The sequence below is a fragment of the uncultured Psychrobacillus sp. genome, assembly GCF_938022135.1.
Lineage (GTDB): Bacteria > Bacillota > Bacilli > Bacillales_A > Planococcaceae > Psychrobacillus.
Genome location: NZ_CALIED010000066.1, coordinates 57,672 through 115,342, shown reverse-complemented (window position 1 = coordinate 115,342; position 57,671 = coordinate 57,672). Strand labels below are relative to the sequence as shown.

61 protein-coding genes and 1 riboswitch (1 of these 62 only partly in view) are annotated in these 57,671 nt (G+C 37.0%); of the genes, 39 read left to right on the top strand and 22 right to left on the bottom strand.

Annotated elements, in window-relative coordinates; all coding sequences use genetic code 11:
* Window positions 1-11: 11 nt before the first annotated feature.
* From ytzI to ilvA, 3 genes are all read right to left on the bottom strand, one after another.
* On the bottom strand, window positions 12-164 hold the full coding sequence (ytzI, locus tag Q0371_RS13015; protein ID WP_169359528.1) for a YtzI protein: 153 nt from the start codon (window positions 162-164) through the stop codon (window positions 12-14).
* A gap of 155 nt (window positions 165-319) precedes the next feature.
* Window positions 320-1,810: a catalase gene (locus Q0371_RS13010; RefSeq protein ID WP_298471794.1), complete on the bottom strand. Its 1,491-nt coding sequence runs from the start codon at window positions 1,808-1,810 to the stop codon at window positions 320-322.
* A gap of 163 nt (window positions 1,811-1,973) precedes the next feature.
* Window positions 1,974-3,236, bottom strand: a complete 1,263-nt coding sequence (gene ilvA / locus Q0371_RS13005; protein WP_298471792.1) for a threonine ammonia-lyase IlvA — start codon at window positions 3,234-3,236, stop codon at window positions 1,974-1,976.
* 199 nt (window positions 3,237-3,435) lie between these two features.
* Between ilvA and Q0371_RS13000 the strand changes: the two genes are divergently transcribed.
* The 4 genes from Q0371_RS13000 (at window position 3,436) to Q0371_RS12985 (ending at window position 7,957) form a co-directional block, all read left to right on the top strand.
* Window positions 3,436-4,200 carry a DeoR/GlpR family DNA-binding transcription regulator gene (locus Q0371_RS13000; RefSeq protein WP_298471789.1) on the top strand — a complete coding sequence of 255 codons (765 nt, stop codon included), beginning with the start codon at window positions 3,436-3,438 and terminating at the stop codon, window positions 4,198-4,200.
* Window positions 4,197-5,504, top strand: a complete 1,308-nt coding sequence (locus Q0371_RS12995) for a four-carbon acid sugar kinase family protein (RefSeq protein ID WP_298471786.1) — start codon at window positions 4,197-4,199, stop codon at window positions 5,502-5,504. Before Q0371_RS13000 ends, Q0371_RS12995 begins: the two co-directional genes overlap by 4 nt.
* Window positions 5,501-6,511, top strand: a complete 1,011-nt coding sequence (gene pdxA, locus Q0371_RS12990) for a 4-hydroxythreonine-4-phosphate dehydrogenase PdxA (protein WP_298471783.1) — start codon at window positions 5,501-5,503, stop codon at window positions 6,509-6,511. Before Q0371_RS12995 ends, pdxA begins: the two co-directional genes overlap by 4 nt.
* A gap of 69 nt (window positions 6,512-6,580) precedes the next feature.
* Window positions 6,581-7,957 carry a gluconate:H+ symporter gene (locus Q0371_RS12985; RefSeq protein ID WP_298471780.1) on the top strand — a complete coding sequence of 459 codons (1,377 nt, stop codon included), beginning with the start codon at window positions 6,581-6,583 and terminating at the stop codon, window positions 7,955-7,957.
* Between the two features lie 455 nt (window positions 7,958-8,412).
* Here Q0371_RS12985 and lepB read toward each other — a convergent pair whose 3' ends face one another.
* Both lepB and Q0371_RS12975 read right to left on the bottom strand, forming a co-directional pair.
* Window positions 8,413-8,979, bottom strand: a complete 567-nt coding sequence (gene lepB / locus Q0371_RS12980; protein ID WP_298471778.1) for a signal peptidase I — start codon at window positions 8,977-8,979, stop codon at window positions 8,413-8,415.
* 76 nt (window positions 8,980-9,055) lie between these two features.
* Entirely contained in the window at window positions 9,056-9,958 is a 903-nt protein-coding gene (locus Q0371_RS12975; RefSeq protein ID WP_298471775.1) for a LysR family transcriptional regulator, read from the bottom strand.
* Window positions 9,959-10,078: 120 nt separating this feature from the next.
* Between Q0371_RS12975 and gltB the strand changes: the two genes are divergently transcribed.
* The 4 genes from gltB to hisF all read left to right on the top strand — a co-directional run bounded on the left by gltB (window position 10,079) and on the right by hisF (window position 17,688).
* Window positions 10,079-14,608 (top strand): glutamate synthase large subunit, encoded by a 4,530-nt coding sequence (gene gltB, locus Q0371_RS12970; protein ID WP_298471772.1) that lies wholly within the window; start codon window positions 10,079-10,081, stop codon window positions 14,606-14,608.
* 70 nt (window positions 14,609-14,678) lie between these two features.
* Window positions 14,679-16,160, top strand: a complete 1,482-nt coding sequence (gene gltD, locus Q0371_RS12965) for a glutamate synthase small subunit (RefSeq protein ID WP_298471769.1) — start codon at window positions 14,679-14,681, stop codon at window positions 16,158-16,160.
* Between the two features lie 141 nt (window positions 16,161-16,301).
* Window positions 16,302-16,922 carry an imidazole glycerol phosphate synthase subunit HisH gene (gene hisH, locus Q0371_RS12960; RefSeq protein WP_298471766.1) on the top strand — a complete coding sequence of 207 codons (621 nt, stop codon included), beginning with the start codon at window positions 16,302-16,304 and terminating at the stop codon, window positions 16,920-16,922.
* Window positions 16,915-17,688 (top strand): imidazole glycerol phosphate synthase subunit HisF, encoded by a 774-nt coding sequence (gene hisF, locus Q0371_RS12955; RefSeq protein ID WP_298471763.1) that lies wholly within the window; start codon window positions 16,915-16,917, stop codon window positions 17,686-17,688. Before hisH ends, hisF begins: the two co-directional genes overlap by 8 nt.
* 293 nt (window positions 17,689-17,981) lie before the next feature.
* Here hisF and Q0371_RS12950 read toward each other — a convergent pair whose 3' ends face one another.
* The 4 genes from Q0371_RS12950 to Q0371_RS12935 all read right to left on the bottom strand — a co-directional run bounded on the left by Q0371_RS12950 (window position 17,982) and on the right by Q0371_RS12935 (window position 20,712).
* Window positions 17,982-18,644, bottom strand: coding sequence for an HAD-IB family hydrolase (locus Q0371_RS12950; RefSeq protein ID WP_298471760.1), 663 nt, complete (start codon window positions 18,642-18,644; stop codon window positions 17,982-17,984).
* Window positions 18,645-18,774: 130 nt separating this feature from the next.
* Complete coding sequence (locus Q0371_RS12945) at window positions 18,775-19,368, bottom strand: spore coat protein (RefSeq protein WP_205964174.1); 594 nt, start codon at window positions 19,366-19,368, stop codon at window positions 18,775-18,777.
* A gap of 208 nt (window positions 19,369-19,576) precedes the next feature.
* Entirely contained in the window at window positions 19,577-20,161 is a 585-nt protein-coding gene (locus Q0371_RS12940) for a branched-chain amino acid aminotransferase (RefSeq protein WP_298471757.1), read from the bottom strand.
* The gene (locus tag Q0371_RS12935) at window positions 20,158-20,712 is read right to left on the bottom strand and encodes a DUF1273 domain-containing protein (protein ID WP_169361495.1); all 555 of its coding nucleotides are present in this window, start codon (window positions 20,710-20,712) and stop codon (window positions 20,158-20,160) included. The genes Q0371_RS12940 and Q0371_RS12935 overlap by 4 nt, the downstream gene beginning before the upstream one ends.
* 92 nt (window positions 20,713-20,804) lie before the next feature.
* Here Q0371_RS12935 and Q0371_RS12930 point away from each other — a divergent pair, with 92 nt between their 5' ends.
* Together Q0371_RS12930 and Q0371_RS12925 are read left to right on the top strand one after the other, a co-directional pair.
* Entirely contained in the window at window positions 20,805-21,032 is a 228-nt protein-coding gene (locus tag Q0371_RS12930) for a YuzF family protein (RefSeq protein WP_169361494.1), read from the top strand.
* A 12-nt stretch (window positions 21,033-21,044) separates the two neighbouring features.
* The gene (locus tag Q0371_RS12925) at window positions 21,045-21,938 is read left to right on the top strand and encodes a manganese catalase family protein (protein ID WP_298471752.1); all 894 of its coding nucleotides are present in this window, start codon (window positions 21,045-21,047) and stop codon (window positions 21,936-21,938) included.
* Window positions 21,939-22,194: 256 nt separating this feature from the next.
* Here Q0371_RS12925 and Q0371_RS12920 read toward each other — a convergent pair whose 3' ends face one another.
* The 6 genes from Q0371_RS12920 to Q0371_RS12895 form a co-directional block, all read right to left on the bottom strand.
* Window positions 22,195-23,337 carry an alpha-hydroxy-acid oxidizing protein gene (locus tag Q0371_RS12920; RefSeq protein ID WP_298471749.1) on the bottom strand — a complete coding sequence of 381 codons (1,143 nt, stop codon included), beginning with the start codon at window positions 23,335-23,337 and terminating at the stop codon, window positions 22,195-22,197.
* A gap of 60 nt (window positions 23,338-23,397) precedes the next feature.
* Window positions 23,398-24,069: a methionine ABC transporter permease gene (locus tag Q0371_RS12915; protein ID WP_169361491.1), complete on the bottom strand. Its 672-nt coding sequence runs from the start codon at window positions 24,067-24,069 to the stop codon at window positions 23,398-23,400.
* Window positions 24,066-25,085, bottom strand: a complete 1,020-nt coding sequence (locus tag Q0371_RS12910) for an ATP-binding cassette domain-containing protein (protein WP_298471744.1) — start codon at window positions 25,083-25,085, stop codon at window positions 24,066-24,068. The genes Q0371_RS12915 and Q0371_RS12910 overlap by 4 nt, the downstream gene beginning before the upstream one ends.
* A gap of 182 nt (window positions 25,086-25,267) precedes the next feature.
* Complete coding sequence (locus Q0371_RS12905; protein WP_298471742.1) at window positions 25,268-26,077, bottom strand: MetQ/NlpA family ABC transporter substrate-binding protein; 810 nt, start codon at window positions 26,075-26,077, stop codon at window positions 25,268-25,270.
* Between the two features lie 93 nt (window positions 26,078-26,170).
* A riboswitch (SAM riboswitch) is annotated at window positions 26,171-26,284 on the bottom strand.
* Window positions 26,285-26,609: 325 nt separating this feature from the next.
* Window positions 26,610-27,263, bottom strand: a complete 654-nt coding sequence (locus Q0371_RS12900) for a hypothetical protein (RefSeq protein WP_298471739.1) — start codon at window positions 27,261-27,263, stop codon at window positions 26,610-26,612.
* A 268-nt stretch (window positions 27,264-27,531) separates the two neighbouring features.
* Window positions 27,532-28,695: a pyridoxal phosphate-dependent aminotransferase gene (locus tag Q0371_RS12895; RefSeq protein ID WP_298471736.1), complete on the bottom strand. Its 1,164-nt coding sequence runs from the start codon at window positions 28,693-28,695 to the stop codon at window positions 27,532-27,534.
* Between the two features lie 85 nt (window positions 28,696-28,780).
* Between Q0371_RS12895 and Q0371_RS12890 the strand changes: the two genes are divergently transcribed.
* From Q0371_RS12890 to Q0371_RS12870, 5 genes are all read left to right on the top strand, one after another.
* A complete protein-coding gene (locus tag Q0371_RS12890) occupies window positions 28,781-29,560 on the top strand; it encodes a carbon-nitrogen family hydrolase (protein ID WP_298471733.1) in 780 nt (259 codons plus the stop codon).
* A gap of 81 nt (window positions 29,561-29,641) precedes the next feature.
* Window positions 29,642-30,118, top strand: a complete 477-nt coding sequence (locus tag Q0371_RS12885) for a PaaI family thioesterase (RefSeq protein ID WP_169360155.1) — start codon at window positions 29,642-29,644, stop codon at window positions 30,116-30,118.
* 217 nt (window positions 30,119-30,335) lie between these two features.
* Window positions 30,336-30,545 carry a hypothetical protein gene (locus tag Q0371_RS12880; RefSeq protein ID WP_169360154.1) on the top strand — a complete coding sequence of 70 codons (210 nt, stop codon included), beginning with the start codon at window positions 30,336-30,338 and terminating at the stop codon, window positions 30,543-30,545.
* Between the two features lie 247 nt (window positions 30,546-30,792).
* Window positions 30,793-31,461 carry a hypothetical protein gene (locus Q0371_RS12875; RefSeq protein ID WP_169360153.1) on the top strand — a complete coding sequence of 223 codons (669 nt, stop codon included), beginning with the start codon at window positions 30,793-30,795 and terminating at the stop codon, window positions 31,459-31,461.
* A gap of 192 nt (window positions 31,462-31,653) precedes the next feature.
* Entirely contained in the window at window positions 31,654-32,214 is a 561-nt protein-coding gene (locus Q0371_RS12870) for a sugar O-acetyltransferase (RefSeq protein WP_169360152.1), read from the top strand.
* 107 nt (window positions 32,215-32,321) lie between these two features.
* Here Q0371_RS12870 and Q0371_RS12865 read toward each other — a convergent pair whose 3' ends face one another.
* Both Q0371_RS12865 and Q0371_RS12860 read right to left on the bottom strand, forming a co-directional pair.
* Window positions 32,322-33,599 carry an MFS transporter gene (locus tag Q0371_RS12865; protein ID WP_251556171.1) on the bottom strand — a complete coding sequence of 426 codons (1,278 nt, stop codon included), beginning with the start codon at window positions 33,597-33,599 and terminating at the stop codon, window positions 32,322-32,324.
* A 128-nt stretch (window positions 33,600-33,727) separates the two neighbouring features.
* Window positions 33,728-34,003, bottom strand: coding sequence for a hypothetical protein (locus tag Q0371_RS12860; protein WP_251556172.1), 276 nt, complete (start codon window positions 34,001-34,003; stop codon window positions 33,728-33,730).
* Window positions 34,004-34,248: 245 nt separating this feature from the next.
* On the opposite strand from Q0371_RS12860, the gene Q0371_RS12855 reads away from it, so the two are divergent.
* On the top strand, window positions 34,249-34,713 hold the full coding sequence (locus tag Q0371_RS12855) for a hypothetical protein (RefSeq protein ID WP_298471724.1): 465 nt from the start codon (window positions 34,249-34,251) through the stop codon (window positions 34,711-34,713).
* A 114-nt stretch (window positions 34,714-34,827) separates the two neighbouring features.
* Here Q0371_RS12855 and pepF read toward each other — a convergent pair whose 3' ends face one another.
* Window positions 34,828-36,639 carry an oligoendopeptidase F gene (gene pepF / locus Q0371_RS12850; protein WP_298471722.1) on the bottom strand — a complete coding sequence of 604 codons (1,812 nt, stop codon included), beginning with the start codon at window positions 36,637-36,639 and terminating at the stop codon, window positions 34,828-34,830.
* A gap of 475 nt (window positions 36,640-37,114) precedes the next feature.
* On the opposite strand from pepF, the gene Q0371_RS12845 reads away from it, so the two are divergent.
* The 6 genes from Q0371_RS12845 (at window position 37,115) to Q0371_RS12820 (ending at window position 43,493) form a co-directional block, all read left to right on the top strand.
* Window positions 37,115-38,296, top strand: a complete 1,182-nt coding sequence (locus tag Q0371_RS12845) for an ABC transporter substrate-binding protein (RefSeq protein WP_251556174.1) — start codon at window positions 37,115-37,117, stop codon at window positions 38,294-38,296.
* A 103-nt stretch (window positions 38,297-38,399) separates the two neighbouring features.
* Window positions 38,400-39,272, top strand: coding sequence for a branched-chain amino acid ABC transporter permease (locus tag Q0371_RS12840; protein WP_169360146.1), 873 nt, complete (start codon window positions 38,400-38,402; stop codon window positions 39,270-39,272).
* Window positions 39,273-39,282: 10 nt separating this feature from the next.
* Window positions 39,283-40,236 carry a branched-chain amino acid ABC transporter permease gene (locus Q0371_RS12835; RefSeq protein WP_251556175.1) on the top strand — a complete coding sequence of 318 codons (954 nt, stop codon included), beginning with the start codon at window positions 39,283-39,285 and terminating at the stop codon, window positions 40,234-40,236.
* Complete coding sequence (locus Q0371_RS12830) at window positions 40,226-41,014, top strand: ABC transporter ATP-binding protein (RefSeq protein ID WP_169360144.1); 789 nt, start codon at window positions 40,226-40,228, stop codon at window positions 41,012-41,014. The genes Q0371_RS12835 and Q0371_RS12830 overlap by 11 nt, the downstream gene beginning before the upstream one ends.
* Window positions 41,007-41,711 (top strand): ABC transporter ATP-binding protein, encoded by a 705-nt coding sequence (locus Q0371_RS12825; protein WP_251556202.1) that lies wholly within the window; start codon window positions 41,007-41,009, stop codon window positions 41,709-41,711. The genes Q0371_RS12830 and Q0371_RS12825 overlap by 8 nt, the downstream gene beginning before the upstream one ends.
* 237 nt (window positions 41,712-41,948) lie before the next feature.
* A complete protein-coding gene (locus tag Q0371_RS12820; protein WP_298471714.1) occupies window positions 41,949-43,493 on the top strand; it encodes a sensor domain-containing diguanylate cyclase in 1,545 nt (514 codons plus the stop codon).
* A 36-nt stretch (window positions 43,494-43,529) separates the two neighbouring features.
* Here Q0371_RS12820 and Q0371_RS12815 read toward each other — a convergent pair whose 3' ends face one another.
* Complete coding sequence (locus Q0371_RS12815; protein ID WP_169360142.1) at window positions 43,530-43,907, bottom strand: hypothetical protein; 378 nt, start codon at window positions 43,905-43,907, stop codon at window positions 43,530-43,532.
* Between the two features lie 82 nt (window positions 43,908-43,989).
* Between Q0371_RS12815 and Q0371_RS12810 the strand changes: the two genes are divergently transcribed.
* The 3 genes from Q0371_RS12810 (at window position 43,990) to aac(6') (ending at window position 45,335) form a co-directional block, all read left to right on the top strand.
* Window positions 43,990-44,442, top strand: coding sequence for an SACOL1771 family peroxiredoxin (locus Q0371_RS12810; protein ID WP_298471711.1), 453 nt, complete (start codon window positions 43,990-43,992; stop codon window positions 44,440-44,442).
* Window positions 44,443-44,630: 188 nt separating this feature from the next.
* Complete coding sequence (locus Q0371_RS12805) at window positions 44,631-44,873, top strand: hypothetical protein (RefSeq protein ID WP_169360140.1); 243 nt, start codon at window positions 44,631-44,633, stop codon at window positions 44,871-44,873.
* A 6-nt stretch (window positions 44,874-44,879) separates the two neighbouring features.
* Entirely contained in the window at window positions 44,880-45,335 is a 456-nt protein-coding gene (aac(6'), locus tag Q0371_RS12800) for an aminoglycoside 6'-N-acetyltransferase (RefSeq protein WP_366518591.1), read from the top strand.
* A gap of 92 nt (window positions 45,336-45,427) precedes the next feature.
* Here aac(6') and Q0371_RS12795 read toward each other — a convergent pair whose 3' ends face one another.
* The gene (locus Q0371_RS12795; protein WP_298471707.1) at window positions 45,428-46,078 is read right to left on the bottom strand and encodes a hemolysin III family protein; all 651 of its coding nucleotides are present in this window, start codon (window positions 46,076-46,078) and stop codon (window positions 45,428-45,430) included.
* A 140-nt stretch (window positions 46,079-46,218) separates the two neighbouring features.
* On the opposite strand from Q0371_RS12795, the gene Q0371_RS12790 reads away from it, so the two are divergent.
* The 6 genes from Q0371_RS12790 to Q0371_RS12765 all read left to right on the top strand — a co-directional run bounded on the left by Q0371_RS12790 (window position 46,219) and on the right by Q0371_RS12765 (window position 50,496).
* Window positions 46,219-46,785, top strand: coding sequence for a DUF1836 domain-containing protein (locus tag Q0371_RS12790; protein WP_298471705.1), 567 nt, complete (start codon window positions 46,219-46,221; stop codon window positions 46,783-46,785).
* On the top strand, window positions 46,785-48,302 hold the full coding sequence (locus Q0371_RS12785; protein ID WP_298471703.1) for an amidohydrolase: 1,518 nt from the start codon (window positions 46,785-46,787) through the stop codon (window positions 48,300-48,302). Before Q0371_RS12790 ends, Q0371_RS12785 begins: the two co-directional genes overlap by 1 nt.
* Before the next feature lie 53 nt (window positions 48,303-48,355).
* Entirely contained in the window at window positions 48,356-48,664 is a 309-nt protein-coding gene (locus Q0371_RS12780; RefSeq protein WP_169360136.1) for a DUF4870 domain-containing protein, read from the top strand.
* A 27-nt stretch (window positions 48,665-48,691) separates the two neighbouring features.
* The gene (gene coaW, locus Q0371_RS12775; protein ID WP_298471701.1) at window positions 48,692-49,513 is read left to right on the top strand and encodes a type II pantothenate kinase; all 822 of its coding nucleotides are present in this window, start codon (window positions 48,692-48,694) and stop codon (window positions 49,511-49,513) included.
* A gap of 164 nt (window positions 49,514-49,677) precedes the next feature.
* On the top strand, window positions 49,678-49,878 hold the full coding sequence (locus Q0371_RS12770) for a cold-shock protein (RefSeq protein WP_053589685.1): 201 nt from the start codon (window positions 49,678-49,680) through the stop codon (window positions 49,876-49,878).
* A 102-nt stretch (window positions 49,879-49,980) separates the two neighbouring features.
* Window positions 49,981-50,496: an SRPBCC family protein gene (locus Q0371_RS12765; RefSeq protein ID WP_298471686.1), complete on the top strand. Its 516-nt coding sequence runs from the start codon at window positions 49,981-49,983 to the stop codon at window positions 50,494-50,496.
* A 73-nt stretch (window positions 50,497-50,569) separates the two neighbouring features.
* On the opposite strand, the gene Q0371_RS12760 is transcribed toward Q0371_RS12765, so the two are convergent.
* Window positions 50,570-50,962 (bottom strand): reverse transcriptase-like protein, encoded by a 393-nt coding sequence (locus tag Q0371_RS12760; protein ID WP_298471684.1) that lies wholly within the window; start codon window positions 50,960-50,962, stop codon window positions 50,570-50,572.
* 90 nt (window positions 50,963-51,052) lie between these two features.
* Here Q0371_RS12760 and Q0371_RS12755 point away from each other — a divergent pair, with 90 nt between their 5' ends.
* The gene (locus tag Q0371_RS12755) at window positions 51,053-51,235 is read left to right on the top strand and encodes a zinc-finger domain-containing protein (protein WP_298471681.1); all 183 of its coding nucleotides are present in this window, start codon (window positions 51,053-51,055) and stop codon (window positions 51,233-51,235) included.
* A gap of 37 nt (window positions 51,236-51,272) precedes the next feature.
* Here the strand turns inward: Q0371_RS12755 and Q0371_RS12750 are convergent, their stop codons facing one another.
* Window positions 51,273-51,476, bottom strand: a complete 204-nt coding sequence (locus Q0371_RS12750) for a cold shock domain-containing protein (protein WP_169360131.1) — start codon at window positions 51,474-51,476, stop codon at window positions 51,273-51,275.
* A 417-nt stretch (window positions 51,477-51,893) separates the two neighbouring features.
* Here Q0371_RS12750 and Q0371_RS12745 point away from each other — a divergent pair, with 417 nt between their 5' ends.
* The 7 genes from Q0371_RS12745 to racE form a co-directional block, all read left to right on the top strand.
* Complete coding sequence (locus tag Q0371_RS12745; protein ID WP_298471678.1) at window positions 51,894-52,526, top strand: HD domain-containing protein; 633 nt, start codon at window positions 51,894-51,896, stop codon at window positions 52,524-52,526.
* On the top strand, window positions 52,523-54,403 hold the full coding sequence (locus tag Q0371_RS12740; RefSeq protein ID WP_298471675.1) for an ABC-F family ATP-binding cassette domain-containing protein: 1,881 nt from the start codon (window positions 52,523-52,525) through the stop codon (window positions 54,401-54,403). Before Q0371_RS12745 ends, Q0371_RS12740 begins: the two co-directional genes overlap by 4 nt.
* Before the next feature lie 25 nt (window positions 54,404-54,428).
* Window positions 54,429-55,541 (top strand): conserved virulence factor C family protein, encoded by a 1,113-nt coding sequence (locus Q0371_RS12735; protein ID WP_251556192.1) that lies wholly within the window; start codon window positions 54,429-54,431, stop codon window positions 55,539-55,541.
* 409 nt (window positions 55,542-55,950) lie between these two features.
* Entirely contained in the window at window positions 55,951-56,403 is a 453-nt protein-coding gene (locus Q0371_RS12730; RefSeq protein WP_298471671.1) for a thioesterase family protein, read from the top strand.
* A 61-nt stretch (window positions 56,404-56,464) separates the two neighbouring features.
* Window positions 56,465-56,689 (top strand): LuxR C-terminal-related transcriptional regulator, encoded by a 225-nt coding sequence (locus Q0371_RS12725; RefSeq protein ID WP_225215939.1) that lies wholly within the window; start codon window positions 56,465-56,467, stop codon window positions 56,687-56,689.
* A gap of 73 nt (window positions 56,690-56,762) precedes the next feature.
* On the top strand, window positions 56,763-57,221 hold the full coding sequence (locus tag Q0371_RS12720; RefSeq protein ID WP_169360995.1) for a MarR family transcriptional regulator: 459 nt from the start codon (window positions 56,763-56,765) through the stop codon (window positions 57,219-57,221).
* A 9-nt stretch (window positions 57,222-57,230) separates the two neighbouring features.
* A protein-coding gene (gene racE / locus Q0371_RS12715; protein ID WP_169360996.1) for a glutamate racemase crosses the window boundary here: on the top strand, window positions 57,231-57,671 show its 5' portion. 357 nt of this gene lie beyond the right edge of the window; only the first 441 of its 798 coding nucleotides appear in the window; it begins with the start codon at window positions 57,231-57,233; its stop codon lies beyond the right edge, outside the window.

Below are 57,671 nucleotides of genomic sequence, written 5' to 3'. Positions count from 1 at the left end.
ACGCATCTGCCTCATTCAGGCGGATGCGTTTTTTGTTTCTTATCCATTTTGTCAGGATGTTCATCAATCGTATGCTTATAAGCATAGCCCTTGTTAATAGTGAAAATCGTTAAAGCTAGAACTATGACGAATATAATAATACTTATTATTATGACAGTACCCATAAAAAGATATCCTCCTAATACACGCATTATAGTTACATCATAGCACAAATGGCTTTAGTCAATCTGAGTCTACAAAGTGGCAACTTATATAGGAAAAGCGAGATATGGAAGCTCATAAAAAGGCTATCCCCTTCAAGAGGATAGCCTTACTAAATTTATACAGTTGCAGTTACGTTCATAACTTCTTCAATTCTTTCCCATGGAAGTTCCATTGCCGCAGCAACGCCTTGACCATAAGCAGGGTCTGCTTTGTAGCAGTGAATGATGTGACGGATTTTAATGAAATCTTCTACGCCATTCATATTACGAGCAGTATTTTCAAATAGGACTTGCTGTTGCTCAGGGTTCATAAGATTGAACAATTTACCTGGTTGCTCGAAGTAGTTGTCATCATCTTCACGGAAATCCCATTGAGTTGCTGCACCATCAAGAGATAGAGCAGGTTCTTTATATTGAGGTTGATCTTTCCATTGACCATAGCTGTTTGGCTCGTAAGTCATCGTGCTTCCTTTATTGCCATCTACACGCATAGCACCATCGCGGTGGTAAGAGTGGAATGGGCATTTAGGTTGGTTAACTGGAATTTGGTGATGGTTAACACCTAAACGGTAACGTGCTGCATCTCCATAAGAGAATAGGCGACCTTGTAGCATTCTATCTGGAGAGAAGCTGATACCAGGTACTACGTTAGCTGGTGTAAATGCAGCTTGCTCTACTTCTGCAAAATAGTTATCTGGGTTGCGGTTTAATTCGAATTCTCCAACTGGAATTAGTGGGAAATCTTTTTTATACCAAACTTTTGTTAAATCAAATGGATTATAAGGCATATTGTTAGCTTGTTCTTCCGTCATCACTTGGATATACATTTTCCATTTAGGGAAGTTACCTGCGTCAATTGCTTCCATTAGATCACGTTGGTGACTTTCACGGTCTACTCCTACGATTTCAACTGCTTCTTGGTCAGTAAGGTTTTCAATTCCTTGTACTGATTTCATGTGGAATTTAACCCAAACACGTTGACCTTCCGCATTGATCATTGAGAATGTATGGCTTCCAAACCCGTCCATCGTACGGTAGGATTTTGGTAATCCACGCTCACTCATTACGATAGTAATTTGGTGAAGTGCTTCTGGAAGAGAAGTCCAGAAATCCCAGTTGCTATTAGCGCTACGCATATTTGTGCGTGGGTCACGCTTAATGGCATGGTTTAAATCTGGGAATTTTAATGGATCACGGAAGAAGAATACTGGTGTGTTGTTCCCAACTAAATCCCAGTTACCTTGTTCTGTATAGAAACGCATTGCAAATCCACGAATATCACGCTCAGCATCCGCTGCACCGCGTTCTCCAGCAACAGTTGAGAAACGTACGAACATTTCTGTTTCTTTTCCGATTTCAGAGAATAGACTAGCGCAAGTATATTGAGTAATGTCATGAGTTACAGTAAATTTACCGTAAGCACCTGAGCCTTTCGCATGCATACGACGCTCTGGAATGACTTCTCTATCAAAGTGTGCTAGTTTCTCTAATAACCAAACGTCTTGAAGTAGAAGAGGACCTCTTCTACCAGCAGATTGTGAGTTTTGGTTATCTACTACTGGTGCGCCAGCTGCAGTTGTCATCTTGTTATTTTGATTTTCAGACATTCTTTTTCCCCCTAGATTAGAATCTTTATAATACAAGAATTATTATATCAAAGGGAAAGTGATAATGCTAGAATTAGATTATAATTATTTTTATCTGCACATAGTTTGTGAACAATTTTTGGCGCCTTTAAACTAATATAAATGTTGATATAAAGCTATTCTTCTATATTAATAACTCAAAAAGCGTGCTATCTTTATTCACTTCCTTATAAGAAAATCCATTTTCATTCATTCTCATTAAGAGTCCTGAATAATCATTACTAGTTTTCAATTCAATACCTACTAATGCCGGTCCGCTTTCTTTATTGTTTTTTTTCGTATATTCAAAGGTTGTAATGTCATCATTCGGACCGAGTACTTTATCTAGGAATTGTCGTAAAGCTCCAGCTCTTTGTGGGAAGCTCACGATAAAGTAGTAGAGTAGACCTTCATGAATCAATGACTTTTCTTTAATCTCTTGCATTCTTCCAATATCATTGTTACCACCACTAATAATACAAACTACAGATTTTCCTTTAATTTGTTCCTTATAAGAGTCAAGCGCTGCTACTGATAATGCTCCAGCAGGCTCTGCGATAATAGCGTGTTTATTGTACAGGTCTAAAATGGTGGTGCATACCTTTCCTTCTGGAACAAGTGTAATATCATCCACGTATTTGGCTACCACTTGATGCGTTAGCTTTCCGACGCACTTAACCGCTGCCCCATCTACAAATTTATCTATCGTTTCAAGTACGATTGGCCCGCTGTTTGCTATTGCTGCCTTCATACTTGCTGCTCCAGCAGGCTCTACACCAATAATTTGTGTGCTAGGAGATAGATTCTTTATATAGGAAGAAACACCAGACACTAAACCTCCTCCACCAATGCTACTAAAAACATAATCTAGCTTTTCATCAATATCATTCATAATCTCAACTGCGACTGTACCTTGACCTGCAATGATATCTAAATCGTCAAAAGGGTGGATAAACAGTCGATCATTCTCATTTGCGTAGGCAACGGCACTGCTAGCTGAATCATCAAAAGTATCACCAGCTAGAATAATTTCGACAAACTCACGTCCAAACATTCTTACCTGTTCAATTTTTTGACTCGGAGTAGTCAATGGCATAAATATTTTTGCGGATATTCCTAAATGGGCACAGGCATAAGCCACTCCTTGGGCATGATTTCCTGCACTTGCACAGACTACTCCTTTTTTACAGGCAGCCTCTTCAATAGTTTTTATTTTATAGTAAGCTCCTCTCAGTTTAAATGAGCGAACATGTTGAAGATCTTCACGTTTAAAATATATATTAGCCTCGTATTTCTCCGACAGATAGTCGTTTTTTTGTAAAGGTGTATGTAACACAACCTCTTTTAAAAATTGATGCGCTTTTAACACATCTTCAATTTGAAGTAATTTTGTCTCCGCCAGTTGCATTAGATGACCCTCCTAATTTTAATTATTCGTATATTTTAACACACTACAGCAGTAAACCCCTAATATATTTTTGACAATTCAAAACAATGTAACATTTATATGTCGTTGTTAATTATAAACAAATTTTGTTGACAATTTTGTTAACTTAGAACATAATGTGTTCATAGTTAACATAAAGTTATGTTAAGGAGATTGAATTATGCTTCCAATTAACAGAAAAAAGAAAATAATAGATGAGCTTTCTATAAAAGGGAAGGTTGAAATATTAGAGCTTGTAGACCTTTTAGAGGTTTCTGCGATGACTATACGAAGAGATTTAGATGAACTAGAAAAGCAAAAGAAATTAATTAGAACTCACGGAGGGGCGGCACTACCACAAGCGATCATTGGAGAGCAATCCTATGAACAAAAGCTCTCAGAAGCTCATCTACAGAAGAAGGAAATCGCACATATTGCAATAGGCTTAGTAAAAGATGGTATGAGAATTCTATTGGATTCTGGTACCACGACATTAGAGATTGCTAGATTATTAAAATCCCGTTCTAATATTACGGTAGTAACAAATGATATTAAAATCGCAGCAGAATTAACCGACTCGAAATTAGAAGTAATTTTACTTGGTGGTAAGGTACAAAATGGAGTTGGGGCAATATTAGGGTCATTTGCAGAACAAATGCTTAAAAACATTCACGTTGACATACTGTTTCTAGGTGCACATGCTGTACATTCCAATCTCGGTATTACATCTGCGACATTTGAGAAAGCATCTATTAAAAAAGAAATGATAAACGTCAGTGAGGCTGTCTATCTAACTGTAGATGCACAGAAATTTGGGAAAAAAGCATTTGCTAAAATAGCGGATGTGGACTCGGTTACCGGCATCATAACAGATAGCACTATTTCCAAAGAAGTAGAAAATATCTATAAGGAAAAATCTACTTTTATAAAGGGAGTGACAAAGTGAAAATAGGTATTATTGCAGATGATTTAACAGGAGCAAATGCCACTGGAGTCCTGTTAGCAAAAAACGGATTCATGAGTGCTACAGTCGTTTTCGGAGGGGAAGTGCCTAAAAATAGTAATTTTACTTCTATAAGTATAGATACAGATAGCAGGTACTGTTCTCCGTCTAATGCGGAAGAGCGAGTTCTGAAAGCATATGAACAGCTGACCAGTTGGGGGGCAAGCGTTATTGGCAAACGAATTGATAGTACAGTTAGGGGTAACTTGGGAGTAGAGACAGATGCTCTGTTAAATGCCATTGGCGGTAACTCTATAGCCATTGTAGTAGCTTCTTATCCAGATTCCGGAAGGGTAGTGTCTGGTGGTTATCTTTTAGTAGATGGGGTGCCAGTGGAGGCAACAGATGTCGCTAAAGACCCTATGAATCCAATTAGTATCTCACATGTCCCAACTATAATGGAAAATCAAAGTAAGTTAAAAGTTTCACATGTAGGGCTCGGTACAGTTTTAAAGGGTAAAGAGTCCATTCAATTACAAATCATTAAACAAATTGAAGCGATGAATCGGATTATAGTGGTGGATGCAGTGACAAATGAAGAAATAGATAACATTGCAGAGGCGATGGCTTCCATAGATGGAATACATTTTATCCCTGTTGATCCAGGTCCACTTTCTGCCTCTTACGGGAGAATGAAAGCCCATCAACATGTTCAAACAAATAAATTTATCGTGACCGTTGGCAGTATTACACCCTTAACTGGGAGACAGCTAAATTATCTGATAGATAAAAAGAATGCGGAACCTGTATATGTGCATGCGAGTGCTTTAGCATCGATGACGAATTCCTGGGAGAAAGAAATTGATCGAGCTACTGAAGAAGCTTTGTCTAAATTAGAAGATCAAGAAGTTTTGATAATTACTACTTACACACCTGGAACCGAAAAGCTGAATCTTTCAGAAATTGCTTTAAAAGAAGAGGTTACTGAAGAAAAACTGGCAAAGCGTTTAACAGAGGGACTGGCTAGAGTGACAAACAATGTGGTTCAGCAGACAAATCACCAAATAGACGGTACTTTTTCAAGTGGAGGGGATGTAACTGCGGCTATTTGTGCGGTAAGTAATGCTACTGCAATAGGCTTACAGGATGAAGTAATTCCTCTAGCTGCTTATGGTCATTTTATAGGTGGAACATTTGATGGGATACCTGTCATTACTAAAGGTGGAATGGTAGGAGACAAATATTCAATTTATAAATGCGTAAGATTTTTAACGAATAAAAAAGAAGAAGGAAGTGTTCTAGTATGACAACAAGAGAAATTATTGCGATACCAATGGGTGATGCCGCGGGAATCGGCCCAGAAATTACAGTTAAGTCATTAGCTAAAGAAGAAATTTACTCTATGTGTAAACCACTTGTGGTAGGTGACGCTAAAATTATTCGCAAAGCGATCGAAGTAACAGGTGTAGATTTAGAGATTAATATAGTTACTTCACCATCGGAAGGTTCTTATGAATATGGAGTAATAGATATCTTAGATTTGAATAATATAGATTTAGAGCAATTCAAACCGGGTCAAGTTTCTGCTCAAAATGGCCAAGCGGCATTTGAATTCATTAAAAAGTCAGTGGAGCTAGCAATGACTGGAGAAGTAAAGGCATTGGCAACCACTCCAATTAACAAGGAATCATTAAAAGCTGCAAATGTTCCTTACATTGGACACACGGAAATGCTTGAAGATCTTGGTGGTGCTCCAGATCCTTTAACTATGTTCCAAGTCAATGGGATGCGTATTTTCTTCTTAACTCGTCACTTATCTGTTGCAGATGCTATTAAACAGATGACTAAAGAGCGTGTTCGAGATTATTTAAATAGATGTGACCAAGCTTTACAGCGCCTAGGCGTCGAGAGTCGTAAGTTAGCAGTTGCAGGGTTAAATCCTCATGCCGGCGAGGGTGGCTTGTTCGGGATGGAAGAAGTGAATGAGATTAAACCAGGTGTTGAGCTTGCTAAAGCAGATGGAATTGATGCGTATGGCCCAGTGCCAGCTGACTCCGTATTCTTCCAAGCACTTAATGGTAAATATGATGCAGTTCTTTCTTTATACCACGATCAAGGTCATATTGCAGCTAAGATGACTGATTTTCATCGTACTATTTCCATTACGAATGGGCTTCCATTCTTACGTACTTCCGTAGATCATGGCACAGCTTTTGATATAGCTTGGAATAATATCGCATCTGAAGTAAGTATGTACGAATGCATCAAGCTAGCTGCTGAGTATGCGCCTAAGTTTACACGCGAGTCTTTGTAGATTTTGTAGAAAGAAAAGGGGGAAACCCCTTTTCTATTTAAATATACATAATTGAAAGGGGTTTCAGAGATGGTTTTAGAAATGCAAATGTTATTGGGGTTAGTTATCGGTGTTACAGTATTAATTTTACTTGTGTTAAAAACAAAGATTCATGCTTTTTTAGCTTTACTTATTGCTGCTTCTATTACAGGGCTTATCGGCGGGATGGAGCCATTAAAAGTAGTTAACTCTATTACAAGTGGTTTTGGTAATACACTAGCTTCCATAGGGATTGTAGTTGGACTAGGGGTTATGATGGGTAGAATTTTAGAAGTAACTGGAGCAGCTGAAAAGCTTGCTTATACGTTAATTAGAGTAGTTGGAAAGAAGAAAGAAGAATGGGCAATGGCGATTGCTGGTTATTTTGTATCTATTCCAATTTTCGTTGATTCAGCATTTGTCATTTTAAATCCGTTAGTAAAGTCATTATCACGAAAGACTGGTAAATCCGTAGTGACACTGGGTGTTGCTTTAGCGATTGGTTTAGCTGCAACTCACCATGCAGTTCCACCGACACCAGGTCCATTAGGAGTAGCAGGTATTTTTGGAGTAGATATAGGGGAAATGATCCTTTGGGGATTAATATTTGCAATTCCAATTATTATTATAGGTGTTTTTTATGCAAAATGGGTTGGTAAAAGAATCTACCAAGTTCCAGAGGAAGATGGAGAAGGATTTGTGCGTAAGGATTCTTCCGAGATGGTGTATAAAGATTTTTTGGCTGCTTCTGCTGACCGAGAAAAAGAACTACCATCTTTCTTTATTTCATTTTTACCGATATTATTACCAATCATATTAATATTCTTAAATACTACGCTAACGGCTTTAGAAGTAACAGGAGGGGTTTGGGAATATGTGTTGTTCCTTGGACAACCGATTATCGCATTAGCCCTTGGATTAGTTGTAGCGATTTATGGGTTAGCTAATCAAATGAAAAAAGACGAAGCGTTAGAAAGAATGGAAGAAGGTATGACAACTGCTGGTATTATCCTGTTAGTTACAGGTGCTGGGGGTGCTCTAGGTACAGTGTTGCGTGACAGTGGTACTGGAGATTATTTAGCTGAAATCATTGCTGGTTTACCATTACCTGCAATACTTGTGCCGTTTTTTATTGCCTCAATAGTACGATTAATACAAGGAAGCGGGACCGTTGCAATGATAACAGCTGCTTCTATTTCTGCTCCGATCTTAGCTAATCTTGACGTTAACTTAGTCTTGGCGGCTCAAGCTGCAGCACTAGGAGCGATGTTATTTTCATATTTCAACGATTCTTTATTCTGGGTTGTTAACCGTATGTTAGGAATAACCAAACTAAAAGAACAAATTTTAGTTTGGTCTGTACCAACAACTATAGCATGGGGAACTTCATTGATTATGCTAATTATTGCAAATGCAATAGTAGGTTAATAGGGTAAAAGAGTACTCCCTCATTCCAAAAACCTTTATATTACAAGTATTACAGGTGCCTGGCACTTGTAATACTTGTAAATGATAGTGAAATAATAATGATATTATTCAACAATAGTTTAGGCTCGATTCTAATATAATTTAGCATGTACCCCATGAGTAATAAGCTTTAAGGTTATATAATTACTAAATACTATTTGCAAAGTTTTATCTTAAACATCAGACAAAAATAAAGCCCTGAAATTTTACAACAGTAAAATTTCAGGGCTTTTCATTTTCGGGAGTGATTATTTCCAACTATATTTAATAGGAAATAAAATGTCTTAATCCAACTAGCTGCCTAGATCAAAATTCACTAAAATAGAATCTTAAAAAGTGTCTATATGGGAACTAGTCTTATGCTAACAAAATTAAAAAAATTAATGAACTACTAGTTTATTCTAACGCAGCCTATACTACTTAATAAAACCGAAGTTATTTAAAGGATAATACGTCATGTTTACGGTACCGAGTACTATATCCATAGATATGAACCCAACACTAGGCTCTCGGCTGTCATTACTAAAGCGTCTATTGTCTCCAAGTACAAATAACGAACCCTCCGGTACTACTACTTCACCTAAGTATTCTTCCAAGGTAAAGTCCTGGGTTAGCGTGCCATGATCAATTAATTCCTTTTTCAATTCATCTAAATAAGGCTCATCGTATTTTTTTCCATTTATTAAAAGCTCATCATCTTTATAGGTAATATGGTCGCCTGGTAAACCTATAACTCGCTTGATGTAATTAGTTTCCTTATTAACCTTAAAAACAATAATATCAAATCGCTCGTAGTCATTAAATTTAGGACCGATTTTATTGACCATCACCTTATCTCCATTTTCAAAGGTAGGAAGCATAGAAGCACCTTCCACTTCTATAGGTATAAACAAAAAGAAGCGTATCCCAAAGGCAAGCAAAACAGCAACTCCAATTGCTCCGACCCATTCTCGCAATTCGTTTTTTCCATTCTTTGTTTTCAAATTTCCTACCTCACATTTCTACATTCTCTTCCATTTATTTTACCACAATATAGCAATAATGGCCTATTAAATGGCCTTATTGATATTGATTCAATAGCTTGAAGAACTGTATGGTAAAGTCGTGGAATACCTTTTCTGATGGAGACAAATCCCTCGTCACCGGACTAATCATACCTACTGTCCTTTGGAGTGGTGGAGATATGAGTGGAACCTTAGTTGTAAATCTAGGGATAGAGTCATAGAAAGTACTGTCTGGTAGTATCGTGATTCCTACACCAGCAGCAACTAGACCTTTTAACGCAACCATATCTTCTCCAACCGATGAACTTTTAGGTGTAAACCCTACGGAATGACAAGCATCATAAACAAGTTTATGCAATATATATCCTTTTGGAAATAGAACAAAGTCTTCTTCTCTCATGTCAATTAAGGGAATCTTTTCTCTTTTTGCAAAGCGATGATTCGTAGGTACTAGTACAGAAAAGTTTTCCGAAAACAAAATGGTGGTATTAATAGTATTATCCTTTGGAGGAAGTGGGCCTAAAAAAGCGATATTAATATCTCGTTTTTTGACTGCCTCGATTAAATGATTGTAAGAGCCTTGTCTCAACTGAAATGCTACGTTAGGATGCTCCTTTTTAAAGGCAGAAATAACAGTGGGGAGTAAATGACCAGCCAAACTAGTTGGGAAACCGATTTTAATAGTTCCTTTTTCTGGATCTAGATACTCATCAATTTGTTTTTTGGCAAAATCGATTGCTTGTAGTGCAGACAGGCAATGCTCTAAAAAAATCTTACCTATTGGCGTTAATTTTACATTTCGCCCAATACGTTCGAATAATTCCACACCCAGTTCACTTTCTAGATTAGCGATTTGTCTACTAACTGCAGACTGTGCGACGTGTAAATGAATAGCTGCATCCGAAATATGTTCTCTTTCGGCTACTTCTTTAAAGTACCTTAATTGCCTGATTTCCATAGTTTTCTCCTAACCTATCTCAAAAGTAGATTGTTTATATCCAAATTATATATTGTTTATATTATTTTGAAAACATACAATGTTCCTAACACACTTTTTTGGAAAATGGAGGTCGATTGCATGACATTTCACCAATTACCTGGAGCGCAGGGCATGTATAATCCTGAATTAGAGCATGACGCCTGTGGGATAGGTTTATATGCTAATATAAAAGGCTTACCGACACACGATATAGTAAAAAAAGGCTTAGAAATGTTATGCCGGTTAGACCATCGTGCAGGAAAAGGCAGTGATGGCCAAACTGGAGATGGAGCAGGACTCATGGTGCAAATACCTGATGTTTTTTTTCGGGTTGTTTGCAGTCAATGGGATCTTCCAGAAAAAGGACAATATGGAGTAGGAATGTTGTTTTTTACTCAGGATGATGAGGAAAGACAGGCGATAGAACTAAAAATAAATGAGACGATTATTTCTGAAGGTCAAGAGCTAATCGGATGGAGGACAGTCCCTACTGATAAGAGTCAGTTAAGTGAATCCGCTAGAGAGTCTGCACCTGTAGTGCGACAAGTATTTATTAAGGCTAAAGATTTTAAAGACTCTCTAGCGTTCGAACGGAAACTCTATGTCATTAGAAAACTAGTGGAGCATTGGGCCCAGCAGGAAGCTAAAAAATTCTACTGCCCAAGTCTTTCTAGTCAGACAATCGTTTTTAAAGGAATGTTAACTCCTAAAGAAGTAGACGAGTTTTATGTAGATTTACAAGATGAACTTTTCACTTCTGCATTTTCTTTAGTACACTCTCGTTATAGCACAAACACATTCCCAAGCTGGGAGCGTGCTCATCCGAATCGCTATATCGTTCATAACGGGGAAATAAATACGCTACGAGGTAATGTCAACTGGATGAAGGCCCGTGAGCAACAATTCGTGTCGGATGCCTTTGGTGATGATTTAGAAAAACTACTTCCTATCATTGACACTAATGGAAGTGATTCATCTATGCTCGATAATGCATTTGAATTTTTTGTTTTAGCTGGCAGGTCTCCAGCGCATACGGCGATGATGCTTATCCCAGAGCCGTGGACAGAGAATCCACACATTTCACAAGAGAAAAAAGCATTTTATGCTTACCACAGCTCTTTAATGGAACCGTGGGATGGTCCAACAGCTATTTCATTTACAAATGGAAAGCAAATTGGGGCTATTTTAGACCGCAATGGTTTACGGCCGGCACGTTATTATGTCACAAAAGATGACTATATTATTTTTTCTTCCGAGGTTGGAGTAGTTGATATTGAGGAAGAAAATATTCTTTATAAGGAACGTTTAAGCCCAGGAAGAATGCTGTTAATTGATTTGGAGCAACAAAGAATTATTTCAGACGAGGAAATAAAATCTGAAATGGCAAGAGCACAACCATATCAGCAGTGGTTAAATGATCATCAATACAAGGTAATAGCTGAGGAAGATATACAGGAAAATGTAGAGGACCTATTGTTCCGTCAAAAGGCATTTGGTTATACGTATGAGGATATACACAAATACATTCTGCCAATTGCTATAGAAGGAAAAGACCCTATTGGTTCAATGGGGAACGATACTCCGTTAGCTGTTCTATCCGATAGACCGCAATCTCTTTTCAATTATTTTAAACAGTTATTTGCGCAAGTAACTAATCCACCAATCGATTCTATCCGGGAACATATTGTTACCTCTACGATGACGTTGCTTGGTGCAGAAGGTGACTTACTTAACCCTGGAGAGCTCAATGCTCGTCGAATCTATTTGGAAACACCTGTTTTAACGAATGGACAGCTTCAATCCATAAAGGATTTGAAGGATGAAAGTTTCCGAAGCGGCACTATATATATTAATATGTTTGAAGATTTGGAAAAAGATTTAGAGAGGATCTCTAAAGAAGCAGATGAGCTAATAGATAAGAACGTATCGCTTATCATTTTGTCAGATAGATCATTAAATGTGTCACAACCGACTATACCTGTTCTGTTGGCAGCCAGTAACCTGCATCAGCACTTGCTCCGAACAGGAAACCGTACGAAGGTGAGTATAATCGTTGAATCCGGGGAAGCAAGAGAGGTCCATCAGTTTGCTGCTCTCATCGGATATGGGGTGGACGCGATTAATCCTTATCTTGCATATGCAACTATAGCGGAGGCAATCCATGATGGCCATTTAGAAAGCACCTATGACGATGCAGTTGCTAAGTATAGCAAAGGTGTAGCAGAAGGCGTCGTTAAGGTAATGTCTAAAATGGGAATATCCACGGTACAAAGCTATCGAGGCGCACAAATATTTGAGGCGATAGGTATTGGCCATGACGTCATTGAAAACTATTTCACAGGCACAATTTCTCAGCTTGGTGGAATCGGCCTGGAAACGATTCGCGAAGAAGCGATTCGAAGACATCTATTAGCAGTAGAATCTACTGTCGATGCTTTAGATTCAGGCAGTGATTTCCAATGGAGAAGTACAGGAGAGCACCATGCCTTTAATCCGAAAACAATTCATACCCTTCAGTGGGCAACGCGACGAGGAGACTATGGACTTTATCGTCAGTATGCAGAAATGGCAAATGAAGAGAGAATCGGCTTTTTAAGAAATCTTCTTACTTTTAAAAAGGGGTCGAAAAAGATTCCACTAGATGAAGTAGAATCAGTCGACTCCATTGTAAAGAGATTTAAGACTGGTGCGATGTCATTTGGTTCATTAAGCCAAGAAGCTCATGAAACGTTAGCGATTGCGATGAATCGTCTTGGAGGGAAAAGTAACAGTGGAGAGGGCGGAGAAAATCCGAATCGATATGTGTTAGATACCAATGGAGATAATCGTCGTAGCTCTATTAAACAAATTGCTTCCGGCCGTTTTGGCGTAAACAGCCACTACTTGGTTGAAGCCGATGAGCTTCAAATTAAAATGGCTCAAGGAGCAAAGCCGGGTGAAGGCGGTCAGCTTCCAGGCAATAAAGTATACCCATGGGTAGCAGATGTAAGAGGCTCGACGACAGGGGTAGGTTTAATATCTCCACCTCCCCATCATGATATCTATTCCATCGAGGATATGGCCCAACTGATTCATGACTTAAAAAATGCAAATCGCTCAGCTAGGATTAGTGTCAAGCTAGTTGCAAAATCTGGCGTAGGAACAATTGCTGCGGGTGTTGCTAAAGGTGCAGCGGATGTAATTGTAGTAAGTGGGTACGATGGTGGAACGGGAGCGTCTCCGAAAACAAGTATTAAGCATACAGGATTACCTTGGGAGTTAGGCCTTGCGGAAGCTCATCAAACATTAATGCTAAATGGGTTGCGAAACAAAGTAGTACTTGAAACAGATGGCAAACTCATGACTGGTAAGGATGTCGTTATGGCTGCCTTGTTAGGAGCAGAAGAATTTGGTTTTGCAACAGCTCCCCTAATTGTACTTGGATGTGTGATGATGCGTGCTTGCCATATGGATACTTGTCCGGTTGGAATAGCAACACAAAATCCAGAGCTAAGAGATAAGTTTAGTGGGTCTGCGGACTATGTTGTAAACTTCATGAAGTTTGTAGCAGAGGAAGTAAGAGAGTATATGGCTTTACTTGGTATTCGAACTGTAGATGAATTGGTTGGTAGAACGGATCTATTAGAAGTTAGTGAGCGAGCGAAGGCTCATTGGAAAGCGCAGCAATTAGATCTATCTGTATTGCTTTATCAAGTGAGTGGGGACCGCACTTGCAAACAAGCTCAAGACCATCAGCTTGAAAAGTCATTTGATATCAGAGAGTTACTGCCACAAGTAGAAAAAGCTATCATTCATAAAACGAAGGTAGATTTAAACTACACCATTGCTAATACTGATCGGGTTGTAGGTACTATTATAGGGAGTGAAATCTCTAAGAAATACGGAGCAAGCGGCTTACCTGATGACTCGATTACTCTACGCTTTAAAGGTGCGGCAGGTCAAAGCTTTGGAGCATATATCCCACAAGGAATGACAATGTTTGTGAACGGGGATGTAAATGACTATTTTGGTAAAGGAATTTCAGGCGGGAAGCTTGTAGTTACTTCTCCGTTATCGGGAACAGCAGAACAAAATGTTATAGCTGGTAACGTTGCATTGTACGGAGCAACTAATGGTTCCGTATTCATTAACGGTCGTGCTGGAGAACGTTTTGCAGTGAGAAATAGTGGAGCTGATGTTGTCGTTGAAGGAATCGGAGATCATGGCTGTGAATACATGACAGGTGGTAGAGCAGTTATTCTAGGTGATGTAGGCAAAAATTTTGGGGCAGGTATGTCTGGTGGTATTGCCTACGTGCTAGTGGATGATATAGAAGGATTCAAGTTTAAATGTAATATGGAAATGATTGGTTTTGAAAACCTTCAGTCTAAAGAAGAGATTCATAGTGTAAGGCAGCTAATCATGGATCATTATTATTATACAAGAAGCACAAAGGCTATGAATATCTTGGACAAATGGGAAGATACAGTTCACAAATTCGTAAAGGTTGTACCTAACGACTATAAAAAGATGCTAGAAAGAATTGCAACATTTAAAAATGAAGGACTGACGACAGACGAGGCAGCGATGAAGGCATTCTTATCAACATCTACAAAAAAAGTAGAAAAGAAACCTACGCTTCTGAAGTGATAATAGTCTAAAAACATTTGCTCCTGTGGAGAAAAATAAGAGCCATTTTAAGGAAAGGAGGAGTTTCAATATGGGTAAACCAACTGGGTTTATAGAATATAAACGAGAAAAAGCCAAGGAAGTAGCTCCTCTTAAGCGTATAAAAAATTGGGAGGAATATGCATCCAAACTTTCGGACGAATCTCTTCGTAAACAAGGTGCAAGATGTATGGATTGCGGAACTCCATTTTGCCATATGGGTATTGAGATAAGAGGTGCGACAGCTGGGTGCCCGATTAATAACCTAATACCAGAATGGAACGATTTAGTTTATCGAGGGAAGTGGCAGGAAGCTTTAGAGCGATTATTAATGACCAATAACTTTCCGGAGTTTACTGGACGTGTTTGTCCAGCCCCTTGTGAAGGATCGTGTACGCTAGCCATTACTGATCCGGCAGTTTCAATTAAGAATATAGAAAGAACGATTATTGATAAAGGCTTTGAAAATGGATGGATCACACCTAGAATACCAGCGGTTCGAACTGGGAAGAAAATAGCTATTATTGGATCAGGTCCTGCAGGTTTGGCGAGTGCGGACAATTTAAATCAAGCAGGGCACTCGGTTACAATTTATGAAAGAGCTGACCGTGCAGGAGGACTCCTCATGTATGGCATTCCAAATATGAAGCTAGAAAAAGAAATAGTAGAGAGAAGAGTTCACCTGCTTCAGCAGGAGGGTATCGACTTCATTTTAAACACTGAGGTTGGTAAGGACATTACTGCGGATCAGCTAAAGCTTCAATACGACGCAATTATCTTATGTATTGGTGCACAGAAACAGCGTGCCCTCCACATGGATGGAAGTGATGCAGATGGAGTTTATATGGCAATGGACTATTTGACTTCAACTACTAAAAGTTTATTAGACTCCAACTTTGCAGACGGCCAGTATATTAATACAAAGGGGAAGGACGTCATTGTAATTGGCGGTGGTGACACTGGAGCAGACTGTGTGGCAACAGCTATACGTCAAAATTGTAGAAGTGTCGTACAATTCGGTAAGCATCCACAGCTACCTGCAGTGCGAGCAGCGGATAACCAATGGCCTACAGACCCAAATATTTATAAATTGGAATATGCATATGAGGAAGCCAATGCAAAATACGGCAAGGATCCACGGGAGTATTTAATTCAAACGAAAAAGATGATTAAAGATAAAGATGGCAAACTGAAAGAGCTTCATACCGTTCAAATGGAAAAAATATTAGGGGAAGATGGTTTCTACTTTTTCAAAGAAGTTCCAGGTTCTGAGAAAGTATGGCCTGCACAATTTGTTTTTGTAGCTATAGGGTTTGAAGGTCCAGAAACTCCTTTGGCGGACCAGTTTGGTGTAAAGGTGTTAAACAAACGTATCGTTGCCTCGGCTAAAGATTATACAACGAATGTGGAAGGTGTATTTGCAGCAGGAGACGCTAGGAAGGGTCAAAGCTTGATTGTCTGGGCTATTAAAGAAGGGCAAGAGGTTGCTAAAAGAGTAAATGATTTCGTTATGAATAAATCGTTTGTTAAATAATCGTGGTGCGGGAGACTTATAAGGGGTCTCTCGTTTTTTCTTTCTTTTATTACGCTATCATATTAGCAGACTAAAGTTTTTCTTTTATTTTCTGTCAACTGATGGCATAATAAAAGTAAGAGATTGAAGAGGGGGAACAGCATGATTGGCATAATAGATTATGGAGCAGGGAATTTACATAGTGTGGTTAAGGCAATTACTCGCCTTGGTTATCAGATTAAGCTTATCACCAAACCTAGCGAGCACGATGATGAAATAGAAAAGCTAATCCTACCTGGTGTGGGAAATGCCAAGGTGGCCATGGATGTTTTAAATGAGACAGGCTTAAGTGACTATTTACGGGCAGAAGTTGATAAGGGGACACCTCTTTTAGGAATTTGCTTAGGAATGCAGCTTCTTTTAGAGACTAGTGAGGAAGGTAATGTTCCGTGCTTAGGGTTTCTACCAGGAACAGTCCCTTTGTTTGGTGAAGAGGCGGAAAAAGTTCCACATATGGGTTGGAATCAAGTGCAGGATGTGCAAAATCATTTCTTGTTTCAAGATATTCCAGATAACACGGACTTCTATTTTGTTCATTCCTATTACGCACAGCCTAGCATAGAGGATCACATAATCGGTGTGACAAATTATGGACCTGACTTTGCATGTGCGATCGGAAATTCCCAGGTGATGGGTGTACAATTCCATCCAGAAAAAAGTGGTAAACACGGCATTCAATTGCTAGACAATTACTGCAAGCAAGGAGTTGACGAGCATGCTTAGAAAACGAATTGTTCCTGCAATAGATGTTTTAGGAGATAAAGCAGTAAAATATGTACAATTCAGAAACCCTACGATAATTGGAGATCCAGCAGAGCTAGGGAAGAAATATTCAGAGGATGGGGCGGATGAGTTAATCTATCTGGATACTACTGCTTCGTTAAAAAACCAAGACTTAAAGATAGATTGGATTCGTCGAGTCGCAGAGCAAGTATACATACCTTTTTCGGTAATTGGCGGTGTTCGAACGATAGATGACTTTAAAAGGTTGCTTCGCGCTGGAGCAGATAAGGTAGGGGTTAACTCCGCTGCTGTACAGCGACCAGAGCTTTTAAGAGAAGCGGCAGATATATTCGGTAAGCAATGTGTGGTGCTAGGATTGGATGCCATGCCAATTTATAATGAGAACAATGAAATTATCAGATGGGAAGTATACACACATTCAGGACATGAGAAAACAGGAATGGATGTAGTAGAGTGGGCACAGCAAGCAACTGACCTTGGAGCAGGAGAGATTATTTGTACAAGTATTCATAAGGACGGTATGAAAAATGGCTATGATGTGGAGCTTATTAAGCTACTATCTGAGAAAGTAAATGTGCCAATTATTGCTTCTGGTGGAGCTGGTACTTTAGATCATATCGAAGAAGTGTTTACAGATGGAAAAGCAGATGCAGCTTTAGTTGCCTCGATGATCCACTATGGAGACTATACTATTTCGGAGATTAAAGACTATTTATATAAGAAGGATATTAATGTGAGGATGTAGTTTTTGGATGACTTGTTAAGGATTAATTCTTAGCAGGTCTTTTTTTGATAGAAATATATGTTAGTTTTTATTATATATTTGACAAACGGTCGATTTGTCGGCGTAATCGGTTGGATCTGTCCAATTATCGGTCGGTTTCTGAGCAAAATCGGTCGGTTCTGCCAAATAATCGGTCGGTTACTGAGCAAAATCGTTCGGTCACATAAAAAAAGCTATCCAATCATCATTGATTAGATAGCTTTAAGGCTGTGTTGGCATCAATTTGTGAGAGTCTGTCTAACATAAAAGTTTCTCTATCTAAGTATTTCCCATCCTCGTTCTTGGGCAACAGCTCGAAGTTTTTCCTCAGGCTTTACAGCGACAGGATTGCCGACTAATTCAAGGACGGGTAGATCTGAATAGCTATCTCCGTATGCATAGCTGTTTTCCCAATCTATTTCTTGTCCTTCTAGTCTTTCTAGTAGCTTTTTCGTCTTCATCACGCCATTTACATGCTCTAGGGGAGACTTTGTATACACATAGTTATCTTTATATATGATTTCCGTTCCGATGATATCGGTAAATGTAATTCCTTCCGTGACACGTTCTAAAAATTGGGTGTAAGCACCTGAGACTAGATAAATATGTACATTTTCTTGCTGGTGAGCATTCAATTTTTCTAAAACCTTTTTATTGAAGCTTTGCTGCATTTGCTCTTTTAATTCGTCAAAGTATTGATACATCTCATCTTGTGTTCTTCCTTCAAAAGCCTCTAGATATAATTGCATGGACCGTTTTCTCATACTAGTAGTTGGATAAAGCTTAAGTTTATTGGCAATATAAGGCGGGACGATGGATCTATAAAAACGTTTATATTGCGGATGATAGGTCGGGTGCACCTTTAAGTGATTCATTAGCAGCTTGAAAGTCTCTTCCTCATATAACGTTCCATCAAAATCAAAAATAGCAACTTGCATATCTATCTTCACCTTTTCATTAATATGGCTTTATTTTATTATACTGGAAAAGGGTGAGGAAAGACAAAATACTATTAAGAAATAAACGCTTTCTGTCCTTAAGGGGAACAGAAAGCGCCTATTTAGGTTACTATTGCATTTTGTACATTGGACCTTGAGCAGTACCGTACGCGTTTAAGATTTGCTCCATAGTTTGTTCTTCGAAGCGAGGTACTTGATAATACCCATGCTTGTTTTGATAAATGGAAAGCTCGTAAGCCATCTCAATACAGTTAGGGATTGAATCCTGAAGGACTCTTCGCACAACTGGGTTAGTAGCTTCTAGCGCTGCAGGAACCTTACCAGCAGCTCCAGCTTTAGCAGAGCTTAACAAATAACCGGAGATCATTTCGTCATTTATCTCTGAAGCACTTTGGATAGGTTTTTTAGGTTGTGATGACGGTTTTAGACCATAAGTAAAATCATTTTGCGTGGCCATCTTATAAGATGCAGTGCGATGTGAAGGGTCTTTCCCAGTTTTAAAGCATTCCACCAGCATATTATACTCGTCTAAAGCAAAAGCATACTGACGGTCTAGAATGCTTAATAATTCCTGATCCTTCACGTGTGGACGTAAAATGGTGCTCAAGTTTAATGCACCGATTGCTGCAGACAATACCTCATGTACATCCATTAATTCGTGCGCACCATGATTAAAATGAGGTACAACCGTTTGCCCATTCATCGTTTCACTGTGATTTTGACTGTATGTGTTATCCAATCTATTCTCCTCCTCCATTAAGATGTATTGAAACATCTAAATTAGTGTGAACAGAACAAACAAAAATATGTATGCACGCTAAGTTAAAAGAAAGTGTTACAGGTGCCAGGCACCTGTAACACTTTTGAAATAAAATAACCGTGATTTTTAAGGATCACGATTATGCATGCATTTAGTTTTCGGTCGAAGCTACTAATGAGAACAGGAAACGATATAAAAACTGGTATGTTTCTTCTATTGTATAATTTGTGTCAAAATCGTCAATATAATTTAAAGGTAGATTGACTTCCCACAAGCCATCTCCAGCAGAGAACATGACACTGTAATTCATTGCTTTTCCATCAAAATGTTCATTCAAATATGCTTTTACTGCATCTCCATATTTTTTTTGAAGGGATAGTCCGAACATAGCTGTATATACTTCAAATACTTCATCGTACTCAAAGGCGATAGCGTCTACACTTAATGTTTCGAAATGAGGAGTCTCTAAGTACATAAACTCGTTCATTTTTTCTTTAAAATGAGTAATAGGAGTTTTTAAAAAGGCGTTAGATTCTTTTGAGATTAATTCCTCTGTTTCTTTAACGAATCTTTCAATGATGGCATTTTCAAATAGTTTGTCGCTTTCTATTACGGATATACTGGCAGTTTCCGATAAAAGTTCATTAGTTAGAGCATAGTCATGCTCTTCTTTTGTCAGTGAGATATGTTCTCCTGCAATTTCCGTGATTTTTTGAGTTAGTTTCTTTTTTATCATATATAATCGTTCCTTTCTTCATCTGCAATTACTTGTAAGTCGTATGCGTCAATACTAATTATAGGGTAGTTATTATTTTCTGCATAACTTTGAGCAAGTTTTTTTATAAATTTTGGTGAACCTTCATTTTCGTCATCATAAATGATTAACATGGCATCCGTATTTCTAATGAGAAATTTATTTTTTTCGATAAATTGCCACGGCGCTTCATAAGGCTTTTTTGTCACGCTCGTATGAAAATCAGCAAGTGCAATAAGCCTATGATAGTTTTCCTGCTTTTGCTCATTCCAATTTTTCTCTTGTTCCAGGAATGGTGTAATAATAGAATATTTTAACTGGGGAAATTCCTTTTTTAGCTCCACTACTAGCTCTGCTGCCCATGTCTCCACACCTAGCTGTCCACTAAGAATAACCCATTCCAGTCCTTCATCTAGGAGAGCACGCATTTGATTCTCAATCGCTTTTTTTATAATAGGAATTCCAGGATGGCTATCATTAAATATCCCTAATTCATGGGCTTTATACCCAGTTACCAAAAGTCTTTTAATCATTTTCTCTTCCTTTTCTTAAGTTATTGAGTAATGTGACCATATACTACATTTTCTCATAAACTAATATGAATGCAAAGAAGGGATGATGGAAGTTGAATGAAAGAAGTAGCGTGGAGTTTGTAAGTCCATTTGATGGTTATGTATTCCAAGCAGCAGAAAGTTTAATAGGCACTAATATTGCAGTGCAAACGACTAAAAATATCCTTCAAGGAAAATTGACAGCAGTCGCTCCAGATCATCTTGTCGTAAATGTAGGTGGAGTTCCTTTTTATGTACGTATACAAGCTATCGTTTGGATTTCTCCGAACATATCTAAATGAAAGGATGGTTGATTGTTTAATAGAGTAGATAAATTGTTGATTGAATTGCCCAATTTAGAATATGGAGATGCAAATGCGGCTTCCGCTGTGCAGGAGCTCTTAGGTGGAAAATTTGGTGAAATGTCGACACTTAACAACTATATGTATCAATCCTTTAACTTTCGTGGCAAAACTAAGCTAAAACCATTCTATGATTTGGTAGCCAGTATAACAGCGGAGGAATTTGGTCATGTGGAGCTCGTCTCCAATACGATAAATCTATTATATAAAGGAACTAGCTTCAGTGGAGAACCAGATGTGGCACCACTACAAGATGCCAAAAATATGCGAAACACTTATGCTTTTATAGCCAATGCTCAAACCTCCTTAGCCGGAGATTCCATGGGGAATCCTTGGAGAGGAGATTATGTATTTTCGAGTGGTAACCTAGTATTAGATCTTTTGCATAATTTCTTTTTGGAATGTGGTGCAAGAACCCATAAAATGAGAGTATATGAAATGACTGATCACCCAACTGCTAGGGAAATGATCGGATATTTATTAGTTCGCGGAGGGACGCATATTATCGCTTATGCAAAAGCCCTTGAAATAGCTACAGGTGTAGATGTAACTAAAATGTTGCCAATCCCTAACCTTAATAATCGTGCGTTTGATCAGGCACGAAAATACGAGGATTTAGGATATGGGAATGTACTTTTTACATGGAACAACGTAGGCGATTATAAAGACATTGATAAAATCTGGAAGGGTAAGAATCCTACAAGTGGGGACCAATTAATTGTGAAGGAAGGTAGTCCTAAAGGCTATAAAATTCCTGAATTAGAATCTCTCCCGGAAGAATTCGCTCCTGGTATCGGTCCAGAGGAATTCCAAGCCATTGCCAAACGATTAATGTCTAAAATGTAAACTGACATACAGTTAGGGAATAAGGATGCTTCAGAAAAACAAATGGCTAAAGGGTGTCATACATTGTATCGGCATTCTACCTTGAGCATACCGGTATGTCGAACAAAACTGGAACAAACATTATATAAAAATAAATAAATACTAATTTTTTCCTAAATGTGTTTGTACCATGTACCGATCATTTGATAGACACAAAAACCCCCATTTTCATAGAACGGGGGTTTTCATTATTTGTTTGATTGTTCATCTAATCTCGTTATTCTTTCGTAACCATCATGTGCTGGAGCTCTTTCATATTACGAACACCAGCCAAGGAGATAGAAACCTTTGTCTCTTGCAGGAGATTCTCTAGGACTCTTTCTACACCTAGTTGTCCTCCAGCAGCTAGCCCCCAAACGAAGGGGCGACCGATACATACAGCAGAGGCACCAAGAGCTAGAGCCTTTACAGCATCAGAGCCTCGTCTAATACCACTGTCAAATAAAACAGGAATTCTTCCATCAATAGCTTCTACAATACCAGGAAGTGCATCAATACTGGCAATAACGCCATCCAGTTGCCGTCCACCGTGGTTAGAGACAATGATGCCGTCTATTCCTTGTTCAACTGCTAGCTTGGCATCCTCTGGATGGAGGAGCCCTTTAATCAAAATTGGGAGGGAAACGTGGTTCCTTAGCTCAGCAATATCATTCCAGTTCAAGGTAGGATGATATATATTCTCCAAAATACTATCAACGATAACCTCCTGAGAATGCTCTGGTAAAGCAGCCATAAAAACAGGGTCTGAAGCATAATTACCTTGGCCAAAGCCGCGCTTTAAAGGAGAGAACTGGTTGCGAATATCTTCTTCTCGCCAACCGAGCATAACTGTGTCTACTGTCAGGACAATTGCTTCATAGCCGGCAGCTTCTGCACGTTTAGCCATACTAAACGCTATCTCTTTGTTAGATGACCAGTAGAGCTGGAACCATTTTGAGCTTCCGGGAGTTGCGGCAGCAATCTCTTCAATAGAAAAACTTGACACAGTACTTTGTATGTAAGGAAACTCATAATTAGCTGCAGCCTTTGCCACAGCAATTTCTCCATCTTCATGTGCAATTTTATTTACTCCAACTGGAGCGATGAAGAGGGGGTGAGGATAGGTTTTACCAAGTATTGTTACTTCGGTATTTAGGGTAGATACATCATTTAAAAATCGTGGAACGATTGAGTACTTCGAAAAACTATTTATATTTTTTCGATAGGTTTCTTCTCCACCAGCAGATGATCGAATATAACCAAAGGGACCAGCCTCTAATGTTTCTTTTGCAGCCTTCTCTAATTCGTTAAAGTCAATTGGATACTGTTCATTATTATCTATATTGCCTAATAGTAGGTCATTGTTTTTAGCGTTACTCAACGTATTCACCTCTCATGGAGTACTAGTTTAAAACTTTCTTTATACGAATGGATTTAATAATTAGTCCTTTTTTAATCTTGCAGCTAATCGGTTGCCGAGAGACTGAATGCCTTGAACTAAAATAATTAAGATCACAACTATGACATACATAACGTCCGTTTCATAACGTAAATGTCCATAACGATAAGCTAAATCTCCTAAACCACCAGCACCGACCATGCCAGCCATAGCAGTTGCTCCTATTAATCCAACCGTTGCAATTGTTAATCCTAATATGATAGATGGTCGTGCCTCTCGCAGCAGCACATGCCATATAATGAACCGTGTTTTGATCCCCATGGCTGTATAAGCTTCAATTACTCCATTTTGAACTTCCAAAAGGGCGGACTCCATCAGACGGGCGATGTAGGGCGCAGTATAAATAACTAGCGGAACGATAACACCTTTCACACCGATGGTCGTACCTACAAGGAATTTCGTAAATGGTAGGATAAAAAATAATAGAATGATAAATGGTATAGAACGAATAACATTTATGAGAAGGTTACTTAACTGGTATACGATTGCATTTTGTAATGCTTGCCCAGGTCTCGTTAAAACAATTAGTATACCTAAGGGAATACCGATTAGGATGGAGATTAATAAAGAAATCCCTACCATTTGGAAAGTTTCTATGGTGGCTTTTCCGATTAATGGGAGCCATTGATTGGTAAATTGTTCAATTCCACTCATGAGTGCACCTCCAAGTTTTCTGTTTCAACACCGCGTTCGTTTAGAAATTGGATTGCAGACTGAACTTGGTCCGGGTCTCCGACTAAATGGATGACAATATTACCCACAATCCCATTTTTCAACTCGATGATATTGGCGGTTAATATATTAGGCTGGACTTCAAATCTTTGGCTAACCTCTGCTAATAAGGGCTTACCAGTGCTCTCTCCAACGAAAGTTAAACGTGTAACAGCACCTGTTACATGGAGCTGAGAAATTAGAGACGGGGATAGATTTCGTTGACTGATTGTGCTTAAAAACTTCTTTGTAGTTGGATGCTTTGGCTTTGTAAAAAGGTTAATCGCAGTGTTTGCTTCTACAACTTCTCCTTTTTCCATTACATACACATGATCACATATTTTTTGAATGACATTCATCTCATGAGTGATTAGTAGAATAGTGATACCCAGCTCTTTATTTATTTTTAATAGCAAATCCAAAATGGAATCAGTAGTTTCAGGATCCAATGCACTTGTTGCTTCATCGCTTAATAGTACTTCGGGTTCCTGTGCAAGGGCTCTAGCTATTGCGACGCGTTGTTTTTGCCCTCCTGAAAGCTGGTTTGGATAGCTTTTATACTTATCAGATAAACCAACTATTTCTAAGTACTTTTCTACTCTACTTTTTACTTCTGTTTTATCATAGCCGAGTAGCTTTAATGGAATGGCAATATTATCATAAACAGTTGCTGTTTTTAGAAGGTTAAATCCTTGAAAGATCATTCCTATTTTATTTCGTACCATACGTAGCTTCGCTGGGGGGAGGGGGGTAATGTTATTGCCGTTTATGTATACTTTTCCGGATGTTGGTTTCTCTAAGAGATTAACACAGCGAATGAGCGTGCTTTTCCCTGCACCGCTATAGCCTATAACCCCATGAATTTCACCTTTTTTTACGTGTATGCTTACATTATTTACAGCCTTTACCGTACTACTTTTACTGTTGAATTCTTTGGTAATATTTTCTAAAACTATCATGAATGATCTTCCTTTCTAAAGAAACGCCGGCAGAGCTATACGCTTGCGTTTTTCTTGATGTCTAGCTTCGGCGCCTTGCCCCTCGGGGTCAAATGGGAAAATACTCTGGTGGCTGTGGACCTGCCTCCTCGCATTTTCCCATTTGCCTGTCGATTAGAGATAGGCGCCTACGCTTTTCTAATTTACCAACCTGCTAGTGCGGAGCCTTGGAATTCTTCTTCAATAAATTCTCTAACTTCGTCGGAATGGTATGCTTTAATGAATTTTTGGATGGCAGGATCATTTTCGTTTTCCTTACGAACAACAATATGGTTAACGTATGGGGAATCAGCTGACTCTAACAAAATTGATTCTTCTCCAGGGTTAATACCAGCTTCTAAAGCATAATTGGAATTGATTGCTGCAGCATCGACCTCACTAAGCTGTTTTACTATTTGCGCTGCCTCTAATTCAACGAATTCAAGGTTTTTAGGGTTTTCTTCAATGTCATGAATAGAAGCATTTCCTTTTTTACCTTCTTTCACTTTGATAAAACCATTTACTTCTAATATGTCTAAAGCTCGTGCACCTTGTGTTGGATCATTCGGTAGTCCAAAGGTAGCTCCATCTGGCAGTTCATCGAAGGATGTATACTTTTCAGAATAAACGCCCATTGGAAGTAAAATAGTCTCAGCGACTGGTACTAGCTCTGTATCATTATTTTCGTTAAATGAGTCAAGAAAAGGTAGAGTTTGATAACTGTTTGCGTCCAAGCTTCCTTCATCAAGGGCAGTGTTTGGAAGTATGAAATCTGAAAAAGCCTTAATCTCAATTTCTAGTCCATCACGTGCTGCAATTTCAGCAACAACCTCAGTAACTTGTTCATGTGGACCTGACGTAACGCCAACAACTAATTTATTTTCATCTAATGGTCCTGATGTAGCATCATCACCACAAGCCGAGAGCAACCCTGTTAATAAAACTCCTGATAACACTAAGCTAAATTTTTTCATTGTAATTCCTCCTGAATATGTATTAATAAAAACGAATAAATATAAAAGCCTCTCTTTCAAAAGAAAGAGAGGCACACAAATATGTATTGTCCTCTCTTATCTTCCAAAACAAAATGTTTTGCAGGATTTAGCACCTTTCTATACTTTTTTAGTATAGATGGTTGCCGAGCTTCAACGGGCCAGTCCCTCAGCTACTCTTGATAAGAGATAATAATCTATTAAGTTTTTCGTTTTTACTATAGAAAGAATTTACTACACTGCTCTATTGAAGTCAATAGATATTTTTATATTTTTATAATTGTTTAGAAAAATTCAAATAGAATATTATATAAATAATTATACAAAAGTGATTTATGTGGAAATACTAAGATGGGAGCATTTAAAAGGTTTACATTTAGCTTTACGCTTTATTTTCATGGTTATGTTAAAGGTAAGGGGTGATTTAAAATTCATATAAAAAGTGAGCTGGAAATGTATCTCCAAGCTCACTTTTTATGTGCATTTTTTTACTAAAGCCCCTTCGGTGACTATTTTAATTCAGTAATGCAAGTTTTGCTCTAGATGGAGTTTCATACTTTACAGTAACTCCATTTAACATGGTATTGTTTTGTACAATATAATACCCACCACCTAGACCATACATGGGAACATATCCATCAAGTGGTTGTTTAGCTGAATACACTCGGAATTCTTCGTTAGGCATTAATTGTCGGATAGGTTCAAGACCAGGTTCGCCACCATCAACACTATTAATTACTTTAAATAAAGTAGTTTCCTTAAGGATTGTAACCTTTCCGATTTGACCTGCTTTAAGTTCCGTTTTTCCCCACATAACTTTTGTAGAAGAATCTACTAATAATGCAAGTTTTGCTTTAGAAGGCGTTTCATACTTTAAAGCACTGTACATATTGACAAACAATCCGTCCCCTAGACCGTATTCTCCTCCGTATATATCTGTACGGAATGTATAGACACGATACTCTCCACCTGCTGGTAACACTTTTCCTCTAGAGCCATCCGCCTTATATGTTGCCACATCTGCGTAAAGTGTTACTTTACCAATCTGACCTTTTTTTAATTCCGTTTTCCCCCACATAACTTGTGTTGATGAAGCTTCTGATGTGATAGTGAAGGAAAATATCGCTACTAAAGTAAATACAATCGCTATAAAAATATTTTTTTTCATTTTTTACCTCCTACAATAATTAACCAATTGTAACATAAATTACATTCATATTTTGAAATAAATTAATATATAGGCTTTGAGTTCATTAAACTAGCCTCGAGCGTTAGTTTAAATACATTCTTTCACAAACTTTTTAATACCATTTTACATAAGTCTACCTTTGCCTTTAACATAGCCATTTTCATTTTAAATAACTTTTGCAAGAAGTTTTAAGTAAACTTTCAAAATAAAATACTGGTTATTTTAAAAACAGAAACTGATTTACTTGTTAAAAAAGCTGTAGCTTTTCTATTCTTTCTACAGCTTCGACGAGTCGATCCTCATCAACTAATAACCCCACCCGTACATAACCTTCTCCATGCTTACCGAAGCCGTTTCCAGCAGCGACTGCAACATCAGCTTTTTCTAAAAGAAGGTCTGCAAATTCCTCGCTAGTATAGCCATTTGGAACTGGAAGCCAAGCGAAGAAAGAGCCTTCTGGAGCTTTTACGTTCCAACCAATTTTTCTACATGCCTCTATGAAAATGTTTCTTCTTTTTTCATAAAGTGCTACTAATTCGTCTACACATTCTTGAGAGCCATTTAATGCTTCGGCTGCTGCAGACTGAACCGCAGGAAAGAGACTGACAAAGAGATGGTCTTGTATAATATTGATAGCTTCAATGATTTTAGAATTACCGACTGCAAAACCTACACGCCATCCAGCCATATTGTAGGTTTTAGAGAGTGTATACATTTCAATACCGATTTCCTTTGCGCCTTTTGCTTCTAAAAAGCTAACTGGTTTCTTTCCATCAAACCCAATACCTCCATACGCAAAGTCATGTACAACGGCTATACCATTTTCCTTCGCTAAATCTACCGTTTCTTGAAAAAATTCTGAAGTGGCAGAAGCTCCAGTTGGGTTATTAGGATAATTCAAATACATCAGTTTCGCAGCTTCTTTTTGTTCTGTAGAAAGCTGCTCGTAATCTGGAAGAAAACCATTTTCCTCTAATAGTGGCATTGTTTCAAATTGTACATTGGCTAGCCCAATACCTGATAAGTAATCTGGATAACCAGGGTCTGGAAGAAGCATTAACTCGTTATCATTCATCAAAGCTAAAGGTAGTTCAACCAAACCAATTTTAGTTCCAAATAAAATAGCGACTTCTGTATTAGGATCCAAATTTACGTTGTATTCGCGTGCATAAAAATCTACTGCTGCTTGCTTCAACTCATTTATTCCTCTGAATGGAGAATATTTGTGAGATTGAGGGTTTTTAGCAGCACTTGATAATGCTTTTACAATATGATCCGGTGTAGGCTGGTCGGGATTACCTTGTCCAAGATTTATTACATCTCTTCCTTCTGCCACAGCCTTTGCAACTTTTTGTACTAATGTTGCAAAAAACTGGGGAGGAAGATTTTTTAAACGATCAGAAAATTCCATGGGCAATACCTCTTTTTCTAAATAGTTGCATATATTAGTCAAATCTTATAACCTTTTTAGTATTATGTCTAGAGGTGGTGTCGGTATGAAAATTGCTTGTGTTCAGTTAGATATAGCATTTGGTAATCCTAAAGAAAATTTTGAAAACGTTGAAAAGAAGATTAGAGAGGCTGCAAAGCAGGGGGCTAAGTTAGTCATTTTACCGGAAATGTGGAACACGGGATATGATTTGACTAGATTAGAAGAGATAGCTGATAAAGAGGGGAACGATACAAAGAAATTATTAACCAAGCTAGCGACGGAATTACATATTCACATTATTGGTGGCTCTGTCTCTACAAAGAAGGATTCCCATTTCTATAATACGATGTATATTGTAAATGATTCTGGAGATATCATAACTGAGTATGATAAGGCCCACTTATTTAAGCTAATGGATGAACATTTGTATTTAAAAGCAGGAAACGAAAAAAACTTATTCGAAATCGATAATATAACGATGGCAGGGGTTATATGCTATGATCTTCGCTTTCCTGAATGGTTTCGTGCCCACTCTTTACTAGGAGCTAAAGTAATATTTGTGCCTGCTCAATGGCCTGCTGCACGGATTGATCATTGGAAAATTCTTCTGCAGGCAAGAGCAATCGAAAATCAATGCTATATAGTGGCAGTAAATCGAGTAGGAAAAGACCCGAACAATGAATTTAATGGTAACTCGATGGTGATTGCCCCTTGGGGAGAAATAGTATGGTTAGGTAATGAGGAGGAAACTAACGGTCTAGTAGATATTGATTTAAATCTTGTAGAAGAAGTAAGAGGTAGAATTCCAGTCTTTCAAGATAGGAGAGAATCATTATATAAATAATAATATTTATTTTTGAAAACTCTATATTTAAGTTGACTGATAGTTTGCTTTTTTGTATGGTTTGTTAAAGGGGGAGAAATAATGACAGAACACAAAATTGCTATACAGGATGAGTATCCGGATGATTTTGCTTGGTGTTATGGATGTGGTCGTTTAAATGAAGAGGGGTATCATTTAAAGACATATTGGAATGGAGAGCAAACAGAAACAATTTATCAACCTAGAGAAGAACATACTGCGATTCCAGGCTTTGTATATGGAGGATTAATAGGGGCTTTGGTAGATTGTCACGGAACCGGCTCAGCTTCACTTGCTCTTCACCGAAAAAATGGTTTTGAGCCTGGAAGTGGCGAAGCGCCTCCAAGATTTGTGACAGGCTCTCTTCACGTAGATTTTTTAAAGCCGACTCCTCAAAAGGTTGAGCTTAAGGCTATCGGTACGGTGGAAGAAATACATCCGAAAAAGTGGAAGGTGACTTCTGAGGTGTTTGCTGGAGACGTCCTTTGTGCTAAAGGGGAAGTAATCGCTGTTGTCATGCCTGCTACTTTTGCGAAATAGTAAATATAACAGTTAACACAGGATATTTTTCCTGTGTTTTTATTATTGATTAAAGGAAAATAGTGACTTTCTGCAAAGGTCGGTTACCCATGTTGTAACTGGATATTTATGTTAAAATATTAAAGAGTTTATCAATGTAGAGACTTTAAATGACACGATATAGGTCATTGTTTTTGAGGTAGAGTTGAATGATTTGTAATCTTTAAGGAGGGACAAAATGATAAAATCTGCAAAGGGTCAATTAATACTTTCCACAATAACTGCCACTCTCTTTATTATTGCTTCCTTTTCTTTTATACAATTTAATGATGGTAATAGTTTTTTCTTTGGACCGGTTGTGTTCTACATTTTAATGTTATTAAATGTATTTCATGCGGGATTATTAACGCAAAAATATATTCAATTCAAAAATGACGACACTGATTAAACTACAGATAAATTAAAAATATAATCGTTAATAGGCAGAAACACAATGATGAGCTATAGGTGGAGTTCTCAGCTTTTTATTGCATTTCAGTTCCTTGAAATAGCCTTATGATCCTGTTTTCTAGCTTTTCTTATACATATGATAAACTTTTAGTAATGGAACATAGGATGTTTGTTAAAAACAACTATTAAATTTAAGATTATAACCCCTCTTTTATGGGAAAGAAGTAATGAAGGAGGGGAAACTAATGGATACTATTTTGTACTTATTTTTTACAGCGGCATATATAGGGCTTTTTATTTGGGGATTAATAGGAATAAAGAAAAAAGATGTTTTCAAGTGGACAAGCTTTGTGTATCTTATTATTTTGGCACTCATCTATGATAATGGAATAATTGGTATAGGGAGATGGATCGGTGAAGGTGATTTGCTGGAAACCTTGAATCTCTTACGATTTTGGACGCATGCATTTTTAACTCCATTACTTGTCTTATTTGCGGTTGGTACATTGAAGGAAAGTGGAATAGCATGGGCTAAGAAAAAATGGCTTACGATATCAGCTATTATTTATACATTGATTTTAATAGGTATTGAAATATGGTTGGAAGCGTCTCAGCTTACATTAAAGGCTGAGGAGGAATATGGGGTTCTTAGATATGTCTCTACAGAAGAAGCTTCAGGGCCACCAATTATGATTCTTCTAGTAACACTTGTATTAATCGTGACTAGTGCTATTCTTTGGAAGAAAACAAAATGGCCAGTCTTTTTTATAGGTGCAATCGTTATGACAATTGGTAGTGCGGTTCCTATCAATGTAGAGAGCGGTGCGGTCACGAATGCATTTGAATTGTTCTTATTATTTACGCTTATTTGGACAAAGAGAAGGCTCATAAGAGATAAGCTCCAATCTAAATAAATTCAAATAAATATTTAAAGAAATTAAGACGACTCAATAAATTACTGGGTTGTCTTTTTGAATTTAACTAAACTAATGGCAAGAGAAGTCTAACGATCAATATAGAAAAAATAAGTTGGAACTACCTTAAATATGTTAGGCTTTGGTCAAGAGATATAATGCCAGTTAAGTATAAAGATGAGGAGGATAAAAATGAAATCTGAAAAAGAAAAAATGCTGTCCGGTGAATTGTATAATCCAGCAGATACCGAATTAGTTAGAGACAGGGAAGAGGCAAGGAGAAAGGTAAGAATTTATAATGAGACTATTGAAAGTGAAGGGGAAAAACGCCGTGAACTACTAATGGACTTATTAGGTTCTACAGGGAAATTAGTTTATATGGAGCCAACGATTAGATTTGATTATGGATATAATACCCATGTTGGTGATAACTTTTTTGCGAATTTTGATTGTATCATATTGGATGTTTGTGAAGTTCGCTTCGGGGACAATTGCATGCTTGGACCAAGTGTGCAAATTTATACAGCCACACATCCTCTGCATCCAGGAGAACGTAATTCCGGCAGGGAGTATGGAAAACCTGTAACGATTGGAAATAATGTTTGGATAGGGGGACATGCAGTTATCAATCCAGGAGTCAATATTGGAGATAATGCTATTATTGCAGCTGGTGCTGTCGTTGTAAAAGATGTGCCTGCGAATGTGGTGGTAGGCGGTAATCCGGCAAAAGTAATTAAAGAAATTGAAATATAATGACCTCCTTAGGGGGAAGCAGGAGCATAAAAGTATAGCAAATTTAGAATCTCATACAGAAAGTGAAAAGTGAAATTGCACGTGGCAATTTCACTTTTTGCAAACTATTAGACTGCATCTACTGGAACTGGCTTCGGTGCTTCTTCTGGTTCTGGCACTTGTGTCAATACTATTATTCCGATAATAAATAAGATGATTAAGCTAAATACACCGTAAGAGGAATTCCCTGTAACTTGTGTAGTAAATCCAATTAATAAAGGTCCCATTATGGAAGCAAATTTACCGAAAATATTATAGAACCCAAAAAACTCGTTAGAATTTTCTTTTGGTATTAGCTTGCCGAAATACGATCTACTTAATGCTTGGATCCCACCTTGAGAGGTTGCTACTAGCATAGCTAAAATCCAAAAATCAGTGATAGTCTCTAAGAAAAATGCATACGTACATACAATGGTATAGACGATAATCCCTACATATAACATTTTCTTTTCAGAAAATCTAACCGCCAGCCTACCATATAGAATTGCAAATGGAGCTGCGACTACCTGGGTAACAAATAGAACAATGATTAAATCAGTAGATTTTAAGCCTAGGTCCGTACCATAGGCAGTAGACATTGAAATAATGGTTCCTACACCGTCAATGTAAAAGAAATATGCTATTAAAAATAGAAACAATGCCCGGTACTGACGAATCTCCTTAACCGTCTTTCCAAGTCGTTTAAAACTTTGTGTAATCGGATTTTTTTCTCGCTCGATATAATGAATCTGTTTTACATTTTTAAACATCGGAATAGCGAATATGATCCACCAAGCTGCGGTGATTAGGAAAGCAATGCGGCTTGCTGTGATATCTGAAATAGGAATGATATTATTGCTGGCCAAAAGAATGATGACTATACTGATTAAAAATGGGATAGCACTACCGATATATCCTAGACCGTAACCTCTAGATGATACTCGAGACATTCGCTCGTTCGTAGTGACATCAACAATGAAGCCATCATAGAAAACATTGGCTCCAGTTGCACCAAGAGCAGCAAAAGTATAGCATATTAAAAATAGATACCATTTGTCATAGGGGATAAAGGCAAGCAATGCAGTTGCTGTTACTCCTAAAAAGAAAAAGAAATAGAAAAATTTCTTTTTAAAGCCTTTATAATCGGCGATGGTACCAAGGATTGGTCCGATCATTGCTAATATAAACGTAAAAATCGCAATCGTATAACTAAGGTAAACCGTTGAATCAGCTGTATCAATGCCAGCAGCAGTAGCTGACCCTTTATAAAAAATAGGAAAAATTGCAGTAGTAATTATGATGGAATATGCGGAGCTACCCCAGTCGTAGAGAGCCCAACTATTTTCTTCCTTTGTAAACTTTTTCATCATTTTCCCCCTTCCCGTCTGATAATATTGTACATGATTTGTAACAAAGTTTGTAAAAATTTCTGAAATTTTACAACTCTTTTTTGTTCCATAATGGTGGGAAGAGAGAGGATTCCCCGTGAATAGCTTTATTTCATTTTAATTGAAATTTCGGAAACAACATAGGCTAGAGGGTCATTGCCAAACAACTGTAGTACTTGAATTACGCTTTGAGTGTCTACATCTACAGCATTTATTTCTGTTTCTTCTACTGCTTTTGCTAAAGCTTCATTCGTTGCTTGTTCCGGATAGGCAGTTTGATAAAGTGCAAAAGGGTCTACTTCATGGTTAATACACCATTGTGCAAATAATTGAATCATCATATTCTCATCTTGTTCGTATTGCTCAATCACTTTGTTTTTCATATTTACTCCTTGTTAAGTCATATTTTATGGCTTATTTGATTATATCTTTAAAAAAGTGGTTAGACAGGATTGGTTATTTAATTAGTATAATTATAGCAAAGTTCGTTAAATATAGAAGTAGTTTAAAAGCGGAAGGAGGGTGTATCAACGGTTTGTTGGAATACTACTATAAAACAAGTTGCTAATAGTTAACTATAAATTTATGTATTTTGATAAAAAAATAATAGATTAAGGGGAATGTATTAATGGCAATATTAAAAGACTATACAGAACAACCAACTTGTGAAGTTGAATTAAATATAGAATCAGTAAATGATATGAGCGTAAAATTCAACATTTGTTTCCGTTCTGGTCACAGTTTCCCTGCCGTACATTCAAAATCAATACGCTGTTTAAAAGAAGATTTCCTGGAAATGTTAAGTGATTTAAAACGACTAAATAACACATATTTAAGTATGCTAGAACATAAAGATCCAGGGTTGTGTATTTATCATATTCCTCAGTTTGGTACTTATTACTATCCTAACTATGGATTATTGGTGCCTGAGAAGGAAAGGGATTTACGCTATAGATTAATTTTTGTTTTAGATGCAGGTGAGCTGAATCATCGAATGGCAACAGAATGTGGACCCGCCTTATGTTTAATAGTTAGGATGGAACAAATTAATGAATTTGCTAACAGTTTAATTGCTCAAGTAAATACTGTTTAAGAAATAACTGATACTCACTAATGAAATAATAAGCCCCAGAAATTTTACGAGTGGTAAAATTTCTGGGGCGTTTTAAATTTTTTTGCAGTATCGTTTAGCTTGTTCGTTCTTAACTTACTTGCTGTCAATTTCCTCTGTTAAGCTTTCAAGTTCATCAATAAGTGAACCAATATATGCAATTGTATCTCGGAGTGGTTCATCAGTTGTAATGTCCACACCAGCCATTTTAGCTAATTCTACTGGCGATTTAGTTCCACCAGCCTTTAATACTTCTAACCATTCGTCTACTGCCGGCTGTCCTTCGTTTAGTATACGTTTAGCAACCTGCGTGGAGATGGTTAAACCTGCACTATATGTGTATGGATATAATCCCATATAGTAATGTGGCTGTCTCATCCAAGTAAGCTCTGCTCCATCTGTTATTTCCACAGAATCTCCCCAGAATTCTTCTAAAACCTCTCGCTTGTATGCATTTAAAATTTCAGCATTTACATTTTGCCCTTGATCTACACGCTCATAAACTTTACGTTGATAAGCTGCTTCTAGTAAATGAGTAACAAAGTTATGATAATAGGTTCTAGCAACAATGGAAGATATTACCCAACGTTTAAATTTAGGGTCATCCGAACTTTTCAAAAGATGATTGGCAACTAACATTTCATTCATTGTGGAAGGCGCCTCGATAAAATATAAAGATGGACGAGAATTAAATAGATTTTGTTCTTGGTGTGCAAAATAGAAATGACCCGCATGACCAAGCTCGTGAGCTAGTACAAATACTTCATTCATTCGACTCGACCAGGATATTAAAATGTATGGGTGACTACCATATGGACTAGAACAGAAAGCGCCCGTGGATTTTCCTTCATTTTGTGCAAAGTCTACCCAGCGTTCTTTATAAGAGCGATCAACCATTTCTAAATACTTATCACCCATTACTGATAATGATTCATTAATATACTTCTTGGACTCTTCTATTGTAATAGTCGGCTCATAGTTTGGATCTAGGGCAATCTTTAAATCAGCGAAGGTCATCTTATCTAAGCCATGTACCTTTTGAAGTAATTTTGCATATTTCCTCATATGTGGTGCTAATTCTTTTGTGATTAGATCTATTTGACGGTTATATAAAGATCGATCGACTTCTTGGTCGAACAATAAATATTCAAATACCGAATCGTATCCTCGCAGGTCAGCCGTTGTTTTTTCTTGTTGAAGCGCAATGTCATACGTTTTTGCAGTGGTATGCTGATATTCCTTCAATTTAGATGAAAAAGCTTCAAATGCTGCTCTTCGAAGAACTGTATCTGTTTCAGCTTCCCAATCATTTTCAAAGGAAACGTAGCTTAATGGATATGGTTTTCCGTTTACCTCAAAGTCAGGAAAAGAAATATCCAATAATTTAGTTGTTTCATATAAATTATAAGGCGCATCAAATGTTGGAGAGTAGGCAGCTAATACCTTTTCCACTTCTGGGTGAAGCGTATGTTTCTTTCTTTCTAGTAACTTCACTAAATAGTTTTCGTAAGAAGAATCCAGTTTTGCTGCTTCCTCAAGTAACTCTGTAGGCAATTCTAATAGTTCGCTGTCAACAAAAGATGTTTGGCTAGCAACCTTGCCAGCTAATGAACTAAATTGACCGGCTCTCATTTGAGCTTCCGTATTTGACTGGTCTTCCGTAATCGCTAATCTTGCATAGCTACCTAACAAACTAAATTTCATATAAAGAGACTGATATTCCTCCAAAGCATCAATGATGACATTAGCGCTATCTAATTTCCCTTTATACTTTTCAACGAATACAGGGACATTTTTCTCTATTTCTGCGTAAGCATCTTTATATTCCTTTTCCGAAGCAAATAAATCCTTTAAGTTCCAAGTTTCTTCTATTTTAACCTCTGATCTTTTTGGTAAACTTTGTACCATTCCCATCTCTCCTTAATATTACGGATATCGAACTATAAATAATTATAACGGAACTTAATAGAAAAGTAATTATTTTTCTTATATTCAGATTTATTAAATGGAGCGGCTTTTATGTAGAGCTAAGACAATGAGCATATATACTACTTTTTTTATTAATTGTTCGTGCTTAACTTTTAAAAAGGGATTATGAAATTGACACATTTAAATGATATCAAAGTTAAACTGATCAGTTTTTTGAAGTTAGTATTTCATCATTTTCAATAATAGAATTATGAAAATGATGCCACTTTTTTATTTAATATATTGATATACTAAAGATTATAAAGATTCGAATTAGTCAAATTTTTATAGACTGATTCCTATCTTTGTTTTACAATGTAATTGTATTACGAAAGGATAATTTTGGATGAAGTTAACTATAAGAAAGAGATATTAGTACGCTTTTCAATTTCAAAATTTTCAAACAACAAAGGGGATGCATTTTATGAAAAAATCAAAGTTTGCTTCATTATTCCTAGCCTCGACCCTTCTCATTGGAGTTTTGGCAGGTTGCAATAGTGAAGGCGGTTCAGGGGATGGCGGAGATACGATTAAAATTGGTATTAATCTTGAGCTATCTGGTGGAGTTGCTTCCTACGGACAATCAGAAGACAAAGCAATTGATCTGGCTGTAGAGGAAATTAATGACGATGGTGGTATTGACGGGAAGAAAATCGAACTTGTAAAAGTAGATAATAAATCGGATGCTGGTGAAGCCACCAGTGGAGCAATTAAGCTTATTACAAAAGATAAAGTAGTCGCTATCATTGGAGCTGCAACTAGTGGTAACACTGTAGCTCAAGTAGAAGTTGCTGGAAAAAATAAAGTACCACTTATCTCTCCATCAGGCACGAGTACTACAGTAACCGTTACTGATAAGGGTAAACTAAATGAGTTTGCTTTCCGCACAGCGTTTATTGACCCATTTCAGGGAACAGTAGCAGCAAATTTTGCCGCTAATGAGTTAAAAGTTAAAAACGTAGCGATTTACGCAGATAACAGTAGTGATTATGCGAAAGGCTTAGCAGCTTCCTTTAAGAAGGATTTTGAAGCTGCAGGCGGAAAAATTGTTGCACAGGAATCTTATGTTGCTAAAGATACAGATTTCCGTTCTACATTAACAAGTCTTAAATCTAAAAATCCAGATTTCATCTTTATCCCTGGTTATTACGAGGAAGTTGGTCTTATCGTTAAGCAAGCTCGTGAAATGGGGATTACAGTACCATTGATGGGAGCAGATGGATGGGATTCACCGGATATTGTTGATTTAGCAGGGGCAGATGCATTAAATAACACATATATTATCACTGCTTATTCTTCAGAGGATCCAGATGGTAAAGCTAAAGCTTTCTCAGATAAGTTTAATGAAAAATACGGGGAAGCTCCTAACTCCTTCCACGCTTTAGGCTATGACACCGTTTATCTATTAAAGGATGCAATTGAGAGAGCAGATTCAACAGATGGAACAAAAATTAAAGAGGCATTAGAAGCAACAGATAATCTAGATCTTGTAACTGGACTTTATTCAATGGATGAGAATCACCACCCAGTGAAATCAGCAACCATTATAGAGTTCGTAGATGGAGAGCAAGTGTTTAATACAAAGGTTAATCCATAAAATATTGTTACTAATAACGGAGGGATTCATTCCCTCCTTTTCTGTGACTCTATGAAAAACGGGGTTAGGCTTGTGCTGCCCTAAATATAAGGAGTGTAACTACATGGAATGGGTTCAACAGTTGATTAATGGTATTTCACTAGGAAGTATATATGCCTTAATCGCCCTTGGATATACAATGGTTTATGGAATTATTAAGTTAATAAACTTTGCTCATGGCGATGTATTTATGGTAGGTTCTTTCATTGGTTTCTATTCAATTACCGTATTTGGTTTAGGCTTTTTTCCCGCACTTATTATTTCAATGACTGTCTGTGCATTATTTGGTGTTCTAATAGAGCGCATTGCCTATAAACGACTAAGAAATGCTACGCGTATAGCGGCTTTAATTACTGCCATAGGGGTTTCTTTACTCATTGAATATGGAGTGATTTATATAAGAGGTGCTCAATCTGAGGCATACCCAGATTTCTTTAAGAAAAACTTTGAACTATTTGGTGTGCAAATAGGTATGCAGTCCATCTTAATCTTGTCTGTTTCCGTTGCATTAATGATTATTCTGCAATTTATCGTACATAAAACGAAAACAGGAAAGGCAATGAGAGCTGTTTCTCATGACACAGAGGCGGCAAAATTAATGGGTATTAACGTAGACAACACAATTTCCGCAACTTTTGCAATTGGTTCAGCCCTAGCGGGTGCTGCTGGTGTTATTTTTGGAGTTTACTATACAAAGATTGACCCATTAATGGGAGTTATTCCAGGGGTAAAGGCCTTTATAGCAGCAGTATTAGGGGGAATTGGAATTATACCTGGAGCAATGGTAGGAGGTCTACTTTTAGGTGTTATTGAATCTGCTGTAAGTGCAATAGGCTTCTCTTTGTGGAGAGATGCAGCAGCATTTGTCATTCTAATATTAATACTTATCTTTAGACCATCAGGTATTTTTGGCAAAAATGCACGAGAGAAAGTGTAGGTGTATACGTATGAAGAAAACCTCTAAACAATTTTGGCTATTTGTTGTATTGGGGATAGCCATCTATGCCGTCATACAGCTTCTTATTATGAACGGGATTATAGATCAATTTTATAGTAATACAATTATTGTTATATCTATTAATATTATATTAGCCGTAAGCTTACACCTTATAATTGGGATTACCGGACAGTTTTCTATAGGGCATGCAGGATTCTTAGCGATTGGGGCATATATTTCAGCTATTGTGACTATGAGGCTTGAATTACCATTTTTCTTAGCCATAATAATAGGTGGAATTGTTGCTGCTTTAGCTGGGTTGATCGTTGGCATTCCTAGTCTTCGCTTAAAGGGAGACTACTTAGCGATAGCAACGCTTGGCTTCGCTGAAATTATTCGTATTGTTTTCTTGAATATCGACTATGTTGGTGGAGCTTCCGGTATGCAGGTTGACCATATGACCACATGGACTACAGCATTCATCTGCTTAGCAATTACTATCTTGGTGATTGTCAATTTCACAAATTCAAGACATGGTATTGCCTCCATTTCAGTTAGGGAAAATGAAATTGCTGCAGATGCCATGGGAATAAATACGACTTATTATAAGGTAGCAGCATTTGCAATCGGTTCCTTTTTTGCTGGAGTAGCAGGCGCTCTTTACTCACATAATTTTTATATCATTCAACCAAGTCAATTTGGTTTCTTGAAATCGTTCGACATTTTAATCTTTGTTGTTCTAGGAGGATTAGGGAGCTTATCTGGAGCCGTTTTATCAGCTATCCTATTAACCGTCGTTTCAACGTATCTACAAGGATATCCAGAAACTCGAATGATCATATACAGTCTCGTCCTAATCATTGTTATGTTGTATAGACCAAAAGGATTAATGGGGACGATGGAGATTACAGATTACTTTAAAATGTGGAGAACACCAAAAGGGGGCAGTCAATATGGAAAATAGGCCTTTACTAGAGGTGATAAATGCCGGAATTCAATTTGGGGGCTTGAAGGCTGTCCAAAATTTAAATATGGTTTTAAATGAGGGAGAGCTTGTAGGTTTAATAGGGCCAAACGGAGCAGGGAAAACAACGAGCTTTAACCTATTGACTGGGGTCTATGCACCTACCACTGGAGATATTATGTTTAACGGGGAAAGAATTAATGGATTAGCCCCCTTTAAAGTAACTAGGAAAGGCATAAGTCGAACCTTTCAAAATATTCGTCTGTTTAATGAATTGACTGTCTTAGAAAATGTGAAGGTCGCTTATCATTCTTTAGCTAAGCATACGATGCTTAGCTCCATTCTTCGACTACCTTCTCATTTTAAAGGTGAGCAAGAGATGGAAGAGAAATCTATCGAATTTTTGAAGATATTTAAATTAGATAGATATAAGGATGAGCTTGCTAAAAACCTTCCTTATGGTCAACAGAGACGGTTGGAGGTTGCAAGAGCTTTAGCAGCAGGGCCTAAGCTACTTTTATTAGATGAGCCAGCAGCTGGGATGAATCCTAAAGAAACAAAAGAACTGATGGATCTAATAGGGTTTATTCGTGAAAAGTTTAATTTAACCATTCTGCTGATTGAGCACGATATGAATCTTGTAATGGGTGTTTGCGAAAGAATTTATGTATTAGACCATGGACAGCTTTTAGCAGAAGGCACTCCTCAAGAAATACGAAATCATCCAAAGGTCATTGAGGCTTATTTGGGAGAGGAGGTTCCAAATGTCCATGCTTAAAGTAGAAAATATGGACGTGTATTATGGGAATATCCAAGCTTTACATAATATATCGTTAGAAGTGAATGAAGGAGAAATTGTTACGTTAATCGGAGCGAACGGGGCTGGAAAAAGCACGCTCCTTAAAACTCTATCTGGATTGTTAAAGCCTAAGAAGGGGAAAATCGAGTTTTTAGGCAAATCTATAACAGGGAAAGCAGCTCAAACGATAGTAAAGGCTGGTATATCTCATGTACCAGAGGGGCGAAGAGTTTTTGCCAATCTTACTGTAGAGGAAAATCTCGAACTAGGAGCATTTCTTCGTAAGGATAAGGCAGGCATTAATTCAGATTTAACAAAGGTTTATGAAACTTTTCCAAGATTGTTAGAAAGAAGAAAGCAGCTATCCGGAACACTCTCCGGGGGAGAACAGCAAATGCTTGCCATTGGGCGTGCCATTATGGCAAAGCCTAAACTAGTGTTACTAGACGAACCGTCGATGGGATTGGCTCCGCTTATGGTTCAAACTATTTTTAAAGTCATAGAAGAAATAAATAATGACGGCACCACCGTATTATTAGTTGAACAAAATGCCCATATGGCACTTTCCATAGCTAATAGAGGATACGTTATTGAAACAGGTAAGGTAGTATTATCTGGACCTGCAAGGGAGCTACAATCGAGTGAAGAAGTTAAGCTTGCTTATTTAGGTGGTTAATAAAAGATGCTAGGAGAAAAAGTGAGCTTGGTAACTATCAAGCTCATTTTCCTTTTTATAAGGTATAAGGGATGTCAAATCTTTAACATCACACAACTTTTCGCCTATTTGAAAAAAGAATTTTTCTTCTCTTTTTCTCCATATCAATCAAAATATCTATTATCTATAGTTATTCATATATAAATAATGCTACAATGAGAAAATGTAGTAATTATATTGTATAAATTTGGAGGAAACATGATAAGAACGTTACGTTTTTGGATTTTAACTTTAATTTCATTTTCAATCATTGGCATACTGACAAGCTCACTCTTTTCAAGCTATTTAGTGACAAAAGATAGCTTGATTGATAACTCGTTGGAGCAAAACCAAGTATATTCTAAAAAGCTGGCGGAAATGTCAGAGGAGCTTTTTTCTTCTATGCAACTTAACCTTGAAGGGAGAAAAGCTGATATTATCAAGCTATTGGATAATCCGACAGAATTAACAATAGTATTGAACCAGCTAATAGTAACAAGTAAAAACTTTAACTCTGTCTCAGTTATTGATAAGAACGGTCTCGCGATAGCTACTTCTCCTAATGTAGGAATTGCTGGTACTGTTATTCAATCCGAAGGTGTTAAAGAAGCATTAGATAAGAAAGAGAATATTATTACAAAACCATATATGGCTGCGACAGGTAGATTACTAGTTCTTGTATCCACCCCGCTTTTTAATGAACAAAATGAGTACCTAGGAATGCTGAATGGAACCATCTATTTAGAAGAGGATAATTTTATACGAAACATATTAGCAGAGCATTATTCTAAAGATGGATCGTATGTTTATGTCGTAGACCATTCAGGAACGCTTATTTATCACCCTGATGAAAAGAGAATCGGAGAAGTAGTAAAAAGTAATGAGATAGTAGAGAGCCTAATCAGAGGGGACAGTGGCTCAAGTATTACAGAAAATACGAAGGGTGACCTTTACGTGGCTGGATATACTTTAATAGAAGCAAGCAGATGGGGAGTAGTATCACAAACCCCTTATGCTTCAAGTATAGAGCCTCTTGCTGGAATCATATTGAAGATATTTTTATATGCACTTCCTTTTATAGTTTTATTTCTTGTAGTAGCTTTTGTGCTTTCAACTAAACTAGCTTCTCCATTACAAAAACTTGCGATGTACACAATGGATCCTCAATTTAATAGAAATGAGCTAGAAATTCCGACATGGTATTTTGAAGCTAAGCAGTTAACCGAAACTGTTGAAAACTATCGAAAACAGCAAGAAGAAACTGTGGAGGATTTTAAAACTCAATCCTTAACTGATCCTTTAACTGGGCTAAAAAATAGAAGGTTTGCAGAATATCTTTATAGTCATTTAATCGAGAGTAAAAATAACTTCTCGATGATTATGGTGGATATCGATTTCTTTAAAAAAGTAAATGATGAGTTTGGACATAATGCAGGGGATGAGGTTTTGCAATTCTTAGCTTACCGAATGAATAGGGTCACTCGTGAAGAAGATTATATCATTCGATTAGGTGGCGAAGAATTTGCAATTGTTATGCCGAATACTCTACTAGAGGAAGCATACCGTATTGCGGAGATACTGAGGAAAGATATTGAATCTACATTACCTCCAACCAATAAGGCTATTACCATATCTTCTGGAGTGGGGGAATACAAATATAAGGCTGAAGCGATTTCTTCATTCATGGACCGTATTGATCAGGCTCTATATAAGGCAAAATCTAATGGGCGTAATCAAACGATTATATCCAAGTATTCAAAATAACGTAAAAAGGTTTTAGCCAGTAGCTAAAACCTTTTGTCATTGTACATTGTTCATCTTTTTAATGAGATAAAATACAGCCTCTATAATTATTCCTATTACTAACCCAAAAGCACTAAACATAAACAGGGAGAGGATTCCGATTATATCACCGTTTCCTTCAGAATTTATAATGAAGGAGCGGAAAAGGTCAATGAAACCTATTGCCAATCCAAACGTAAATAAATAAAATGCTTTGTAGAGGTTGTATAATAGCATAGCCCCAGCTGTTACTCCTGCTACAATGGAAAAGGCTGCAAAAGCAATAAAGTTCATAATAACTAATTCTTGTCCTAATACATACCTAACACCTAGAATGAGTAAAAAAAGCGAAGCTACAATGATGAAACCAGCAATTTTTCCATAATTTTTTAACAAATTAAACGCCTACCTTCTCTTTTTATAATATAGGAAAGTGGCACAATTTCCAATACATCGATAAGAAAGGTTTGATCAAATTATGACGGAACATCTATTTCATTTAAAAGCGAATTGGCCTGGAGGCAGAAATGACGTGGGAGATATTCACTCTGGGAATTTACAAACTAATATCTCCATACCAACAGAAATGGACGGACCTGGAATTGGAACTAACCCTGATGAAATGCTTTTAGGTGCTGCAGCGACTTGTTATATTATTACACTGGCTGCAATGATGGAGAGAAGTAAAGTAAATACAGAAAACTTAGAGATGAACTCAACTGCTATAGTAGATGTTACAAATGGTGTTTTTACTTATAAAAAAATTATTCATCGTCCGATAATTATAATAACAGATGAAAAAGACAGACTAGTATCAGAAAAGCTCGCTATTAAAGCAGAACAAAGCTGTATGATAAGTAAGGCATTGCGAGGAAATGTGGATATTGAAGTAGAATATTCCATAAATATAACGGATAAATCGATTTCATAAAATAGGGAAGAACGATATAACTAAATGATTATTTTGATTTCCATACCTTTAAGTTAAATTGCTAAATAGAAGTTATAATAACCGATATTTTTCAATGTTGATTTTTTATTGATTGTTCATGTTTTTACTTTATAAAAGGAATTACATCTTTAATTAAAACTACATTTTGATTAATAGGGGTGAATACAGTGGAATGGATAATAATACCAGCTTTAATTTTTTCTGTACCTGTCATAAGAGCGATAACAGATCACTTAGAAGAAAAAGCACGTATAAAAGCTAGCTCTGTTAAAGATGCGTTAGAACTAGAAAGACTAAAACAAGAAAATTTTATCATTGAAACCGAAAAGATGAAAATAGAATTGGAACAAATGAGATTACAATCTCCCTCTCCAAGCTTAGACTTTTCCGTTACTAAAAAGGAGGTTTAGCATTGTATGGAAGGTATAATGATGATTAAACGAGCTGAAATAGAAGATTCAATGGATGTAGTCAGTTTAGCTTCTCTTCTATGGCCAGGACACAACATAGAAGAGTTTAAAATAGAAACAGACCAGCTGATAAAAAACGAGAATGCGATTGTTTATCTAGCATATGGTCCTTTAGGAGAACCAATAGGATTTGCACAGTGTCAAATTCGAACAGACTATGTTGAAGGAACTAGTACAACGCCAGTAGGCTATTTGGAAGGACTTTTTGTGAAAAAAACGTTCAGGAGATCAGGCATAGCCAAGCAGCTAGTTAAACATTGCGAAGACTGGTCTATTTTAAAAGGCTGTAGGGAGTTTGCTAGTGACTGTGAGCTAGACAATGAGGAGAGTTATAACGTCCACCTGAAGCTAGGCTTTAAAGAAGTAAATCGTGTCATTGCTTTTGCTAAAAAGCTGACTTAAACATGAGGAAATTATGAAAGGCACTTTCTGTTCAATTTGAACGGGAGGTGCCTTTCTCATCGGCTATATTTTGTTTATACAACGTGGAAGGTTTATATCACATATTCATATACACATATAAAATGAAATATGGTTCCGAGCAATATAAAAATATGGAAAATTTCGTGGAAGCCTAATTTTTTTATAAATGGTAGATTAGGCTTTATACCATATATGATTCCGCCTATCGTATAGAAAATGCCTCCTCCAACTAAATATAAAAGTCCATGGGTACCAAGACTTTCAGCTAAAGAAGGAGCAAGAAAGATAATAATCCATCCCATTCCTATATAAAGGGCTGTGGAAATCCATCTTGGGCAATCAAACCAGACCATCTTAAATAATATTCCTGAAAAAGCTAGGATTCCAATTAAACCAAATAATAGATATCCTGTTGACCCCTTTAAAGTAATCAGGCAAAAAGGAGCATATGTGCCAGCGATGAGTAAATAAATCATTGAATGGTCTAAACGGCGTAAAAACTGAATAACACGTTCTTTCGATTTAACCGCATGATACGTGGCAGAAGCTGTGTAAAGCAATATCATACTAACGCCAAATATAGAGAGAGCTGTTAATGTTAGGCTCGTTGCGTTTAAGGTAACTCCTTTCATAATCATGAGGAATAACCCGATTATTCCTAAAATAGCTCCAAATAAATGAGATAAGGAGTTAAAAGGTTCTCTAATATAATTTTCTAGCATAAAATGAATGCCTCCACTTCAATATGTAGTTTTGATAACTACATATAATGATATATTGATATGTGTTGGTAGTCAAGGTTTACCTTTATTGTGTTTTAAGTTACTATGTTTTTAAGTATTACTAGGAGGTTCATTTATTTATGAATGATTTAAATAGGTTAATTGACCGTTTAGCTTTAGACACTGCCATTAAAGAAGAGGATATACCGGAAATAGACTTATACATGGACCAGGTTATACAGCTTTTTGATGCTAAATACGGGACGACCATTCGAAGTGATGAAGACAAGGTATTAACTAAAACGATGATTAACAATTATGCAAAGGGCAAGCTATTCGTTCCGATAAAAAATAAGAAGTACTCTAAACAACATATTATGTTGATTAATCTTATTTACCATTTAAAAGGATCACTTTCCATCAGTGATGTGAAAGAAACTTTATCTCCCTTAAAGGAGAAAATGGCTTCAGATGAATTTACATTAAATAATTTTTATCAATACTTTATTTCCCTTCAGCAAAATAATAAACAAGTCTTTTTAAAAGAAATTCAAGATTTAGATAAACTAACTAAAGAATTAGAGGCCGAGGAGGAATTACAAAAACTACTGTTAATTTCTTCTCTAGCTAATATGAGTAATTTTTATAGAAGAGCTGCGGAGTTGCTGGTTGATGAGCTTGCTCCTAAAGAAAAGGAGAAAAAATAATGAAAACTCTTTGGACAGACGGAAGTATTTATAAAATGGATTCGGAAAATTCTATGACGGAAGCAGTTTTAACAGAAGGTGGAAAAATTATCCGAACAGGTGAAAAAGAAAAATTACTTCCCATGGCCGACATAGTTATTTCCCTTGAGGGGTCTGCAATGTACCCGGGATTGGTAGATAGTCATATTCATTTAATCGGTCACGGGGAAAAGCTTTCCTATCTCGACCTTTCTGGCTTTACATCCATAGAAGACATAGTGACAGAGGTAAGAAAAAAAGTCGTTCCTGGTCAGTGGTACGTAACAGAGGGCTGGAACGATAACAATTTAATAGAGAGTCGCCCTATTACTCGAGCTGATCTAGACGGTGTTATACAAGAAAGCCCAATCGTATTAAAAAGAATTTGTAGACATGTCCTTGTAACGAATTCCATAGCAATGGAAATTGCGGGGATAACCGAAGAAACTACTAGTCCAGTTGGTGGAATGATAGGAAGAGACGATAATGGTAGATTAAACGGGCTATTCTACGATGAGGCACAGAATCTAATCACTTCTCACATCCCACCAGTTACCTCAGATTACTTAGCAGACGTTATACGATTAAGTATCCAAGATTTACTCTCAAAGGGACTTACAGGCGTGCATACGGAGGATATGTCCTATTACGGGCCATATAATGTGCCATTAAAAGCGTACCACGATGCTGTAGAAGAAAATTTTAAAGTTCACCTGTTAAGACATCATTTAGTTTTTGAACAAATGCAGGGAGAGGTACCTACTGAATTCATAGAATTTGGTGCGATGAAAATTTTTGTAGACGGTTCATTGGGAGGAAGAACAGCTCTATTGTCTACTGATTATTTTGATGCCACTGGAACACAAGGGGTAGCTGTTCATCCTGAAGAAAAACTTGAGCAATTAGTGAAATTAGCTCGAGATTACCAAGAAAATATAGCAGTGCATGTAATTGGAGATAAGGCTACAGAGCTTATATTGGATGTAATCGAAAAATATCCGCCACCTCATCCGAAAAAGGATCGGCTCATTCACGTAAATGTTTTACGGAAGGATTTAATAGAAAGAATGCGCAAGCTTCCTTTAGTATTAGATATCCAGCCAATATTTGTTCCTTCAGATTTTCCTTGGGTAAGAGAACGATTAGGAAGCGAAAGAATGGAGTGGGCATATGCCTGGAAGACTCTTATAGCTGCTGGATTAGAATGCTCAGGCGGTTCAGATTCGCCGATTGAAAATGCGGATCCATTTTTGGCCATGGATGCTGCAGTAAACAATGTGTGGAATCCTGCTCAGTCATTGTCCTTGTATGAAGCACTTTGTCTTTATACAATAGGTAGTGCTAAGGCAATAGGTAAGGGGCTTTCTCGAGGAAAAATTGAATCAGGCTATGATGCTGATTTTACAATTGTTAATGAGCCGCTTACCGTAAGTAATCTAGCGAAGGTGTCTGTGTGTAAAACAGTAGTAGCAGGGAATATTGTCTATGAAAGAAAATGAAACTAATTATCTGTATATCCGTATAATAAGTTAAAGAAAAAGGAGGTTATATCATGGAAAATACAGGGCTAAAAGTATTATTACATGCAAGCACTTGGTTTGCACCGTTTTTAGTACCATTTGTGTTGTACTTAGTAGTAGATAATCATGAAATTAGAAAGTTATCTATTCAAGCAGTACTTTTTCAATTAGTAATGTCAGTCCTACTGTTTATATCATTTCTACTGATATTTATTATAATAGGTATTCCATTAGTAATAATTTTTGCTATAATGGCTTTTGTTGTCCCGATTATAGGTATAATTAAAGCAATCAATGGCGAAACATTTAATTATCCTATTGTGGGATCATGGATTAAATAAGGGCTGTAATGTAAAAGGGGAAAAAGTATGACTACTAGAATTGGTATTGATGCAGGTGGAACTTTAACGAAAGTCGCTTACTGGAACGATGAAAATATAATGTCCTTTAAAAGTTTTCTATCCTCAGATTTTCAAAGTGTAAAAGAGTGGGTGGAAAGTAAGCATTCGTCAAGTTCTATCTGCCTTACTGGTGGTCGAGCAGAACAACTAAAAAAGATCCTTTTGTCAAAAGAGGATCTTCCTTATGTAGTTGAGTTTGATGCAACGATGAATGGTGTGATGCATCAAATGAAACAGGAAATCATTAATAGTAGCTCGGCAATCATTGCAAATATTGGTACAGGTACTTCAATACATATTATGCATGATAACTCGCATGCTCGAATTGGTGGAACTGGAGTAGGTGGGGGAACACTTTTAGGATTGGGAATGGCATTAACAGGTTTAACAGATTATAAGGAAATGATTCAGTTATCTTTAAATGGAAATAGATCGGCAATAGATGTTTTAGTAAGTGATATTTATAAAGATAACAAATTACCAATAACTGGATCGCTTACTGCTAGTAATTTTGGTGGTGTTTCATTAAAAAACGAAGAAACAAGAACAAACGCAGATCTGATTGCAGGTATCCAGGGTATAATTGGTGAAGTTGTGGCAACATTATGTATACAAGCTGCAGATGCTCATGGTGTCGAGGACATAATTTATATAGGTTCTACACTAGAAGATAATATATTGCTTCAGGAAATTATTGAATCCTATACGATACTAAAAAAGAAAAATCCAATATTTTTAGAAAAACATGGGTATAGTGGAGCGATTGGTGCATTATTGGAAAACAATTAAAAAAGATTTTGGATAATTGTTGCATTATTAGGATAGGCGTGTTATATTTAAAGAGGATTATTTTTGTTCGGTTAGTTAGTAGGTGGCAACACTTTTACTTAACAGTGTTGAGCAAGGATAGTAACACAATGTATGCACAATTTGCATACGAGGAGGATACACACATGGAACAAGGTAAAGTAAAATGGTTTAACTCAGAAAAAGGATTCGGATTTATCGAACGCGAAGGCGGAGACGATGTATTCGTACATTTCTCAGCTATCCAAAGCGAAGGTTTCAAATCTCTTGACGAAGGTCAAGAAGTTACTTTTGAAATCGAGCAAGGCCAACGTGGTCTTCAAGCTACTAACGTAGTTAAAGCTTAATTTTAAACCTAAACTTTAACAGGCTCTCATTTCGAGGGTCTGTTTTTTTGTGTTATCATATATAGAAAGGTTCACATATTGATATGCAAGGGAGTAGTTTGGATGAAAAAGTGGAAGAAGGATATAATTATTAATGTACCTATTGAATTTGCATGGCCTTATTTCTACGGGGACTTAGAGAAAAAGAAAGCAATTTTCCCTAAAATTATAGATGAAGAGGTTTTAAAGGAAACACATGAAGTGGAAGGTACAATAATCCGACAAGCATATAAAAACGGATCGATAGACGAATCCTATGACCTTACTATAAAAAAGTTCATCAACGAACCAAATCATAAGCTCGTACAAGAAGCCTTTATTTTAAACAACATGTTCCGTATGAAGGTGGATTACGAATTAAATTCAGTGGACGAAAACCAAACAAGGTTTACTTATCGATCTGTTAATAGACCAAGAAACCCCTTGTTGAGTCTATTTCAACTCTTCGGTAAAGATGATGTTATTATACGATTCATGAATCGTACAAAAACTAATATTGAGGAAGCGTATAACTCAAACGGAGTAGAACAAGACGTAATCGTAACACCAGGAGAGATTGAAGTAGTACCGGAAAAGTAAAAAGAAATGATGGCATAGGAAATACCCACAAAAAACACCTCCATTCAAATTTACTTGTTGGAGGTGTAGCTTGTTATGATAAATTCTTTCGTACTGCTTCTCGTGCTAATGCATGGGCAGCTTTATTTTGGTCATCAGATATCCACTTTATAAAAAACATATCGAAGGTATCTGTTATAGCTAGTATTTTTTCTAATATGGCTGCAAACTCAGGGTTTTTAGCGTAGCGTTTTTCAACTGCTGCGAATACTATTTGTGAATCAGTCCTAATAGAGACGATGGTAGGGGATAATTTCGATACTTCTTCCAGACCACGTTGTAAGGCGATAAATTCAGTAACGTGATTTGTTTGGTCCCCTATAAACTCACTAATTTTAATCTGGTGACCTTCTCCTTTGATAAAAATCCCAATCCCACTAGGTCCTGGATTGCCAGTAGTGGAGCCATCAATATATAATTCAATCATTATTAATCATCCTTTAAGGTAATGTTAGGTAATTTTTAGAATAAATATAATTGTACTGTTGAATATGTCAAACGGCAAGGAGTAGAAAAAATGAAGCATACACAAATTATAAATGAAATTGATCAGCTAATAGAAAATTATTGTGAAGGCTGTTTGGTGAAAAGTGAGCTAAGAAAAGAAAAAGGTAAGACTAAAGCTCATCAGTTTTGTATTAAAGGCTGCACGGTTGGGGAAGAGATAAAAGAGGCAGGCAACAAATTATTTGGAAAATAAAAAAAGTCCCACGACCAGTTGCCGCGGGAAGAACTGTTTACTTCGATTTTATAACGTTTGCAGCCTGAGGTCCACGGTTTCCTTCAATGATCTCAAATGTTACTTCTTGACCTTCATCAAGTGATTTGAAACCTTCTCCTTGAATACCAGTAAAATGGACAAAAACATCTTCCCCATCATTGTACTCGATGAACCCATAACCCTTTTCGTTGTTAAACCATTTTACTTTCCCCTGTTGCATAACTGTTCCTCCCTTAATCCACAAAAAATTCTGTAAATGGATAAAATAAACTATACATGAAATAGCTGCTACCGTCAATAAAATGTCGAATTATAGCTAAAATCTTATCAATTTTATGAGGTGAAAAAATCTACAATTTAAAACCTACTCCAACAAACTTAAGTATACCCAAATTAATGAAGAAATTCTCAATTTAAATTATGTAATGTGATTAGGTCTTTGGATAGACAAATTTTTATTTTCATAACAAATTTTAAACAATAAGAAAAGGCAAGCTAAAGAGAAATTTTGATATCCACTTACAACAAGAGGGTACCTTCGAATGACTTTCAAAGGAAAAGACTGCACTATAGCGGTCTTTTTTTCTTTTTTTCGTTATAATGAATAGGATGACTCGTTTGAAGGAGGTATTTTAATATGAATGCTATTATCCTGTGTGAAAAGCTAGTCAAAGACATATACAACAAATTTGACGCCAGTCATGATTTTTTGCATATAGAAAGAGTGCGTAAAAATGCGCTGACCATTGCTTCTACGGAGATAAATATCGATTTAGAGATAATTGAATTAGCAGTACTACTACACGATGTAAGCGATCCGAAATATTCGAACGAAGGGAAATTTATGGAGGATTACATCATTGAGCAACTTGAACTTTCTGATGTATCAAAAGATAAAGTAAAAAAAATCATTCAATCTGTTTCCTTTAATGGAGGAAATGAGACAGCCGCGGATACGATCGAGGCGAAGATTGTTAGAGACGCAGATCGGCTAGATGCTATTGGAGCCGTTGGAATAGCAAGAACGTTTGCATATGGTGGAGCAAAGGGAAGAAAATTATACGATGTAGCCGAAACGCCGAGAGACAACATGTCCATCGAGGAATACCGTTCTAAGCAAACAGCTTCCGTCACTCATTTCTATGAGAAGCTGCTGAAGCTGGCAGACGGAATGCAAACTCGAAAAGGCAAAGAGCTTGCTGCAGAAAGGCATGCCTTCATGGAATTATTTCTAGAAAACTTAAGAAAAGAAACAGGGGAATCTATATGAGTCATTTAATCATTTCTAATCTTACAAAAACAGTAGGGGAGAAAACGCTATTTGAAAATATTTCATTTACCATTAATAATCAAAATCGTGCTGGGTTAATCGGTATCAATGGTACAGGGAAATCGACCTTTTTATCGATTATTGCAGGACAGCTTGAGGCAGACTCTATTGATCGGGACCATCCAAACAAGTTTCGAATCGCCTATTTAGAACAGCAACCGGTATTTGAAAAAGAAGAAACGGTCCTTCAAACTGTATTTAGTGGAGATTCACCTATTCTGAAGATCAACAGAGATTATGAAGAAGCATTGCTCGCTTTAATGGCTAATTCCGATTCAACTGAATTACAAAATAGATTGATGGACTTACAGCAGAAAATGGATGAGCTACAAGCATGGGATGTAAATGCTTTAGCAAAAACAGCTTTAACTAAACTAGGGATTACGCAGTTTGAAGATTCAATTTTACATTTATCTGGTGGCCAACAAAAAAGAGTCGCGCTTGCAAAAGTGTTAATAGAGCCGGCTGATTTATTGCTATTAGATGAGCCTACTAACCATTTAGACAAAGAGTCAACAGATTGGCTGCAGGACATGCTGCAAAAAGTAGAAGGAGCCATTATCTTTGTTACACATGACCGTTACTTTTTAGACACAGTAGCCACTCATATTTATGAGCTTGCTGATAAAACGTTGTATACTCACACAGGTAATTATGCAGATTATCTGGAATCTAAAGCGATTCGTGAAGAGATGAACGCTGCATCTCAGCAAAAGCTACAAAATTTATATCGTAATGAGCTAAAATGGATTCGCAGAGGTGCAAAGGCTAGATCTACCAAGCAAAAGGCAAGAAAAGATCGTTTTGAAGAAATCGATTCACAACTGGACCGCGATAATTCTGCTTTAAATCTAGAGCTTGAAATGGCTACTACTAGGTTAGGGAAGCAGGTGTTAGAGGGTAAAAATATTTCTAAACGTTTTGATGCAAAAGTCATTGTAGATGATTTTTCGTTTATCCTACAGGCAGGAGATCGAGTTGGCATAGTGGGGCCAAATGGGGTTGGAAAGAGTACTTTACTGAAAATGCTAGCAGGCGAGATTCAGATGGACTCTGGAGAAGTAGTTGTTGGATCGACTGTAAAACAGATGCACTTCTCACAACAGCTTCCAAAACTAAATGAACAAATGAGAATGATTGAATATGTACGCGAATCCTCCAATCTAATAGAAGTAGGATCTGGAGAAAAATTCTCGGCTGCTCAAATGCTTGAACGGTTTTTATTTCCATTAAATACACATGGCACGCAAATAGGCAAGCTCTCCGGTGGGGAGAAAAAACGTTTAGTTCTATTAAAAATGTTAATGGAGCAGCCAAATGTTCTATTTTTAGATGAGCCAACAAATGACCTGGATATTCAGACCTTATCTGTTTTAGAGGACTTTATGGAATCCTTCCCTGGTGTAATTATTACTATTTCTCATGATCGTTTCTTCCTGGACCGTATTGCTAAAAAGCTTTGGATTCTAAACGGAGATGGCTTAGTTAGAGAATGGTTAGGAATTTATTCGGATTATTTGGAAGACCTTAAGGATACATCAAAAAAAGTAGTGGAAGTTAGGAAAGATAATGCACCCGTAAAAAGTACGAAGGAAAAGAAAAAGCTAACTTATAAAGAACAACGAGAATGGGATACAATCAGTGAGGATATTGAAAAAACAGAGAGGTTGATTGAAGAATTGGAGCAAAAGCTGTTAACTACAGGCTCTGATTTTACATCGTTACAGCAATTGACCGAACAATTAGATCAAGCAAACGAAGTATATGAGAAGCTAATAGAAAGATGGTCTTATTTAGAAGAAATCGTTTCGTCCTGATTTTATAATATTGGAGGTATAAGATATGAAAATATTGACAATAGAACCAACGCCAAGTCCGAATACGATGAAGGTAGTCGTTGACCAGGAGCTTCCTTTTGGGAAGAGTTATAACTATAAAAAGGATCATATAGAAGACGCACCAAAAGAAATACAACGTATATTTGATATCGAAGGAGTAAAAGGGGTATACCACGTTGCGGACTTTTTAGCGATTGAACGAATTGCAAAGTTTAGTTGGGAATCCATCTTAGCATCTATTGAAAATGTATTTGGCGGTGAAAATGAAGCGGAAACTGAAGAAAAGCCTTTAGATCATTATGGTGAAGTATATGTCCATGTACAATCATTCAAGGGGATCCCGCTTCAGGTGAAAGTATTTGATAGTGAATCAGAGTCAAGATTTGGTTTATCTGCCCGCTTTACCAAGGCTTTGGATGAAGCGATGGAGGGTGATAAAGAAAATTATATTATGCTTCGTAAATGGGTTGACTATGGTGTACGATATGGTGATCAAAAAGAGATAGGCGAGCAGCTTGTAAAAGAATTAGAGGCAAGCTTTCCCCAAAGTAAGCTGGAGCAACTAATTGCAGACAAAGACAAAGCCGAGGATGATAGAAAGCCTATAAGAGTTCCGTTCACTTTGGAGGAATTTGAAATAAGTGAATGGGAGAAGAGGTTCCAATTACTTGATAACCTTATTAACCCCCAGGTTGAAGATATCCCAGTTCTAGCAAAAGCAATACAGGATGAACAGGTTTCAATAAGAAGGCTTGCTACTGTATATCTTGGTCTTATTGAAGATGAAAAAGTCATTCCGTACTTAGAAATAGCACTGAAAGATAAGAGTGCATCGGTTCGACGTACTGCAGGAGATGCAATGAGTGATTTAGGATTTGTACAATTTTCAAAAGCAATGGAAGAGGCGCTGTTTGATAAAAACAAATTAGTTCGTTGGCGAGCAGCTATGTATTTCTATGAGGTGGGAGATATGGATGCATTACCAGCCTTAAAGAAAGCGATGGATGACAAGGAATATGAAGTTAAGCTTCAAATCCGTATGGCGATTGCCCGTATTGCAGAAGGAGAAGAAGCAAAGGGCTCCGTTTGGAAGCAAATGAGCGAGGCAAGAAAATGAGTAAAAGTGAAGAGTATGGCGGATATCGCCAGATCTTCTTTTTTAATTGTTTAGGAAACTATAAAGTTCTAAACCTGTGGATAAATTGATGTCTAGCTTCATCGCCTTGCCCCTCGGGGTCAAATGGAGAAAAGCTCCGGTGGCTGAGGAACTGCCTCCTCGCTTTTCTTCATTTGCCTGTCGGGGCAGTGACAGGCGGTTGCGCTTTTCTTGTTGGGAAATTCTAGGTGACATTTAAGGCTCTTTTTTAGTATTGTCCGTTCGTTAAAATACGACAAAGAAGCCGGATGAAATGTTCATTCCTTTTACTAATAATTCGTTAGATGGATTTTTAATTTTCTGATATAATAAATGAATGATTATTCATTTTTAAATGAATATCTATTCTAAATATAAAGGGGATTATTATATGAGAGCAGGATACATAGAAGACTTAGAAGCGTGGGAAAAGGGATTTTCTTTTTATACGGAGGTCAGTGTACGTTTTTCAGAAACAGATATGTACGGACATTTAAATAATACTATACCATTCACTTACTTTGAATATGCTCGTATTGAATACTTTAAAAAGGTTATGCTTATGAATGATTGGCTTAATCCTAAAGGAGAAAAGATACCAGTAGTTGCTGATTTACAATGTGATTATCAGAAACAGGTATTTTTTGATGAGAAGCTTCGTATTTATGTAAAAGCCAATTCAGTTGGTAGTTCTTCGGTTGATATCCATTACATGGCAAAGAATACAAAAGGAGATATAGTGTTTACTGGAAGAGGCAGTATCGTACAAATTGATAAGAAAACGGGAAAATCTGCAAAATGGACCGAACAAGAAAAAGAAGTTTTTCAAAAGAGTATTTACTAGCCGTCACCTACCATCCCTTTGCTACATACGTTAGTAGGAGAGTGGATAGGGGGCTATGGCATTGTACGATGGTAATCAGCAAAGATCAATTTTGACGAGCAGAGAGCGTCAAATATTTCAATTATTAGTAGAAGACAATTCTACAAAAGACATTTCAATTCAGCTGTCTATTAGTGAAAAAACAGTTCGAAACCATATATCTAACACGATACAAAAATTAGGCGTATCTGGTAGATCTCAAGCAATTGTTGAACTATTAAGACTAGGCGAATTATCATTGAATTGATTTGAATCCTTGCCATTTTCCTCAGAACAAGTCACAATAATAAGAGGACGTATTGTTTTGAGGAGTGAGATTCATGGCAGAAGAAAAGAACCAAGTGGAACTTAACCACGAAGATGTTGCTTTTTTAGAAAAAGAACTTCGGCATATTTCAGGGATTATCAAACAAAGAGGGCGACAAATCTTAAATTCTTATACGATAACGCCTCCCCAGTTTGTAGCTCTTCAGTGGCTTTTTGAGATTGGAGACATGACAATCGGGGATTTATCTAATAAAATGTATTTAGCTTTTAGTACCACTACGGACTTAATTGACCGGATGGAAAGAAGTGAACTAGTACAGCGAGTAAGAGACGAGCAAGATCGTCGAGTTGTACGAATACATTTATTAAAAGAAGGCGAGCGTATCATCGAAGAGGTAATTGACAAACGACAGCAATACTTAAAAGATGTGCTGAAACAGTTTGACCAAGATGAAGCACAAACATTATCAACTTTATTAGCAAAATTACATCTTGAGATGAAAAAGAACTGAGGAATTGACGTGAAAGCCCCAATCGGTGTGATAGACTCTGGTGTGGGAGGTTTGACAGTTGCAAAAGAAATTATGCATCTACTCCCAAACGAAGAAATTATTTATATTGGTGATACAGCTAGATGTCCTTATGGACCTAGAACTAGTGAAGAAGTTCGTAAATTTACATGGCAAATGGCAATTGCCTTGTCTAAAATGAAAATTAAAATGCTTGTAATAGCATGTAATACTGCGACAGCAGTAGCTCTAAACTCCTTGAGTAAGAAAATGCCTTTCCCAGTGATAGGTGTTATTTTCCCGGGAGCAAGAGCGGCTATTAAAGCAACGAAAAAAAATGAAATTGTAGTGTTAGGTACAAGCGGTACAATTAAAAGTGGGGCTTATGAAAAAGCGATTGCAGCTCTGAATACTTCTAGTAAAATCATTCCGCTTGCATGCCCTACTTTTGTT

Bases quoted from the DNA above. Each gene is read 5' to 3' on its own strand.
- Q0371_RS13010 (WP_298471794.1), bottom strand. From the start codon at position 1,810: ATGTCTGAAAATCAAAATAACAAGATGACAACTGCAGCTGGCGCACCA.
- Q0371_RS12855 (WP_298471724.1), top strand. From the start codon at position 34,249: ATGGCAATATTAAAAGACTATACAGAACAACCAACTTGTGAAGTTGAA.
- Q0371_RS12820 (WP_298471714.1), top strand. From the start codon at position 41,949: ATGATAAGAACGTTACGTTTTTGGATTTTAACTTTAATTTCATTTTCA.
- pepF (WP_298471722.1), bottom strand. From the start codon at position 36,639: ATGGTACAAAGTTTACCAAAAAGATCAGAGGTTAAAATAGAAGAAACT.
- Q0371_RS12915 (WP_169361491.1), bottom strand. From the start codon at position 24,069: ATGAGTGGAATTGAACAATTTACCAATCAATGGCTCCCATTAATCGGA.
- Q0371_RS12755 (WP_298471681.1), top strand. From the start codon at position 51,053: ATGAAGCATACACAAATTATAAATGAAATTGATCAGCTAATAGAAAAT.
- Q0371_RS12720 (WP_169360995.1), top strand. From the start codon at position 56,763: ATGGCAGAAGAAAAGAACCAAGTGGAACTTAACCACGAAGATGTTGCT.
- Q0371_RS12985 (WP_298471780.1), top strand. From the start codon at position 6,581: ATGGTTTTAGAAATGCAAATGTTATTGGGGTTAGTTATCGGTGTTACA.
- Q0371_RS12830 (WP_169360144.1), top strand. From the start codon at position 40,226: ATGGAAAATAGGCCTTTACTAGAGGTGATAAATGCCGGAATTCAATTT.
- Q0371_RS12940 (WP_298471757.1), bottom strand. From the start codon at position 20,161: ATGATAAAAAAGAAACTAACTCAAAAAATCACGGAAATTGCAGGAGAA.
- ilvA (WP_298471792.1), bottom strand. From the start codon at position 3,236: ATGCAACTGGCGGAGACAAAATTACTTCAAATTGAAGATGTGTTAAAA.
- Q0371_RS12890 (WP_298471733.1), top strand. From the start codon at position 28,781: ATGAAAATTGCTTGTGTTCAGTTAGATATAGCATTTGGTAATCCTAAA.
- Q0371_RS12870 (WP_169360152.1), top strand. From the start codon at position 31,654: ATGAAATCTGAAAAAGAAAAAATGCTGTCCGGTGAATTGTATAATCCA.
- Q0371_RS12825 (WP_251556202.1), top strand. From the start codon at position 41,007: ATGCTTAAAGTAGAAAATATGGACGTGTATTATGGGAATATCCAAGCT.
- Q0371_RS12860 (WP_251556172.1), bottom strand. From the start codon at position 34,003: ATGAAAAACAAAGTGATTGAGCAATACGAACAAGATGAGAATATGATG.
- Q0371_RS12865 (WP_251556171.1), bottom strand. From the start codon at position 33,599: ATGAAAAAGTTTACAAAGGAAGAAAATAGTTGGGCTCTCTACGACTGG.
- Q0371_RS12945 (WP_205964174.1), bottom strand. From the start codon at position 19,368: ATGAATGGGCAAACGGTTGTACCTCATTTTAATCATGGTGCGCACGAA.
- Q0371_RS12770 (WP_053589685.1), top strand. From the start codon at position 49,678: ATGGAACAAGGTAAAGTAAAATGGTTTAACTCAGAAAAAGGATTCGGA.
- Q0371_RS12895 (WP_298471736.1), bottom strand. From the start codon at position 28,695: ATGGAATTTTCTGATCGTTTAAAAAATCTTCCTCCCCAGTTTTTTGCA.
- Q0371_RS12845 (WP_251556174.1), top strand. From the start codon at position 37,115: ATGCATTTTATGAAAAAATCAAAGTTTGCTTCATTATTCCTAGCCTCG.
- Q0371_RS12950 (WP_298471760.1), bottom strand. From the start codon at position 18,644: ATGCAAGTTGCTATTTTTGATTTTGATGGAACGTTATATGAGGAAGAG.
- pdxA (WP_298471783.1), top strand. From the start codon at position 5,501: ATGACAACAAGAGAAATTATTGCGATACCAATGGGTGATGCCGCGGGA.
- Q0371_RS12795 (WP_298471707.1), bottom strand. From the start codon at position 46,078: ATGCTAGAAAATTATATTAGAGAACCTTTTAACTCCTTATCTCATTTA.
- Q0371_RS13000 (WP_298471789.1), top strand. From the start codon at position 3,436: ATGCTTCCAATTAACAGAAAAAAGAAAATAATAGATGAGCTTTCTATA.
- Q0371_RS12745 (WP_298471678.1), top strand. From the start codon at position 51,894: ATGAATGCTATTATCCTGTGTGAAAAGCTAGTCAAAGACATATACAAC.
- Q0371_RS12880 (WP_169360154.1), top strand. From the start codon at position 30,336: ATGATAAAATCTGCAAAGGGTCAATTAATACTTTCCACAATAACTGCC.
- Q0371_RS12750 (WP_169360131.1), bottom strand. From the start codon at position 51,476: ATGCAACAGGGGAAAGTAAAATGGTTTAACAACGAAAAGGGTTATGGG.
- Q0371_RS12735 (WP_251556192.1), top strand. From the start codon at position 54,429: ATGAAAATATTGACAATAGAACCAACGCCAAGTCCGAATACGATGAAG.
- Q0371_RS12730 (WP_298471671.1), top strand. From the start codon at position 55,951: ATGAGAGCAGGATACATAGAAGACTTAGAAGCGTGGGAAAAGGGATTT.
- gltB (WP_298471772.1), top strand. From the start codon at position 10,079: ATGACATTTCACCAATTACCTGGAGCGCAGGGCATGTATAATCCTGAA.
- Q0371_RS12765 (WP_298471686.1), top strand. From the start codon at position 49,981: ATGAAAAAGTGGAAGAAGGATATAATTATTAATGTACCTATTGAATTT.
- Q0371_RS12935 (WP_169361495.1), bottom strand. From the start codon at position 20,712: ATGATTAAAAGACTTTTGGTAACTGGGTATAAAGCCCATGAATTAGGG.
- Q0371_RS12905 (WP_298471742.1), bottom strand. From the start codon at position 26,077: ATGAAAAAATTTAGCTTAGTGTTATCAGGAGTTTTATTAACAGGGTTG.
- Q0371_RS12840 (WP_169360146.1), top strand. From the start codon at position 38,400: ATGGAATGGGTTCAACAGTTGATTAATGGTATTTCACTAGGAAGTATA.
- Q0371_RS12785 (WP_298471703.1), top strand. From the start codon at position 46,785: ATGAAAACTCTTTGGACAGACGGAAGTATTTATAAAATGGATTCGGAA.
- coaW (WP_298471701.1), top strand. From the start codon at position 48,692: ATGACTACTAGAATTGGTATTGATGCAGGTGGAACTTTAACGAAAGTC.
- Q0371_RS12910 (WP_298471744.1), bottom strand. From the start codon at position 25,085: ATGATAGTTTTAGAAAATATTACCAAAGAATTCAACAGTAAAAGTAGT.
- gltD (WP_298471769.1), top strand. From the start codon at position 14,679: ATGGGTAAACCAACTGGGTTTATAGAATATAAACGAGAAAAAGCCAAG.
- Q0371_RS12900 (WP_298471739.1), bottom strand. From the start codon at position 27,263: ATGAAAAAAAATATTTTTATAGCGATTGTATTTACTTTAGTAGCGATA.
- Q0371_RS12875 (WP_169360153.1), top strand. From the start codon at position 30,793: ATGGATACTATTTTGTACTTATTTTTTACAGCGGCATATATAGGGCTT.
- Q0371_RS12760 (WP_298471684.1), bottom strand. From the start codon at position 50,962: ATGATTGAATTATATATTGATGGCTCCACTACTGGCAATCCAGGACCT.
- Q0371_RS12975 (WP_298471775.1), bottom strand. From the start codon at position 9,958: ATGGAAATCAGGCAATTAAGGTACTTTAAAGAAGTAGCCGAAAGAGAA.
- Q0371_RS12780 (WP_169360136.1), top strand. From the start codon at position 48,356: ATGGAAAATACAGGGCTAAAAGTATTATTACATGCAAGCACTTGGTTT.
- Q0371_RS12835 (WP_251556175.1), top strand. From the start codon at position 39,283: ATGAAGAAAACCTCTAAACAATTTTGGCTATTTGTTGTATTGGGGATA.
- Q0371_RS12790 (WP_298471705.1), top strand. From the start codon at position 46,219: ATGAATGATTTAAATAGGTTAATTGACCGTTTAGCTTTAGACACTGCC.
- Q0371_RS12740 (WP_298471675.1), top strand. From the start codon at position 52,523: ATGAGTCATTTAATCATTTCTAATCTTACAAAAACAGTAGGGGAGAAA.
- Q0371_RS12885 (WP_169360155.1), top strand. From the start codon at position 29,642: ATGACAGAACACAAAATTGCTATACAGGATGAGTATCCGGATGATTTT.
- hisF (WP_298471763.1), top strand. From the start codon at position 16,915: ATGCTTAGAAAACGAATTGTTCCTGCAATAGATGTTTTAGGAGATAAA.
- Q0371_RS12810 (WP_298471711.1), top strand. From the start codon at position 43,990: ATGACGGAACATCTATTTCATTTAAAAGCGAATTGGCCTGGAGGCAGA.
- ytzI (WP_169359528.1), bottom strand. From the start codon at position 164: ATGGGTACTGTCATAATAATAAGTATTATTATATTCGTCATAGTTCTA.
- hisH (WP_298471766.1), top strand. From the start codon at position 16,302: ATGATTGGCATAATAGATTATGGAGCAGGGAATTTACATAGTGTGGTT.